This window comes from Butyrivibrio sp. M55 (assembly GCF_900116865.1).
In the GTDB taxonomy this organism is placed as follows: domain Bacteria; phylum Bacillota; class Clostridia; order Lachnospirales; family Lachnospiraceae; genus Butyrivibrio.
In genome coordinates this window covers 343,736-401,406 of record NZ_FPCD01000002.1, presented here as the reverse complement: position 1 = coordinate 401,406, position 57,671 = coordinate 343,736, and the positions used below count along the sequence as shown (strand labels likewise).

Sequence of the window (57,671 nt, the reverse complement as noted above, 5' to 3'; positions counted from 1 at the left end):
CAGGTCTGCGCACTTGGAAACATCGGTAGTTACGGCTGTCTCCGTAATCTCTATATTGAAATTGCGCGGATTGATGTCATATTCTTTTACAAGATTATTGAATTCCTGCCTGATATCAATGTAGTAAAGATCCTTTGGCGAAACGTTCACCGATATGGAAACTCCCTCCATCTCGGTTCCCTTCCAGTAATCAAGCTGCTTCGCCGCAAGCTCCCATATATATCTGTCAAGCTTGTAAATAAGGTCGGCCTTTTCAAGGACAGTTATAAAAACTCCCGGCTGAATGATACCGTTCTCCGGATGAATCCATCTTGCAAGCGCCTCCGCTCCGAACAGTCTTCCGTCCGCATAAACCTGCGGCTGAAGGTATATTCCAAACTGTCTGTTGATGATGGCGAAATCAAAGCTTGACAGAATTTCTTTTTCCAAAAGAGCGTTGATAAGCATATCATCGCTATACCACGCCACTTCACATACTCCGTCCTTGGTAATCGATTTGCACGCCATATACGCCCTGTCGCACATGAGAGAAATATCCATGTCCGTATCTCTTATCTCATACACACCGAGCTGGATATGCACGGAATAAGACGTGCTCGTAAGGCGGTTGGTGACCTCTTTTACGGCGCTCTTAAAACTTGCCTCATCGAATCTCTCCTTTGGCATGCAAAGAGCGAACTGATCGCCGTTTATTCTTCCGTATACATCTTCTTCCCTGACTCTCTGAGATATGGCATCCGCGATATTTACAAGGATGTCGTTTCCCTTATCTATTCCAAAGAGCTGATTTATAAGCTTGAAATCTCTGATATTGGAATAAACAAGAACAAACTGCCTGTCTTCTGGAGAATTCTGAAAAAGATTTCTTACAGCCCCGATAAATCCCTCTTTGTTATAAAGCTGTGTAAGATCGTCATGCGTAAGCCTGTACTGCTCGCCGTACTCGCCTTCAAGCGAATCGGATACATTCTGAATTGCATAGACACTTCCTATGATCTTGCCGCTCTCATCATGCACTCTTCTGAATCTTACGCGATAAAGACGCTCTTTTCCCGTAGAATTATAGATTCTGCACCAGGTCGTAGCATCCGCCTCTATACCAAGAGACCTTTTCCACGCTTCAAATGCCTCATACAAAAGATTCAGATCTTCCATTACATAAAACATGCTATAGGCTTTTCTGTTTGCATAGACGCATTTTCCGTTGTTATCAAGGAATATATACCCGTTATCATCTTGCTGAACGCCATAAGAAATAAGTTTAAGAAGTTCTTCGGGATCTGATTCTTTATTATAAAAATATGCATTTTTACCAAAGATTTTTTCAGTATTCATATTTTAGATTTTATAATATTCTGATAATTTATTCCAGCAAAAAACATAAACACTGATAATTAATTTATTCAAGTACCGGTTATATATTTCCGACGTTCATAACAGTTCCGACAGATACATAGTTGTCCAGAACCGCTCTGTAGTCCGTACTGTCCTCCGCTTCAGGCGTAAAGACTCCGTCCACCATGTATCTGGCGCCGCCGTTTGGAAGTTTCTCGACTTCTTTGTAGCCATCCTTGTAAACCATTCCACGCGACACCTCGCGGTCATAGAGCACGCCTTTGCACTCGGAAAGCGGGCAAAAAGGGAAGTTCACATTATATATCTTTCCGGGTATAAACTCGGTATCGATGAGCTTTTCCAATATCTCATGCAGGTATGCATCCGAAACTTCATGACACTTTCCCGCACCTTCCGAAAAGGCTATCGCGGGAACTCCCTGAAACTCAGCTTCAAAAGCAGATCCGCACGTTGCCGAATATTGTATGTCCGAAGCCACATTGTATCCAAAATTTATTCCGCAAAGCACAACCGTAGGCTTATCCGGAACTATCGTCGTGCATCCGAGCCTTACACAGTCTCCCGGTGTTCCGCTGCATGAATACGCATGAACACCATACTCGCTCTCAACAGGATAGTCCACGGGAAAAATATCTATCGCATGCCTTAAGGTAATGCTGTGAGATGCCGCGCTCCTTTCACTTTCAGGCGCAACAACCCATACTTCGCCGAATTTAACCGCCTCTTTTACAAGTCTTAAAAGTCCCTCCGACTTTATTCCGTCATCATTGGTTATAAGAATCCTTCTTGTCATTCTGCCCCTTCCCACTGTCAATTCTTTATTGCCCATCTCATCTTTGTTGATTTGCTTCTGGGATTTAACCTGCACTCCTCCGCAGATGGTCTTATCACATCTTCCGATATCTCGCTGTATACGCCGACTTTTTTAAGCTCTTTAAAAGACTTCTTAACCAGCCTGTCTTCTCCCGAATGGAACGTAAGTATTGCCGCTCTTCCCCCCTCTTTCAGTATTGAAGGGAGCTTATCCAGAAAAGCATACAGCACTTCAAATTCACTGTTTACGTCTATTCTGAGCGCCTGAAACACTCTTGCACAGCTCTTTTTTATCGTCACTGCCTTTTCCTCTTTGGGAACCTTCCAAAGCGCCGCTTCGATGGCCTCCCTAAGCGCCGTTGTCGTATCCATGGGATTGCCTTTTTTCATTAGTGAAAAAACTTTTTCCGCAATCTCCTCAGCATATGGCTCATCGGAGTTTTCTACAAGCATTCCCACAAACTCTTCTTTCGTTATATTGTGAAGGCGCTCCGCGGCCGATTCACCGCTGCTTGGATCAAGCCTCAAGTCAAGCGGCCCGTCAATCTTGTACGAAAAGCCTCTTTCGGGATTATCTATCTGCATGGAAGACACTCCGAGGTCAGCCAGAACAAAGTCAAACTTTCCCGCTTCTTCGCATACTTTGTCTATGTTCTCAAAATTTATCAGCCTGAACTTAAATATATCCTCATCGTATCCGGCGTTTCGAAGCCTTTCCACCGTTTTCTTTGATTCTATGGGATCGACATCAAGGCCATAAATACAACCATCCCCTTGAAGCTTTTCGAGCATCTTTGAAGTATGCCCGCCATATCCGAGCGTGCAGTCAAGTCCCTGCTGCCCCGGCTCTATCTGAAGGAAATCCAGTATCTCTTTTACCATAATGGAAATATGCATTCCCGCAGGCGTTGAGCCCTTGGATATAACATGTTCAACTACATCCTTGTATTTCTCAGGATTGTGTTCTTTGTATTTTTCTTCAAACTTTTTGGGGTATTTTCCCGAATAACGAACCCGCCTCTTATATTGCTTTTCTTCCACGCTTTTCTCCATTCGATTCATTATTATGCCTTAATTCATTACATATACATGTCATCTATCGTAATCAAGGCAAGATTAGTTTTATCAATTGTATCAAACCATTCCGTAAATCCACCAAGTGAAAACAAAATATATTTAGTCACATTATATTTACCTGAAATCAGCCTGGATCTTCCTATGAGTTTTTCGTATATACTCTTATCAATTTTCTCATTCTTAAATTTGCACTCGCCGATCACAGCTGTGTTATCTACTGTAGATAGCCCTACAACATCTATATCTGTAGCCTGCTGATACCACTTGCCGCTGTCATCCTGAAGCTGTTCCACGCCCCACCATGTGCCTGTCTCTGTCAAAAAAGATCCGAAGGCGCCTTGAATGCCTTGTTCAAGGGTATAATATCTACACATATCCTCAAATACGCTTCCCATAAACGCATGTAACTGCGGCTTTACGACTTTTTCATAATAAAGCTCGCCCTGCCCCATCTCTATTACGCTTATAGCTTTTGGTATAAACTCATACCAAAACTTAAACATATGATCTTTTAGCACATACTGGGTTTTCTTCTTATTTTTCTCCTCTGTAATGCACTTTTTCTTTTCAACCAGTCCCACATCTATCAATTTTTCCAAAGAATAAAGCACTGTGGTATCTTTCTCTCTAACTTTAGCCGCAATGATATTAAGAACATTTTCTCCGGATGCGACCTGTTCAATAACATTATTAACCAACGTCACATCAGTAAACTCCTGTGTGAGAAGGTTCTTGGTCTCATCAAAAAGATAACCATCCGTACTAAAGAATAACCGCTTTATGTTATCATCCAAGCTTTTTGATGAATCAATCATAGCCAGATACTTAGCCACACCACCTGTTACGCCATAGCAAATAGCCTTATCCTCAGATGAATAATTAGGAACAAATAATGCTGAATCTCTGTAATTAAACGCCTCAAGCTTTATCTGAGAATCACGTCTTCCAAAAACAGGACTCTTTTCACTAAGCACCTTATTCTCCATAAAACTCAATGCCGAGCCGCATAATATCAACATAAGATTTTTATCAAGCCACTGCGTATCTATATACTTCTGAAGAATTGAAAGAAGCGCATCGTCCTTCTCTGCCCAATAAGGAATCTCATCTATAACAAGAATAATCTTCTCATCAGATTCAGTGGCTTTATTGGTTAGAATATCCAGAACGCTCTCAATAGACGAAAAAGCCGCATCACTATAATTTGGATCCACCACATCCAAAATCTGCTTAGCTAAAAGCTCCATGTTTCTTTCAGAGCCTACTTTTGTCGCAGTGTAAAAAATCGCCTTTTTCCCCTTGATAAACTCTGTAATAAGCGTAGATTTACCCACTCTTCGTCTACCATAAATAACAGTCATTCCAAAGCCATCTTTAGCATACACCGCTTCCAGTGAATGTAATTCCCGCTCTCTTCCAATAAACATTTGCAATCTCCACTTTATTCAAATCATTTTTATTCAAATTGTTTTTAATAAAATCCTTTTGAATAAAATATATCATTTTAGAGTGTAGATTTCAACTTTCTCTAGATTCTATTCAAAGAAAAAACTCCAGTTCAATTCCACCGGAGTTCTAAAAATATATTATTTTCCAATCACATATTATGAGAATTTTATTATACAGTGCAAATATCGTAAAAACGAGTAGACTATACATTTAAAATTGTAGAGCAATAAATATTTAGTATAGTAATATTAAAAATGCAGTATGATACTCCAAAACAATAGTTGCTTAAGAATAAAAACTGAAGATGAGCTTATACAAAATCACTGATTTACGTTGTGTTAGCATACGTTGCTTGTAGCAACGGTGACTATCATAGTATGTTGTCTGTGAAAGGAGGTTTTTACTCATGCTAAACGAAAACATAAAAGCAATCAGGCAATCTAAAGGGCTTTCTCAGGAAGAACTTGCTATTAAGTTGAATGTGGTAAGGCAGACTATTTCAAAATGGGAACGAGGTCTGTCAGTTCCAGATTCGGAGATGCTTGTTTCTATTTCAGACATACTAGAGACTCCTATCAGCAGTCTTCTTGGGGAAACAATAACATCAAATTCTCAGGAAGATTTGAAAGTAATATCTGAAAAACTTGAAGTCATCGCCCTTCAACTTGCAAGAAAAAAAGCTTCAAGACGAAATATTCTTCACTGGCTTTTTATCGTGCTAAGTATGTTAATCATTGTCATATTTATTATAATCTGGAAAGCAAGAAGTCCGTATCTTAATTGGGATTTCAGTGATCCAGAGACTGCTGTTGCAGGAACCATACTACATGCCTTGGAATTTTTGTTCGTTAGAATTGCACCATTTGCCTTTTGTGGCTTTGTCGCTGGTGCCATTATGACATTTATGCATAAGTAATTGTTCACATTTTGTCGATGGATGGTATAGCTATGAAAGAACTACATCTGGTCAAACATCTTCTTAGTTATCAGTACTAACGTCCGCATCCAAATTTTGCTCAGATAAGTACTCTTGATATGCCTTTTCAAGCAAGGTAAAATCACAACTATTCTTTATCAATTCCTCATTATCCCCATCAAGAACACGCTGATATGTTTTCTTCGCACGCTTCTGCGCTTGAGCCAATAGCCTCTTACAAGCCTTGTACTCTTTCTGAAGCATTACCTTTTCCTGCTCAGTGAACTGAGAATCTTTAAAGTCCACTGGTACCAAACATTTCTTAGGCACAGGGAACATGTAATTAAATCTCATAGAGCCTTTTGTAACCTGCTTCTTATGATCTTCAATTTTGATGAGGATGTTATCTTCCTGTGATTTTTTATAAGATGAAATTGGCACATAGTAATTGATGTAGCCAATCTTCATGATTACACCATAAACGAATTTCTTACGATTAGCATATTCAACATTAGGCACCCTAGTAAATCCTCTCGCATTAACTTCAGTATCCTTTAAGAACTGAACATAGTCAGAATCGACATAGTAAAAAGATATTTTCATACAACTCCCATACATTAAATTAGAGCAAGCTAAGCTTGCTCTAATTGATTACATTCGCTCACACTTGTAGGGGTGAAACCCTAATATAATCGTTCACATTTAGTGGGAGTGAAACCCCAATATAATCGCTCGCACTTAATGGAGGCGAAACTCCAATAGATGTGTAATCGCATCTTCTAAGTAGATAGTACCATATCTTTGAAAAAAAACAAGCCACTTCCCCTTATGACATTTCCAACGATAAGGCCTGTCCCTCATTCAAAGATATCATTATTTTTGACGCCGTTCATTTCAGCATTTGAACTGTTATTTCCAACAATTCCTCTGCTGCCTGCCTGTTTTCAATCCTTATCAAGTTATCTCCACCGTATGTATTTCCAAGCAAATTCATTCCTCCATGCCAAACAATGGTCTTATCGATAACAGCATAGCATTCAGAATACTCAGTAGTTGTTCTTACCACAATACCTGCTCTTTTAATATCATCAATAAGAAGTTTTGAACAGGTTCAATACCATCACGGACACAAAAATCTTTGTACAACACTTGGCTATTTAAGAAGAGCCGAAAAGAAAGCCAAGAAAGACGAACGCTTAGAAACAATCTATCGCTAAGCAAGAACCACTTAAGAACCACTTTTTCCAAAAAAAGGACTACAAACCTAGACAACTTCTAAGTTTGTAGTCCAAACATTCAATCGGAGTGACGTGATTCGAACACGCGGCCCCTACCTCCCTAAGATAGTGCTCTACCAACTGAGCCACACCCCGACGACGTTCTCCATTATATAACGCTGTTTTGAGAAAAGCAATAGGTTTTTTATTCTTTTTTATGTAAAAAATCAATTCTCTTCCACAAAAGGATGAGTGCAATTATGCCAATCACGCATAAATACTGGGGTTGCTGCACATAACTATTGTCATAATTTACTTTTGCATTTGCTATACGCGGCATCTCTCTGTAAAGAAGTAAACTCTTGCCTATAGCGTTAGTGTTTATGGATATTGTTTCGATTTCTTTATCGATATCTTCGAATAACTCGGTACTTCCCATGAAATCAGTGTATATGAAATATTCGCGGTTTTCATTTATGAGAGACAGCGGAATGTCGAGCTGAAAATCTATTTTTTCATAGAACATCTCAAGTTCCGAGTGCTCATTATTTCCAAGTGATTTGTATACATCAAAATTCATGTATACGCCTTCGGTAAGACCGTCAAAGATTTTTCCCGGAAGCTCCGCGAAGTCAGATAACGGACTATCAATAAGATCACTGCTTAACGGATCTTTCATTATCAGATTGAAGGTGATTTCGGCGCTGTCACCTGCTGCAATCTGCTCTAATTCTTTTGGCGTAAAGCAGGAACACAGTACTTGATCGTAGTCTGTAAAGCGAAAGTTTGGAGCATCCTGACTGATCCAACTTTCGGAATTTAGGATAATATTCACCGTGCCCAACTCGTACGAGATCTGAGTTGTTTCGTGCATAATACCTCCATTCATATCTTACGAAAAGGGTATTAATATAATACTATACTCAGACAAAAACAAAGCTAAAAAAACTATTAAACCTTTGGCACATAAAAAAAGATCTTACTCTTCCTCCGTCTCATCTCCCTCTCTGATTATCCCAAGTATAGTCTCAGCGTTCTCTTTCGTGACTTTAACATAATCACTGCCGTAAAAATGAGCGACATTCTGCTTCTTCATGTATGAAAGAATTGTGCCTGTTGTAAGGCGTGCCTGCTCGACATAGTTATTGAATACGGTTCCGACAATTTTTCCTTCGAGGATATTCTCGAGTGCACCTTCAAAAGCATCGGCACCGATAATATAAACATCCTCCCCCGCTACAAGGCCGGCTTTGCTTACAGCTTCAAGAGCACCGATAGCCATCATGTCGTTATTACAGATAATCACCTCGGGCGAAGGATTTTCCTTAAGCGCCTCAGTAACGACATATTCCGAAACGTTCTTATCCCAGTTGCCGTTGCCTTCAGCAAGTTTTTCAACATTCCATCCCGCTTTTTTTAGTGCGTCTATTGAATATCTTGTCCTAAAATAGGTATCCGCGTTGTTTTTTTCTCCTTTGACCATGATATATTGCAGAACACCGTCTCCATTCTTATCAATATTATCAAAGCCGAGATCCATTATAATCTTTCCCTGAAAAGTTCCTGCCTGTCTTGCATCACAACCAATATAAGTAACGGGCATGCTTTCGCTTTCCCACCTTATCTCTTCAGCTGCATCAGGCTCACGGTTCACGTATACAAGCGGAACCCCCGCTTCCATCGCAAGATCTGTAACTTCAGCTGTCTTAGAAGTATTAACCGGATTGACGACAAGAATATCAACACCTGAAGCAATAAGCTTTTTTAACTGCAGCATCTGATATCCCTGGCTCAACGCAGAATTTACTATGGTTATGTTTTCTTCCTTAAATCCCGCTTTTACAAGGTCATTTATAAGCTCATCTTTAAATAAAGACATGTAAGTATCCGAGAACTTATATATGCACACTCCAACCCTCATATCGGCCGGAGTCATCTCCTTTTCTTCCACTGAAGACGCCACGCTCGCAGCCGCTTCAGCTTCCGTTTCTTCAATATTTTTTTCAGAACATCCTGCAAGTAACGCAGTAACCAAAACAGAAACTGTCAAAACTTCAAACAATTTCCTTCTCATTTCTTTTATTCCTCTCCACAAATTAAAGGTGCTGACCTGGTTCAAGCTCATGTCAGCACCCTTCAAAACTAAATTATGAATTATGATCATTCAACCGCAGTACTTCCGTCAGAATAGGTAATAACCCAGTAACCCTTTCCGGTTCCGCAATCTTCATGGTAAGCCTTATCTACAATTGTACGCTCCGCACCGCCACCACACTCTTCATCGCATGATGAACTGCATGCCAAAGCGGAAATATCATATTTCTCCTTAAGTTCCTCAAGTGTCAACTTCTCTTCCGTCGGTTTTTCGTTCTTTTTGGTAACACTTACGGTTGATGCCTTTACAACAGGAGGCGCCGTTTCTTCCGCGACAGCCGTCGTCAAAAAGTCTTTGTATTCCGGCACTGCCACACACAAAATGATATTGAATACAATGACGCAAGCCATCAATCCCATAAATACCAATGTTGTTGCTGCTACTTTTTTCATTACTAAAAAATCCCCTCAAAAAAATATTAATTTACGGGCTAACCCGCGCCCGTGCGGTATAAAAAAGCACTTAGCCTTTTTTACTGATAATATACAGTCCAGGACGAAGATTTTTCAATAGGCCCCGCGGGATATTTGTCATAAGTCTGCTTGTAATATCCGCTTCCCTTTGCGTCCTGCATCTCTGTGTCAAAAATATACCAGTTGTCGCCGATTTTTACTTCTGTCCATGCATGTGGCGTTCTTCCTCCACTTGCAGCCGCTACCGTTCCGCTGCACACCTTTGCCTCATACCCCAGCCCCCTGGCTATATAAGCAAACGCTGCCGCATATTTATAGCAGTTTCCCTTTCCGGTAAAAAGAATCTGACATGCGTAATCGCTCGTCCAATCTCCTACCGGAACTTTCATTTCCCTTTCATAGGAAACCTCGTTTATGAAGTAATTAAAGCATCTTTCAAGCTGCCTGCTCTGCGTCATCGTACCGTCTGTACATGCTTCGACAACAGAAGCCGCAAGCCTCATTATCTCACTTTTTGGCTCAATGAGGTTACCTTTTTTGTCCTTCCACCTGATACCGTATTGCGTATGTACAAAATGTTCTCCCGGCACCTTATCCTCGGTAAGGCTCTCACCCGCCTGGGCATTAACAGCATTTATTATCTGATTCTTCAGCTCCGTTCCCACTCCCAGAAGTGCATTTTCGCCTATCGAAGTTACACTTGCCGGAATCCTTGCACTTGTAAGCGCCGGCGGGAAGCACAACAAAACCGTTTTATTCTTGTTGTAAAGGCAGTCACTAAATGACGAATAATAAGGATTCTTCTCGCTGACAGTAACTGATTTTAGTTTAAAAAGCCCCTTAAACGCGTCCGATGTAATGGACTGTACATCACTTCCTATATGAACTGTTGTAATTTCCGGATTCTTGCTAAAAGTAAGCGCATTTATTTCAGTAGTTCCCGAAGCTCCCGAATTTATGGTCGTTCCGACCGCTACCGCAAAAGAAACTATAAATGCCGCGACTTTCTTAGCTCTCCGCATCATGTTCTCATTCATTACTTTTCCTTCTTCGGCTTTTCTGTTGCCACTTCAAATTTATATCTTATCTTAGAATACGAAACAACATCTTTTGCATCGCCACCCTCATTGGGATGCTTTCCGTAACCTGCTGTTGCGGTAATTCCGTCTCCATAGCCCTCTTTACCGTCAACAATGACCTGGCACCACTGATCTTCCCATGAATTTATATTCTTGTGAACCCATGATATTCCAAGATAATCAAGGATAAGTCCAAGCGCTCTTGTCGCTCCCGCGCATGAATACTCGCCTCCGATAAAGACTCCGTATGCCGTGCGGTACATCTTACCCTTTGTAGTATATGTGCCAAGGTCACAGTATGCCTTAACTATTCCCGCAGCATATGCAACCTTCTCAACATCTTTAATAGTCTTTTTCTTGGAAGACTTAGACTTTGACGATCCCGAAGATCCGGATGATGCCGATGTATTTCCTGCATCTGCGGCATTTTCAATAGCTTCGGCAATCTGCTTTGCAATATTTCTTGCCTGTATTTCCTGATCGTATGTCATTCCTCCGTTATCATGCTTTGTCTTTGGAATGACAATAACATCCTTCTCTCCTGTAGGAACAACAAACTCCGTGCTGTCTCCTATAAGTTTATTGGCAACCCTGCCCTCTTTTTTACCAAAGATAACCCAGTGCTCAACAAGTTTATCCGGATTTGCCCCAAAAGCATTTCTCAGATCCGCATAGTTCAGATAATAATACAACGGATTATATTCCGCCTTATAATCAACTCCGTTATATACGGTAGTTGCCTTTGAAAAAGCGGTATACGGATCATCAACGGCATAAGCATCTACAGTTGCCACTCCCGAAAAAGAAACTCCCATAAAAACAGCCGCCGAAAGAAGCGCCGAAACAGCTTTCATTCCTAAGTTTTTCATAATCTATCATCATCCTCCGGATAGTATTTATATTCAGTATATAAATTTTATCGACATATTTTACAAAAAGTTTAGGATTATGATATTATAGTTCGTAATATTAAAATTTGGAATATTTATATTTGAAATACAGGAGTAATCATATATGCGCAAGAGAGGTATCTCTGCGGTAGTCCCCGCTGTGTTGATCGCAGTTATGACTATTGCGGAATGTTTCTGTTCCTCTGTTCCGACGCACGCACAAGAAGCTAATAACGACCTACAAAGCAACGCTGCAAGCACCGGAAGTACTTCTAAAGACTACGAAAAAAAGATAGAAGTAAAAACTGAACAGAATAACACAGAAAAAGATAATACGACCCACATTGCTACGACATCCATTGATAATTCATCAAAAGAACCCGAAAAAGAAAATCTCGATATACCAGCCAAGCAGCCGGTCAATGACACTAAAGAAATAGACCAACCGAAGAAAATACCCCAATTAATAAAACGAGAGGAATTTTCGATCGACGAAGACCAAGACGGAAAAGAGCAAGACGAAGAAGATTCGGGAGATTCAGGCCAAGGACCTCAAGAAGAAAATCCGGGCGAAGGAGACACTAAAGAAAGTCCCAAACTTAATGTTACTTTCCGTATCCTCGACAGCACCGAAGGAGAAATCGACGAATCAACAGCATATTCTACAGGGAACAGCTATATAGCTGAAATAGAAGTAAATGATGCCATCGAAGAAGGCATCAGGAGCAAATTTACCCCTTCTGTTTCAGATGGCGGCAACAACGACAACACAGAAGGCATAATCTTGCAAAACAGCGTGGCATCTTCACTGTCCCGCTACCCTACTGCAGATGAGATTAAAGAAAAATGTTCTTTTGATCCCAACACGCAATATATTGCCTGGTACTACATCAATTCCGAATACTACGATGATATCTATGTAGACGGCGTAATAAGGAAACGAAGCATTCCAATAATTTCAAACGGTCCTGTTCCGGATGTTACCATCCATATCGAGACAGCATGTAACACACCGGCGTTTGAATATGACGGCGAAGACCACTACATCGGCGGCTTCAACATAACGGTAGCAGACAACAATTCAACCACTAATTATGTAACGTCTTTTTTTGATGCACTCGGTCGTTTAATAAAACAAGAAGTTCACGCCGGAGAAAATGGTTCAGGTACTTATTTCAGCCATAACGGAATCCGTTATTGGGTTAATATCGACGCTGCTTATGTAGTTGCCAAACAGATAGGGTCATATGAAATTCCTTTCATATTCGACAATAAGGTAATCGCGCCCGAAAATATTGTTGTAAAAGTAGTTGATGATAAAGGAAACGTTATATCATCCATTCCATCAACTCAGATTGCAAAAAAGGAACCTTCATCCAATCAGTTTAAAGTCACATCCAGAAAGATCACTATCGAAGCGGGAACAACCGTACAGAACTATTCAGGAGAGACTATTACAAACAAGAACGTTACGATTACATCCGGTTCACTCCTTAAAGGACACAGCCTCGTAGATGTTGTTATTAACGGAAGCCAAAGTGGTATAGGCTCATCTGTAAACGAGATCACAAGTTACAGAATTGTCGACGAAAACGGCAATGATGTGACCAAATATTACAACGTAGAATGTGTAAACGGTCGGCTTGTCCTTGTCGACGGCCACAACAGCAAGAAGAGTGGCAATTCAGACGATGACAGCACTCCCGCCACAACAGGTATAAAAGAAAAAGCTCTCCCGAAAAAAGCTGTTATAATAGGCGGAAAGACCATGGAAAAGACAAGCTCCGAAAACAACAATAAAATTCTCGGAGTCAGCAGAATTGCAAGAATGTCCAAAACATTTGATGAATCAAACATAAATCTAAGGTTATTAATCATCTTGTTAGCAGCAGGAACAGCAATCTACCTGTCACAAATAAAGATAAAAGAATAAGAGAAAATATAAGGCTTAGCAGCGATAGTAAATACCGCGGCTAAGCCTCTTCTTTGCCTTTAAATATAGTTCATTGCATCTGCAACGGATGAGACGCCGACAATACTTATACTCTTTGCACTCTTTTTTAGTTTACTTTCAAGAGCCTTCGGAACTATACATGTCTTAAATCCAAGTTTTTCAGCTTCCTGAACTCTTGAATCGGCCATATTTACCGACCTTACTTCCCCCGAAAGTCCGACCTCGCCGAAAGCAATGACATCATCACCTATAGGCTTATTCTTAAAGCTTGAAATAATCGCCATACATATTCCAAGGTCAAGAGAAGGCTCTGCAAGCTTCATTCCGCCCGCAAGATTAACATAAGCATCATATTCTCCCATCTGAAGTCCTACTCTCTTTTCAAGAACGGCCATAAGAAGATTAACCCTGTTATAATCTGTTCCGTTTGCCTGGCGCCTCGGAAATCCAAAATTACTCCTGCACACAAGCGCCTGAATCTCAATAAGTATAGGTCTGGTTCCCTCTACAGAACATGTAACGATAGAACCACATGCATTTTCGGGTTTTCCCTCAAGCATAAACTCAGAAGGATTGGTAACTTCGGCAAGTCCTTTCTCCTGCATCTCAAAAACGCCTATCTCATTTGTTGAACCGAAACGGTTTTTGACTGCACGAAGGATCCTGTATGATGCATGCCTGTCACCCTCAAAATAAAGAACGGTATCAACCATATGCTCAAGTACTCTCGGTCCCGCAACCTGTCCTTCTTTGGTCACATGTCCGACTATGAATACGGTAATATTAAGACTCTTGGCAATCCTTAGAAGCACGGCTGTAGATTCTCTTACCTGTGAAACACTTCCGGGTGCCGATGTCACGGAATCGCTGAACATCGTCTGTATCGAATCAATTATCACAACTTCAGGCTTTGTCCTGTTTATTGTTTCTTCAATATTCTCAAGATTGGTCTCGCACATAAACTTCAGCGTTTCGGAAAAATCTCCTATTCTGTTGGCGCGAAGCTTTATCTGCCTAAGCGATTCCTCGCCTGAAATATATAGAACGTCCTTCTTATCTCCCGAAAGATTGCCTGCAACCTGAAGAAGGAGCGTTGACTTACCTATTCCCGGATCTCCGCCCACAAGAATAAGCGAGCCCCTTACAAGTCCGCCTCCAAGCACTCTGTTAAGTTCGTTTATATGCGTATCAGCCCTCTCCTCATCTTTCATCTCTATCTCAGAAAGAGATTTTGGACTGCTGTATTCTCCTCTTACCTGCCCAGCCGATGTGATTCCCTGCTTTTTGGACGTCGGCTTCACAGTCTCTTCCACAAAGGTATTCCATTCTTTACATCCGGGACACTGTCCCATCCATTTGGACGATTCATATCCGCAGTTCTGGCAGTAAAAAACAGTCTTTATCTTTGTTGCCATATCTTTTCGCACCTTTCTACTCAATAAAAGGGCTCTTCGAATATCATCGAAAAGCCCTTCTTATACTTTTTTTACTTCTCAACTTTTACGCTTATAGCGCCATTTCCCGATAACTCAACACTCAGATTAAGTTTACCTCCGAGGTTAGTGCTCATCTTGCCGATGCTGTTACCGTTTACACAAACACTGTACTCTGTATTTTCAAGAAGTCCGAGTGTGATCTGTGCGTCGTTTTCGCCTTCAACACTAAACTCAACTCCTCCTTCTGTCTCTTTAAAGCCTAAAACTGCAGTGCCCGGAACGGATTCATATACGAAATTATCGTTACACTCAAGCTTTGTAATGTCCTTAAAGGTCTTTACTTTAAATACATCTCCGTTGTGTTCAAAGTTTTCTAGTTTTTTCTTTTCATTAAGCTCATAGTTACCGAAGCTGATGCTTCCATCACTCTCGGCACGTATCAACTGCTCTACGACAGCCATAATAACCCTCCTGAGATTTGGTGCTAATAATAGTTATAATTATTATAATTCATATCCGTCTAATTATAAACTTAAAATTCACTTATTTTTTTGACGTCTTTTTGGCACTTTTTATACTTTTCTTGGAAGCAGGCTTCTTTGTAGTCACAGAAGTCTTTGTTTTAAGTGCCTTTCCGGGCTTGGTTGTCTTTACAGCGACCTTCTTTACTGAAGTTTTCTTACCATCTGCGGAAACAAATACGATTTTCTTGTCTTTTAAAGATACCGTAACATCGCTTCCGGCCTTAATATTGCCCTTTAGAAGCTCTTCTGCCATCGCATCCTCAATAGCTGACTGAATAGCCCTCTTAAGAGGTCTTGCGCCCATTTTGGCGTCAGAATGCTTCTCAATAAGGAATTTCTTTACCGCAGGTGAAATAGTGAGATTGATATTCATCTGCTCCTTGCATCTCTTGCTGAGATTGCGTGAAAGAAGAGAAACAATATCCATCATCTCTTTTTCCGTAAGGGTATGGAATACCTGTATCTCATCAATACGGTTGATAAACTCCGGCTTAAAGAGTCTCTTTACTTCCTCCATAACTCCGGACTTCATATCTTCATAGTCCTTCTTGGCATCATCTCCCGCACCAAATCCAAGCTTCTTGGGATCCACGATCTTCTGTGCTCCCACATTGGATGTCATGATAAGAATGGTATTCTTAAAGCTTACCTTGCGTCCCTTTGCATCAGTGATATGACCGTCATCAAGTACCTGCAAAAGTACATTGAAAATATCGGGATGTGCCTTCTCAATCTCATCAAACAAGATTACAGAATACGGATGTCTTCTTACTTTCTCACTAAGCTGTCCGCCCTCATCATATCCTACATATCCCGGAGGAGATCCGATCATCTTTGATACCGAATGGCCTTCCATATACTCGGACATATCAACCCTGATAAGCGCATTTTCATCGCCAAACATAGCTTCTGCAAGAGCTTTCGAAAGCTCAGTCTTACCTACACCTGTAGGTCCAAGGAACAAGAAAGAACCGATAGGTCTGTTGGGATCCTGAAGTCCTACTCTTCCTCTTCTGATTGCCTTTGAAATCGCCTTAACAGCATCTTCCTGGCCAATAACTCTCTTATGAAGAACGGATTCAAGCTTAAGGAGCTTCTCCGATTCCTTCTCAGCTATCTTTTTAACGGGAATTCTTGTCCACTGGGCAACAACTTCCGCAATATCATTCTCATTTACCACAAGGCCCGTAGAAAGCTCTTTTTTCTTATCTGCGTTCTTAACCCTGTTGTACTTGGCAATAAGCTTCTTCTGCTCATTGTTAAGCTGTCCTGCAAGATCGAAATCATCCTTTTTAAGTGCTTCCTCAATCTTAAGATCGTATTCGGCAATACCGTCCTCAATCTCTTTGATCTTAGGTGAAATTCCAACTGTATGAAGTCTTACCGCAGAAGCAGCCTCATCGATAAGATCGATAGCCTTATCGGGAAGATTTCTGTCATTGATATATCTCTCAGACAGTTCAACGGCAGCTTTAATCGCTTCGGGAGTAATTGTTACCCTGTGATGCTCCTCATACTTGCTTACAACACCTTTTAAGATTTCTTCAGCCTCTTCCTTGGTAGGTTCATCTACATTGACGGGCTGGAAACGCCTCTCAAGTGCCGCATCCTTCTCAACATATTTGCGGTACTCAGTGATAGTTGTTGCTCCTATCATCTGAATCTCGCCTCTTGCAAGAGAAGGCTTAAGAATATTTGATGCATCTATAGCGCCCTCTGCTCCACCGGCTCCGATAAGTGTATGCATCTCATCAACAAAAAGAATTATGTTTCCGTCATCAATAACTTCTTTGATGACCTTCTTGATTCTTTCCTCAAATTCGCCTCTGTACTTAGATCCTGCGATCATACCAGACAGATCCAACGTCACCAGTCTCTTATCCTGTACTGTAAAAGGCACATTTCCGGAAACTATTCTCTGTGCAAGCCCTTCTACTACAGCCGTCTTGCCGACACCGGGTTCACCTATAAGGCAGGGATTATTCTTTGTCCTACGGCTTAATATCTGAATAACTCTCTGTATTTCTCTTTCTCTTCCTACTACGGGATCAAGTTTTTTCTCGCGTGCAAGCGCAGTCATATCCCTGCTGTACTGAGCAAGGATAGATCCTTTTCTTCCACCTCTGGGATTAACCTTTCTTCCAAGGTCTTCTTTTACAAGATTGGGATCCTCTCCCATTGCAGCCAAAGTTTCTGCATATATCTTCTGTACAGGCACATTAAGTGTGCTGATAAGTCTTACAGCAACATTTTCTCCCTCTTTGATCAGGGCCAAAAGAATATGCTCTGTTCCGGTCTTATCTGCCTTAAAGCGCTCAGACATGATATGTGAATCCTCAAGAACCTTCTCGGCTCTCGGAGAAAAACCGTCTCTGTCAAGAGTCCTTACGCTACTTCCGGGAACAATAAGGTCCTTTATCATGTCCATCATTCTGGCTTCATCTATGCCGTTATCGATAAGGATTCTGGAAGCCACGCTTCCGTCCTCAAGGATAAGTCCCATAAGAATGTGCTCGGTTCCAACATAGTTAAGTTTAAGATTTCTTGCTGTTTTCTTGGCGAGTCTGAGTGCATCCTCGGCCATGACAGTGAACTGATCATTCATATCCCATCTATCCTTTCGTAATTATCATAAAGCTTATCTACAAGTTCATGTATTTCGTCTCGATCTATTCCCTTACAAATTGCTCTTGCAAGAACAACCGCCAGCTCTGACTGAGCCTCCTGAAGCGCCTGAAGCCTGTTGATATCAATGGCAATTATCGCACCACGTCTTCTGTCTATCTTCACAAAGCCTTCTCTCTGCAAGATTGAATATGCTTTGTTGACGGTATGCATATTGATACCAATAGTTTCCGCAAGCTGCCTCACACTTGGAAGCTGTTCTCCCTCACGAAATTGAGACGTAGCTATGCCCAAAATGATCTGATTACAAAGCTGAATATAAATAGCTTCATCACTGTTAAAATCAATTTCTATGATCATCTCCGCCTCCTATTGCATACTTGTGATACATTTAGTATAACACGTGATACAGATTCGTCAAATTATTGAATGAAAAAAGCCGAAAAAAAGACGCATTCCTTCGGAAAAACCGCAGGTCTGCGTCTTATATAATCTTATTCTTTTAATACCTATTATCTGTCGTCATCATCAAGATCAAGGAATTCGAACTCAAAATCATCGTCATCTCCAAGGAAATTCTTTGCTCTTCTTGATGAAGGCTCTTCCTTTTCAACTTCCTCAGATCTCATACGTCTTTCTGAAGGCTGTCTCTCCTCGTATCTTGAATCTCCGTACATCGAATCGTCATCTCTTCTTGAAGGTCTTACCGTTCTCTCTTCAACGCTTCTTGAAGGACGCTCTTCAACCTGATCGTCAGCTCTTCTTCTCATAGGTCTCTCACCTCTTGAAGGTCTTGCAACTCTTTCGTCATCATCATGATCAGGAGTTACGGTTCTTCTTGAAGGTCTCTCGGGTGCCTCTTCGGCTGCCGCTCTTCTGGGAGATACTCTTCTACTTTCACGAGGTTCGTCCTCATCTTCTTCTCTTGAACGTCTTCTCTTAGGTCTTACATCCTCTTCAGAGTCATCTCTCATCTTCTCTCTTGCAGCGCCGCGAGAACGTTTCTTGGAAGGAGCCGAATAACGATCATATTCGTCTTCCTCCTCGTCTTCATCTTCGTCTTCTTCGTCCTCTTCTTCATCATAATAAGCTGCGTCTCTGAGCCTGATTCCGAGAATAATAGCTAAAACAAGCAATACAACGGCAAGTGAGCCGACTGCAATTATAACCTTTTTAAATACTGCCAGTTTATCATGGAATTCCTTAGCCTGTTTTGCAAGTTTAACAATCTGAGGAATCTGCATCTTCTGAGGCTTCTCTGCATCTGAGAAATCAGTAAGATACCATGTATCATCTTCATATGAAATAGTATACTGTCCGTCTCCGGCCTCTGTGGGAGCAGTAGGCTCTGAACCACTCTGCATATCAGAATCTTCTGACGAATCATCGCCTGTTTCATCTCCGGCGTCTTCAATACCCATAACATCATCCACAGCGGCAAGATCCGCTATTACATCCGGGCTTCCGTCATCTGACGGAGCATCCGTCTGCTCTGATTTAACAGATTTTGATGCTACAACCGGAGTCTCAGAAACAAGATCGCTTCTTACAAATCCTTTGGAACCGTTTTCTCCGAAAGATATTTCATACCATTTCTTTCCGTCAGCTCCTTTTGTTTCGCCGGTAATTGTTACTATATCACCTTTTTTTACTTTTCCTACGGCATCTTTATCAGTGCCCGCACCCTGTCTGACAGTTCCGTTCTCAGCCAAAACTTCTACAGATTTCTGATCAACAGCCGTTGTACCTGAACCGCCTGTAGAATTCCCTGATGATTCAGATCCGCCTGATTTGCTTACAAGATCGTTTCTTATGTATCCGGTTTCATCACCTTTAACTTTGATCTTGTACCATATTGTTCCGGATTCATCTGTCTCCTCACCGAGAATGTCGACCGTGGCACCTTTTTTTACACTTGATACCTGATCCGACGATGTGCTTGCCGACTTCCTCACTTTTACATTATCAGATGTTACAGTTCCGGTTGTCGTCGTAAATGCATGCGCACCAATCCCGAAGCCGATAAAAACTGCTAATGACAATGCTAGAGAAAGTATAGTGTTTCTTATTATCTTTTCCATCGTATTCTTCATACAGCCTCCTTTTCAACTTAGGATTTGTGCCATTATACTGCAGGCACTTTTGCAGATCGTATTACTTCTTTGCTTCATCTATCGCTTTACCTATATCGTGGCGCATATACTTGTTATCAAAGCTTACCCACTCTGTTGCTTCGTAAGCCTTCGCGCGAGCTTCTTCCAAGGTATCTCCCTTTGCAGTGATACCAAGAACTCTTCCTCCGTTGGTAACTATGCCCTCCGGAGTTTCTTTTGTTCCCGCATGGAAACAATAATATCCGTCTTTGCCCTTGAAATTCTCAAGTCCGGTAATAAGTTTGCCCTTTTCATAGCTTACCGGGTACCCTTCACTTGCAAGAACAACGCATACGGCTGCTTTATCCTCAAATTCAAGATTGATCTGATCAAGCTTACCATCGATACACGCATTAAATACGTCTATGATATCTGTCTTGAGTCTGGGGAGAACAACCTGCGCCTCGGGATCTCCAAATCTCGCATTGTACTCAAGAACTTTAGGACCGTCCTGTGTGAGCATGAGTCCGAAGAAGATTACTCCCTTGAACTCTCTTCCCTCACTTGCCATAGCTTCTACAGTTCTGCTATAGATATTTTCACGGCAGAATTTGTCTACTTCTTCCGTGTAGAAAGGACTGGGTGAGAAATTGCCCATTCCTCCCGTATTGAGTCCGGTATCTCCGTCTCCCGCTCTCTTATGATCCTGAGCTGAAGACATGAGCTTTATTGTCTTTCCATCTACAAAAGACAATACGGATACTTCTCTACCTGTCATAAATTCTTCGATAACCATGTGATTTCCGGCATCTCCGAATTTCTTATCCTCCATGATCTCTTTTACGCCATCCTTAGCTTCCTCAAGGCTGTTGCAGATAAGAACGCCCTTACCGAGCGCAAGCCCGTCAGCCTTAAGAACGATGGGGAATTTTGCCGTTTCAAGATACTTAAGAGCATCTGCGGCATTATCAAATGTCTCATACGCTGCTGTGGGAATATTGTATTTCTTCATAAGGTCTTTTGAAAAAGCCTTACTTCCTTCAAGTATTGCCGCATTCTTTCTGGGGCCGAATACTCTGAGTCCCTCTGCTTCGAATGCATCTACGATTCCGCCAACAAGCGGATCGTCCATTCCGATAACCGTAAGATCTATCTCTTTCTCTTTTGCAAAAGAAACGAGCTTATCAAACTCCATAGGTGTAATCGGCACACACTCAGCAAGCTCGGCAATTCCGCCGTTTCCGGGAGCACAATATATTTTTGATACCTGAGGGCTTCTGGAAACAGCCTCAGCAATGGCATGTTCTCTTCCGCCTCCGCCAACTATTAAAACCTTCATGAAAAAATTTTCTCCTCTTCGTATCCTTCAACAATAACTTTGTGATCTTCTACTCTGACTTTGCCATTGGCTATAAGGTCTATCGCCATAGGCATAATTTTCCACTCCGCCTGCTCCATAATACGTTTCTGAAGCACTTCCGGAGTATCATCCTGCCTGATCATAACAGGCTTCTGCAATATTATCGGGCCGGTATCCGTTCCCTCATCAACAAAATGAACCGTTGCACCGGATACTCTTACGCCTCTCTTAAGCACCTGCTCATGCACCTTAAGTCCATAGAACCCGGTACCGCAAAATGCCGGTATAAGCGAAGGATGAATATTTATTATCTTGTTGGGGAATGCCTTAACAACGCACTCCGGAATAACAACAAGACATCCTGCCAAAACAATAAGATCCGGATTCGCATCCTGTAAGATCTTAAGCAGGGCTTTATTAAACTCATCTCTGCTGTCAAATTCCTTGGGGCTCTTAACCGCATAGGGAATACCCGCTTTCTTGGCTCTCTCGATCGCATAAGCATTTGGATTGTTGCTGTATACAAGCGAGATCTCTGTATTTGTTATAGAGCCGTCAGCTATTCCGTCGATTATTGCCTGAAGATTTGTTCCGCCACCGGAAACCATAACCGCTATCTTCATACGAGTTCTACACCCTTCTCACCTGCAACTGCCTTACCTACTACCCAAGCCTTGTCTCCGGCTGAAACAATAGCATTCATTGTAGCATCCACATCACTTGGATCAACGGCAAGAACCATTCCAAGTCCCATGTTATATGTGTTGTACATCATCTGCTCTTCAATTCCGCCCTTTTCCTGCATAAGCTTGAAGATAGGAGGAATATCATAGCTGTTCTTCTCAATTACAGCCTTGATTCCGTCAGGAAGCATTCTGGGCACATTCTCATAGAATCCGCCGCCTGTGATATGGCTGCATCCCTTAACCTTAACACCGGCATTCTTGATTGCCTTCATCATCTTTACATAGATTCTTGTAGGTGTAAGAAGTGTCTCACCGAGAGTAGCACCGAGCTCATCGTAATATGTCTCAAGACTCTCTTTTGTCATATCAAATACTTTTCTTACAAGTGAAAAACCGTTACTGTGAACGCCGCTTGAAGCAACACCGATAAGAACGTCTCCGTCCTTTATTGTGCTTCCGTCGATCATATCTTTTCTGTCAACAACGCCAACCGCAAATCCTGCAACGTCATACTCATCCTCAGGCATAAGTCCGGGATGTTCTGCCGTCTCACCACCGATAAGTGCGGCATCAGACTGCTTACAGCCTTCAGCAACACCCTTAACTATTGCTGCGATCTTCTCGGGAATATTCTTTCCGCATGCGATGTAATCAAGGAAGAATAAAGGCTCTCCGCCTGCGCATGCAACGTCGTTTACACACATTGCAACCGCATCGATACCGATCGTATCATGCTTATCAAGAAGAAAAGCAAGCTTTATCTTTGTTCCGACTCCGTCTGTTCCGGACAAAAGAACCGGATCTTCCATATCCTTTATCTTGCTAAGCGAAAAAGCTCCTGAAAAACCACCGAGACCACCAAGTACTTCAGGTCTGAATGTATCTTTTACATAACCTTTTATAAGTTCAACAGACTTATAGCCTGCTTCAATGTCAACGCCTGCCTTTTTGTAATCCAATGCCATAATATTTAACTCCTCGCATTTTGCCTGTTTATATTCCAATCAATAGTTCTTGTATCCGACTTCCTGAAGTCTTGCGTCCTTGGCAACAACTCCGTCCTTAAGTGATGCTGTATACTTCTTAAGCTTTTCAAGAAGCTCCGCATCTCCCGTTGCCAGAATCTTTGCAGCAAGAATACCTGCATTTGCTCCACCGTTGATAGCTACTGTAGCAACAGGAATACCTGTAGGCATCTGAACTATACTGTATAATGAATCACGGCCCCCCAAAGAAGTTGTGTGCATAGGGATTCCTATTACGGGCATGGGAAAGATTGCAGCACACATTCCGGGAAGATGTGCTGCCATTCCTGCTCCGGCGATAATTACTTTAAATCCCTTTTCCTCTGCAGTCTTCGCATATTCAAAAAATTCATCGGGTTCTCTATGAGCGGATATTATCCTCATATCGTATTCGATTCCGAGCTCCTCCAGAATATCTGCAGCTTTTGCCATAACGGGCATATCTGAATCACTACCCATTACTATTCCAACTTTTGCCATGTTTTCCTCCATTTTTCTGCTTCAACATTTAGCCACTTGTATCATAGCACAACACAATATATTGTGCCACTTTTTTATTCAACCAATGGTTTTTTTTCTTACATCCAATGGTTTATTTTATTCATCCAAAGGCTTATTTAATTCCTCCGTGCCGGGAAGCACGAATCTGCCGTTTTCTATGATAGTTATGCCGGTTCCGTCCTCTCTTACGGCTCTGATCTCACCAAGTTCATCATACGGAATCGTTATATCTGTATGGCAGCTGAAATATGCCTTATCAGGATCTGTTTTTCTCTTTGAGGAAATCTCATTTTCCTTGGCTATATGCCTCTTTCCGTCAAAGTTAAATGTGTCATTGTCCTCTTCATAGGAATAACACGTATCACCTACCGCAAAGTGCGGTCCCGTCTTCTCTGCGATCAATATATCGAGCTTGTCCGCAATATTAAATTTCCTTGCAAACGTGTATGCCGTCGTATTTGTTCCGATGGCAAACTCTCCGATCGGCAGAGTATCGTGATTATACATGATATTTTGCTTTATATAGTTTTTGTTGTCTTCCTCAGTTATAAAATTTGCACAATTGTAATCTTCGATGCATCCGTCCTTAAATTTAATCTCGAGGTCTTTAAAGTAAAGTCCCATGAGATAAACACCCGAAACGTGCAGTATTCCTGATGTTCCGGCAAGTACGGGGGATGTAAATACTTCTCCGACAGGAATATTTACATCGGCAACACAGTTCTCAAAATTTGTTTCCTTCTCTTTGTCTTTTATCTCATGAAGCATAACCTTGATATCTGTGCGATTATCGCCCATTCCCTTGACTGTCACGTACTTTGCTTCATCAAGAGCATCTATGATCTTCTTCTGAATATTCTGATAAAGATTGTAATCAAGCGTGTTTATCTTGACCGTCTCGTCAAAGATAGCCTCGTACTGCTCTCCTATATCGGGAACAGGGAAAGAAATGATCGTAAAGCTTCTCTCTTTTCCTATAATATATTCATTCTGGATAAGTGACGCCTGAATCTTATAACCGCTAAGGAGCTTACTCTGCTCGTCGCTAAGATGAATTGCTTCCTTCTTCTGTTCGGGTGAAAAAGGTACTTCACCGAATCCTTCAAGTACGGCGGGACCTCCGTAGAGTTTTGCTTCCTTCTTGTACTTTTCACCTGCTGCCCTTACAGCCTCAAGTCGTCTGTTTACAAGAGCCGCATCAAGGAACAATCCGTCATCATCCTTGTGGTCATAATCAAACTGCTTGTTTGGAATTGCGCCGTGACAAGCATTTCTTCTGGCACTTCCGCCCATATAGAAATTACTTGGAATAAAACGATAGATTCCGGATTTAAGACCGATCTTCTCAAAATTCAAAACAGCTTTTTTGATAATTCTCTCAAATCCCAAAATATAAATTACAGAAGCGGTGCTTTTAATGCTGATATCCTTGCCTGTTGCGGCAAAACCAATGCGATATCCTTCCGTAAAAGTGGTTGCTATCTTATCAATCTCTTCTTCTGACATCTCGATAAGATGCTGTGCGGTCTTTATCTCGTTGTCTGAAATATACTCTCCGAATTTATAGAGGTATCTTATATCAGTCAGATCACTGTTCATTATGATATCCCTGAAATAATCTTTTTCGGGGTTAACTATCTGAGCGAATCTGACCATTCTCTCTTCCTCGGCATAATCGCTGTAGAACCAGTACATTATCTGTCTGACGTCCTCATACTCAGGAAGTTTGCCTTCAGCGGAAGCCTGCACGAATGCTCCGTATACTTCAAGAAAGAGCTCTGTTCTGATCACAATCTCATACTTCTGAAGTTCAAAAGCATTAGCAATCATGGATCTGAGCTCAAAATAAAGGGATGACAAGATCTTTCCGAATGTTTCTCCGAGTCTGTCACATGCATATGCCGGATTACCGTAGCTCTTATCATAGTTTTCGGGAAGAATGTCGCTGTAGAGCTTTTTGTTTCTTGCCTGAAGCTCTTCCAGAGAATCATTGTCTTTTCCGCCGTTTTCAGACCATTTATAGGTCTCGTCTATCATGAGAATAAAGTCTTTTACCGCATGAAAATAGTTATCAATCTCTTTATTCTCCAAATGCTCATCGGAAATGCCCGATACCCTCTCCATTGCAAGGGCATATCTCTCATCGGTAACATCATTTCCGACGCTAAATTCAAATACTGCTTCGTTTTCAGTCATTGTCCTATTCCTTTCGTTCCTCGAATCACATAAATCCCAATACCAGAATGAAAATGATAAAGAGAACCGCGATCAGGTTAAGAATAATCCCAAGATTAGGGAACAATTTAAATATATCTTTTTCCATTCGGGACATGATTCCCAGAGCGAGTCCCAAACATGAAAATATCGCCGCAACAAATGCCGCTGCGGCGTATCGCATAAAAGCCTGCCCTCCGTTCCTGTATGAAAAGAGTACCACTGCCACCAATGATACATCTGACAGGAGTCCGAGTATGGTAGACATTATTCCTTTTTCGGGATGCCTGTTATCGGTAAAAACGTACTTTTCCCTAAAATGGCTAAGTTTATTAAGAATCTTTATCTTTTTTAAATTGAGTTTCTTCATATCTACCGGTTGTCTGTTATGTCTTTAAATAATCACATTTTTGCGACTGCCAAGAAGTTTTGCTCCGCATATAATAAGCAATATTCCGGCAGTTATTCCAACTACAAGTGAAACCACTCCCAATGCTATATTCATGGCTCCTGTGCCACCAAGCACTTTGTATGTATGTTCTTCCATACCAAATACCTCCTTAGAATATCAGAGTTATTTATGGAAACGCTGATTAAAGCGTTTCCTTAGCGCCGTACTCAGCGTAATACTCATCGATTGCCTTCTTGATGTCCTTTGTAAGAAGAACTTCTCCGTCAATCTGTCTGTTATAAAGATAACTTACAACGTCATCCATTGTAACAATCGAATGTGCGCTGAAACCATATCTTTCTTTGATCTCGTCAAGAGCGCTCATATCGCTGTCCTGACCTTTTTCCTGTCTGTTCAAAGAAACCATAAGGCCTACGATATCGCAATCCGCCTGAGCCTGAATGATCGGAACGGTCTCTTCTATAGACTTTCCTGATGTTGTAACATCTTCAATTATAAGAACTCTGTCTCCGTCACGGAGCTTTGTTCCCAAAAGGATTCCCTTATCGCCGTGATCCTTTATCTCTTTTCTGTTTGAGCAATATCTGATTTCTCTTCCGTAGAGCTCGCTGATTGCCATACTTGTTGCAACCGAGAGAGGAATTCCCTTATATGCAGGTCCAAAGAGAACATCAAACTCAAGTCCGAATGTATCGTGAATTGCTCTTGCATAGTAGTTACCGAGCTTTTTAAGCTGTGAACCTGTAACATATGCTCCCGCATTCATAAAAAAAGGAGATTTACGACCACTCTTCAGAGTAAACTCTCCAAACTTAAGGACATTGCTGTCTACCATAAATTCAATGAACTCTTCCTTATATCTTTCCATAACTCATAAACTCCTTTTTATTTCGTTTTTACTCAGAAAAAATATCCAAGCCCAATCCTCTGACAAAGTATTATAACATCTAACTTTAATATCTACAATTAATATATTAAAGTAAGAAATCACACTTCGTTTATCAGAGTTTGAACATGGATATCTTTATTATTTATTCAGCGAGCGCACCCGCAATATCTGCCTTCATATCAAGCACTGCAGCTCTTGCTGCTTCTCCGACCTTTCCGTCATTGAACTGCTTGTAATTGTCGCTCTTCCATGCTGCTATGATTCCTCTTGAAGAATTTACGATAGCACCAAGTCCGTCTTTATTAAAGAAATTAACAAGGTCTTTGCCCTTGCCGCCCTGTGCGCCGTATCCGGGAACAAGGATATATGTCTTTGGCATAAGCTCTCTGAGAACTTTACCCATCTCAGGATATGTGGCTCCGACAACAGCTCCGACATTGCTGTAATCGCCATCCATTGACTCTTCGCCCCACTCTCTTATCTTGGCTCCGACAACTTCGTAGAGCGGCTTTCCGTCTACAAGCTTATCCTGGAACTCTCCGCTTGAAGGATTTGATGTCTTTGCAAGGACGAATATTCCCTTATCTTCTTTATTACAGATATCTATGAAAGGCTTAACACCGTCAGATCCAAGATAAGGATTAACAGTTACGAAATCTTCATCAAAGCCCTTAAATACTTTATCGCCAACCTTAACGCCGCCAAGGTGACCAACCGCATAAGACTGGGCTGTTGAACCTATATCGCCTCTCTTGATATCACCGATAACGATAAGGCCCTTTTCTTTACAATAATCTACAGTTTTCTTAAATGCGATAAGACCGGGAATTCCAATCTCCTCGTACATTGCTATCTGTGGCTTTACAGCGGGAACAACATCATATACGTTATCAATGATTTCTTTGTTGAACTGCCAGAACGCCTCCGCAACTCCCTCAAGGTTCTCACCCTTCTCCTCAAAGCATCTTTTCTTTATCGCTTCGGGTACAAAATCAAGCTTGGGATCGAGTCCCACAACAATAGGCGCACCTGTGTTTACAATCTTGTCAATAAGTTTTGAAATCATATAACTGTTCCTTCCTCACTTTTTTCTTGATCTTATGATAAAAAACTCATCAATGGCATTGGTAAGTTTTTCTTTCGGCATGGATTTAAGGAGGTACTTCTCGGGCTTTAATCCGACTACTTTCATAACACTCTCCTTGTCATCCTTAGCGGTAAGGAAGATAACCGGAATATCTTTATACGCAGGAGTACTTCTCATCTCCTTGAGTACGGCCGCACCGTCCATTCCGGGCATTTCGTAATCAAGCAGTACCAGATCGATAGGATTTTTTGCCAAAAAAGACAACGCGATCTTACCCGAGCTTGCCATGTACACGTGATACTTTACCGACAGCCAGGTTCTCATCATCCTGAGCATAGTTCCGTCATCGTCAATTATGAGGATCTTCTTTTTCAGCTCATCGTCAAGCTCGCTGTATTCAACTACGGAATTAAGCTGTTCCGTAAGGTGCTTGACATCAAGAGGTCTAAGATACGTCTCCTGAACTTTCTCTTTTGCAATATACTCAAGCGCCAGATCAAGTTCCTCTTTGTTTCCTATGATATAGAGCAAAAATCGCTCGCTGTCTATCGCATCATTCAAATACTCAAACAACTCATAGTCGGATTTTGACAGATCTCCCATATACAGAAGGTAGATCATAGGCCTGTCTTCCATAACCTCGATCTGCTCTTTGTCGGGTTCCATCATTAAAACTCCGTATCCTTCTTTCTCGAGCCCCTTTTCTATAGCGTTAACCATAAAGCTTTTTTCGTGGCCAATTAAGAGTACGCGTTTTTCCATATCCTGTCCTTCCGCTTTGCGCTATTACTACAATATATTCAACAGTCCGTCTCTGTCAACTGCTGCCATAAGTCTTTTTACCTTTTCATATTTTTCAACATATTCATCGGGAATCTTATATTCACCAAGCATATTCATGATGTCATCCGCGCTATCAAAATACGATCCCGATACAAATTCTTTTATCGCCGAAAAAGCATCTGTAAGCTCCGATTCAGGTATTACAGGCTTTTCGGAATCACCTTCGTTTTCATCTCCCACAACAGGAGACAATTTATTGATATAACTTCTGTAAAGCTCAAGAAGTTCCGGTGTCTTCTCCTCAATCTCCGATTTATTCTTCTCTTCCGCGCACTTTTCAAGATGCTCAGCCATTTCTGAAAGTTCCAATGCTCCTATTGCCTTTGCGGAGCTCTTAAGCCCGTGCACATAGATCATGTAATTCTTAACATCATCTTTTGCATACTTTTCTATAAGATCCGCTCTCTCCTTGATGGAAAGCCAAAAGTCCTGCATGACATCAACCACAACTTTTGAAGATCCGCAACGCTCTATGGCACTCTTAACATCAATGCCCTGCACCTTCATAAGTTTAAGTGCAGTCTCGTCTTCTTTTTTCGTATCTCCTTTTTCTGTCTCAACAAAATCATCGTCTCCCGGTATGGAAACTTTATATGAAGGAAGATAACTAAGTATCATCTCTTCAAGCTTTGGCGGTGAAACAGGCTTTGAGAGGTAATTGGTAAAGCCCTCCCTAAAATACATCTCTCTGGATCCCGAAACCGCGTTTGCCGTAAGCGCCACAACAGGCGTCTTCTTATTTAGATTATTTGCCATTCCCTTCATCATATGAAGCGTCTGGATGCCGTCCAGCTCAGGCATCCTGTGATCAAGGAAAATGATATCGTAGTTATTTTCAGTCACAAGCTCAAGAGCTTTCCTTCCGCTAAGCGCTGTATCCACAGTAATAAGCGTCTTTTTCAAAAGACCTTGTATCACCGCAAGATTCGTGCTTATATCATCAACAACAAGAATCTTTGCCTTAGGCGCATGGAAACTTTCTTTATACTCCTTTTTGTTTACTTTGCCTTGTTTGTAATCCTTGGCAAAGTTGCCAAGCGGCTCCCTGTCCACAACAGTCTGTATTATTTCAAAAGAAAACTCAGACCCCTTTCCGTATTCACTCTTTACGTTAAGCTTTGAGCCCATGAGTCCCAAAAGACTGGTAACAATGGTTATTCCAAGTCCCGTTCCCTCGATTGTTTTGTTTCTCTTTTCATCAACTCTCTCAAAAGCAAGTGTGAGCTTATCGATGTCCTCATCTTTAATTCCGATTCCGGTATCGGTTATGCGGACTCCAAGAACAATCTTTTCATCAAACATGTCATCATGCGCCAAGGGATCATATTCTTTCATATAAATATCCATAGTAACGGAGCCAACATCCGTGTATTTAACCGCATTCGTAAGAAGATTCATGATGCACTGCTTTATCCTTGTCTCATCACCGTACAGAACATGCGGTATATCCTCGGAAATATTCGCCACAAAATCAATTCCCTTTTCATAAGCCTTAACATCGATCATATTTATGAGGTCGTTTATCATCGAGCCAAGTTCATACTCGCTGGGGATGATCTCCATTTTTCCCGCTTCGATCTTGGAGAAATCAAGAATATCGTTGATGAGGGCCAAAAGAGTTTTTCCCGAGCTTTGAATATCCGTCGCATAGCTTAAGATATCCTCATCCTTGCATTCCCTCAGTATCATTTCATCAAAACCAAGAACAGCATTTATAGGCGTTCTAATCTCATGCGACATATTGGAAAGAAATCTCGACTTGGCTTCGTTCGAGCTCTTTTCCACCCTGAGCTGATCTTCTATAAGCTGCCTGCTCTTTACAAGCTCAATGTATTCCATGAATCTGTAAAAAGTAAGATCTATAGCATGATACAAATCTTCTATCTCATCGTTGGTATCTATCCTAAGTCTGTGAACTCCCTCCACGCTGGCATTTATGTCCGTATCCTGGGAATTGTAAATATCAGTCACGGCATTCGACAAAATTCTTATAGGCTCAGCAATTCTGTACTGTGCATAGTTATTAACAAAAATCGCCATCGGCGTAATTATGATTGATATGAGCATCGCCATCTCAATCCCGCCCCGAAATGTCATATCTGCGTAAAGTTCTCGCGATGCAATCTCCGCTATAATCCCAAGCACTATCGCCTCAAAGACGATTATCTGCATTACAACGCTTCCGATTCTGGACTTACCTTCAACAACGTATCTGTCATCCTCATCAAGCTTTGTTGTGTCCACATAGTACATTCCGCATCCAAGCTGCAATTTGATATCATCAGGCAATTTTTTAAACAGAATATATATGAAAAAACATGTAAACAGGCATCCGGGTGCCTCTCTGAAAAACAGCGGAATAAGCTTACCCGGATCAAACCCTGCCAAGCCAACGCCATTAAGCACGAGCTTACAAAAGCCCCACAGGTCTCCCAGGATGAATTGCAATATCACAGAAGCAAGTATTGTTTTAAAAAATTTCTTGAAAAAACCGGTTCTGGTAAGAACATTAACAGCGCAAGCGATCAGCAGATATGCAAAAGCATGATACATGATCGATCCTTGCAAAAAAGAACCAAAGAAAAATATAAGAACAAGGCTCAGCATTCCGGGGATGATACCACAAAGTGCCGTGACAAGCATGATTGGAATATACTTAATAGTCCTTAATATGGAATCCGGCCCGGTTAACCCTAAGGTATCGGCGAAAATCAAAGTAAGGACAGATGCTACAAGTACAAGCGTCAGATCTACCCGGTTTCTTTTGGTGGAAAAAACAAAATACTTACTTCTTCTCATAAGATCACCTGTAAACTACTGTTACGTGCAAGTACAAAGCATATACGTTAATACGTATCTATTTTATCATATTCTTATACTTGAAAGACATACTAAATAGATAATTCCCACGAAAAAAGAGTTGCTCACTATGCAACTCTCATCCTAATTGACTCTGAAATCACTCCACAATATGAAGTGCCCAATAATTGTTTTTATGGTTTATGAGGACGGGTGCGGATACAAAGGCCTCATCGCCGACATAGCACCTGTCTTTTTCTTTATCAAATGTATACTTTCGTCCCTCGGAGTCATGCTCATTGATGTAATCAAGCGCCTGCTCAAGGGTCTCATCATTTTTACAAAGATGTATGTTCATTTCGTCATGCGTTTCCTCTCATAATTATATGAATCGTCGCCCTTAAATCTGGGATCGTCCAACCAGCATGCTTGCTGCGAATCTCTCGATAAATGAATTGCATGAAGGATAATAAAGATGCGGGAATCCTGCGAAAAGATTTCCTTTTATCTGAATTCCTTCCCAAGAGCGGTTCTGCGTACCCTTTGTGATCACGCAGGTATCTCCGTTGTCAGTTGTGTCGTAATAGTGGAACTCATGACCGTTTATACATTCAAACGGCTTTAAATATGTATTTTCTTTTGCGGCAGCTATAGTCACATAGCCAAATCTCGTTAGCTTTCCCGTCATGAAAGACTTACCGGGGATTGCGCCAACCATCTTATAGGTGTTGCCATCCTTGTCCTCAAGTTCTTCCTGAAGATACATAAATCCGCCGCACTCCGCAATAATAGGAACATTATTGTCTGCCGCATTTTTAATATCCTCAAGCATCAAAGTGTTCTCAGACAGCTCTTTTGCGTGAAGTTCCGGATAACCTCCTCCGAAGATATAACCGTCCGCCTCAGGAAGTCTTTCATCATGAAGCGGTGAAAAGAACTCCAGCTCTATTCCCATATCTCTCATGAGATCAAAGTTATCTTCATAATAGAAGCAAAATGCTTCATCCTTTGCGACCGCAACCTTCAAAGGTCCGCCCTCTGCAGGCTCTGCGCAAAGCGGAAGTGCAAAACTGTTTTGCAAAGTCCTGAAACTCTCTGCTTTCTCTGCAATATCAAGAAGCTTTTCGAAATCAAGAGTTTCCTCAAGCTTATCGGCTACCGCATCAATTTTTTCCAAAATATCAGGAATCTCATCGGGAAGCACAAGTCCAAGGTGCCTGCTGTCTATACCGGCTTCTTTTATAAAAGGAATATATCCGACGACCGGAATATGCACCTCTTCCTCAATGCGCGATGATATATCTTTTGCGACCATCGGAGAGATATTATTCAATATTATTCCCTTAATTGGATTGTTAATTCTTCCGACATAATCGAAGAATCCCTGTACTACGGGAATTATCGACATGCTCATGCCTTTTGCATTTACAACAAGTATGGCAGGTGTCTCCGTTTCTTTGCTTATATCATAGCTTGAACCGTCTGTTCCGGACATACTTATCCCGTCATAAAAGCCCATTACACCTTCTATAACGCCAAAATCTTTTCCCTCACTGCCTCTGTCGAGTGTGCGGCGAATACCGTCTTTTCCTGCCATGAAAATATCAAGATTTCGTGAAGGAACATCTAAAACTGTTTTGTGAAAAATCGGATCGATATAATCGGGTCCGCATTTGAATACAGCGGGATTATAGCCTCTTCTTTTGAGAATCCTAAGAAGCGCGCAAGTCACTATAGTCTTACCACTGCCGCTTCCGGTTCCGCAGATCATTACTCTAGGAAAATTATTAGTCATAGTTACCCCTTGTTGTAATAGTAAAGCATTTTCTCTTAATTCTATAATACAACATATCCTTGCTTTTGTAAGCGTTTTTTAAATTATTTTTTAACTCTGTTCATTAATACACAACAAAACGGTCAATAAATCAGATATTTGTTAATTATCACTAATTCGCGATCATGATATAAAAAGCATGAGTTCTATGATATATAATTCAGAAATGCTTTTTATCCGAAACTACATACCTGATTCAAATTATATGTTACTATGGTGTGAGTATGAATCTTACGACAATACCGATGATATCGGCATAAAAAAGAGAGGTACATTCAATGAATACACTTACTGACAGAATCAAGCTAAATAACGGAACCGCGATTCCATGCCTTGCTTTTGGCACATATAAGATAAAAGATCCGGCAGAAGCCTACAATTCCGTGAAATCCGCACTTGAAATCGGCTACCGTCACATCGATACAGCCGCCTTTTACGAGAATGAAAAGCAGGTCGGACAGGCAATAAACGACTTTATCGCAACAGGTACCGCAAAAAGAGAAGACATCTTTGTTACCAGCAAAGTCTGGAAGTCAGAACTTGGCTACGAAAAGACTCTTGCTGCTTTTGAAAAGACTATGAGCGAGATCGGTCTGGATTATCTTGACCTCTATCTCATTCACTGGCCCGCATCATATGCATTTGACGATGACTGGGAGAACACAAACCGCGAAACCTGGAAGGCGATGATAGAGATATACAAGTCAGGAAGAGTTAAAGCAATCGGCGTTTCAAACTTCCTTACTCATCACCTCAAGGCGCTCATGGAATTTGACATCATCCCCGCAGTCGACCAGATTGAGATAAATCCCGGCTTCCTTCAGAAAGATACAGTAGATTTCTGTCAGGAACACGGCATCCTCGTAGAGGCCTGGAGCCCGCTCGGAAGAGGTAAATCCCTTGAGCATCCGCTTCTTAAGGACCTTGCGGAAAAATATGACCGCACCGTTGCTCAGATCATCCTTCGCTGGGAAATGCAGCACGACGTTGTTCCGCTCCCCAAGTCCGTCAATCCCGAAAGAATCCGCTCCAACTCTGAGCTGTTTGACTTCGAACTTTCGGAAGACGACATGGAGATGATCGACGAGATCGAGCCTTACGGCAATTCCGGCCACTCACCGGATCAGGCATAAGAACATTTTTGATAACGGTATGACTTTTTCAGAGCAATAATGCTAAAAAAGTCATGCCGTTCTCTATTTTTTCGACCGACCGTCCTTCTTTTTCCTCTAGTCATATGACTTTTCTGAGCAAAACTCTCTAAAAAAGTCATATGTTTTTTCTTATTTTCGGGAAATCCCATGACTTTTTCAAGCCAAAACCATCAGAAAAGTCATACACACCTTCTTTTCAGCAATTATCTATTCTTCATTTCCCATAAGTTATATGACTTTTTCAAGTCAAAAATACTCAAAAAGTCATGCAGCCACTTTTTTAGCTAGAATTCAGAAAAGTATTGAGCTTTTCGAATAACTCCTGGCTTCTTTTATGCCATTTTGTGCAAGGTGGCTTATTCCTTAGGCTCATTGCCATTATAATGTCACTATATACACCGGATTAATTGCATCGGCCATATGATACTCTCCGACTCTCCTATATCTGCTTGCGCTGACTTGGACAATGTCAGGTTCTGCATATTTCTCCTCTTTGATAACAGAAAGAACTTCCGTAAGTGTCTCGAGTGTAACACAGTTTATCACAATTCGAATATTCTCATTCATCTTCTTCAGAACCTCAATAATAACCCGCATATTTCCGCCGCTTCCGCCGATGAACGCATGTGTAGGGATAAGTAGCTTCCCTTCAACTGAAACGCCCGTATTCTCTGCCGTTTCTGATAGTGCCATTTTTTCAAGCACCTCTGAAGCTTCGCCCTTTATCACAGTAATGTTATCTGCACAGAACTTCTCTTTGTTCTTCTTGATAAGTTCAACCGCCTCGTCGTTTCGCTCTATCGCACAGACTTTGATATCAGGGTGCAAAAGAGCTGCTTCGACAGATACGGAACCTGTCCCCGCGCCGATATCATAGAGCACGGAATCCGCAGAAAGTCCCAGCTTTCTAATAGATATCGCCCTTATCTCCTCTTTGGTCATCGGAGTCTTACCTCTGATGAACTCATCGTCCGATATTCCTCTTATTACAGGCGTTTCGCCCGCACATTTATTCTCAATATACATTAAACACTTCCCCTTTTCATCAGGTGAAAAAAGTTTATTTCCAAGTTCATCTTCCGACACTTCGAAAATCCGCTCTAGCGCTGTTCCGAGCTCATATCCGATTACAATTTTAAGATCTCCGCATCCGCCGAAACCTTCAACTTTTACGCTATCGTTCCTGCCATAATCATTTATTTTCGCTACCGTAAACGCAGTTCTCGCAATCTCGCCCGCGTGCGCACAGCTTGAAGGAAGAATGATAAGTCTCTTAGTTTCCGCAATATATCCCGCAACATTACACTCTCTTCCATGAGCGCTCACTATACTGCAGTCTTCCAGCCCAAGTCCCAATCTGTTTGCAAAAAGAGCAACCGAAGAAATACCTGATATCGTATGAACTCCATATCCTGCGCCTTCAAAAACCTTCGCCGCATTCTTGGCACCGCTGCAAAGGCTTATATCTCCCGAGAAAAGAGCCAGCGGATTCTTGTAGTTTGGAGATTTATTCAAAAACTCAAGAATATCTTTTCCCATGTAACGGGGCACAAATTCTGCTTTAACCCTACTCTTATCAAGCCTGTCAAGAATGCTCTTTGCTCCAAAAATCACATCCACATTCTCAAGTGCATCTTCCAGTTCTCTTGTATAATATCTCGCATCACCGGGGCCGATCCCCGCAAGTATGATGCTCTTTCCTATATTATCCTTAACTTCGTTTAAGCTGTTACTCTCTTTGACGATCTCGCCGGATTTAACACGTTTCTTGTCAACTCCAAGCTTTTCCAGCACTTCCGGCAGACTGTAGCCTTTTGCAGATGCACCCACATCACATCCGGAAACATCAAGTCTGCTCTCGGGACTCTTTATCATAACAACCTTAATCCCGCACTCTCTCGCCGCAAGAAGCTTCTCATCAAGCCCGCCTGTAGCGCCGCTCTCCTTCGTAAGAATTACAGAAGCGCAAATCTCATTTATAAGTGCAACATTCATATCTTTTGAAAAAGGCCCCTGCATAGCAATAATCTGCTTTCCACGAAGCCCTGCTTCTTCGCACTTTGTGATACTCTCGATATTCGGAATAACTCTCGCGTATACTCTTGTCTTATCGGAAATCTCGGCCATAATTGACTTAAGGTCTTTACTTCCCGTTAAAAGAAGAATGTTTCCGCTTATCTTTTCAAGTTCCTTTGCCGCACTCATGACCGAATCACAAGTCACAATCTGAATACTCTCATTAACCACATCCGCATTGCATAACATTACGCGCTTTCGACAATTACTCTCAATTTCTTTATCAAAACCACATTCGTTGGAAGCAGTCATAAGCTCAATCTTCGCTCCTGTATCTCTAAGGAGCCTTAAATACATAATCCCGGTCTTTTCACATGCTTTCTTAATCTCAGTAGAAACAAGCGTCGCAAAAGGATGCGTAGCATCAACGCACACAGTGAAGACCTCTCCGGCAATAAGTTCCGCCATTTCATCCGCGTTCTTTCTTCCGACAATAACATTTTTCTCTCCAAAAGAGTCCTCAATTTCCTTGCCATAATCAGTCGCAACACTCACCAAGTGCTGTACACCCGCCGCGGAAAGCGCAGCCGCAAGCTCTCTTCCTTCAGTTGTTCCTCCGAAAATAAGAACCTTATCTCTCACTTCTGTATCCTCTTAAAGTAACCATGTGCTCGGCAATATCCCTTGTTGAAGAATTCCCGACAAAAATCGTCGAGAACATATCCACCTCAGCACCTTTTAATTCACCCAAAGTCATAACCTTACAGTATTCGCCGTCTCTTCCTATGTTTCCTGCAATTCCGCAAACCCGCTCGGGTGGCAGATTCTCCATCAGAATCTCGCAGGCATGGGCAAGATATCCCTTTCTCCCCTTACTCTCGGGATTGTAGATGACAACAACCATATCTGCCGACGCCGCAGCGCGAAGCCTCTTTTCGATAAGTTCCATCGGCGTAAGCCTGTCGCTCATACTTATCAGACAAAAATCATGTATAAGCGGTGCCCCAAGAAGCGCCGCACCACTGATTGCAGCCGTAACTCCCGGAACCACTTCCGTATCAACGTTATCGAAATTCACCGCATCTTCATAGCAAAGCCCCGCCATTCCGTAAACTCCGGCATCTCCACTGCACACAAGCGCAACCTTCTTGCCTTCTGCCGCCCTCTCATAAGCAAGTTTAACTCTCTTTTCCTCACCCATCATTGGCGTTGAGATATATTCTTTATCAGGAAAAAAAGGTCTGACCAGATCGCAGTAAACGGTATATCCGGCGATCACATCGCACGCCTTAAGCGTCTGTGCCGCTTTAATCGTCATATTCTCATAATTTCCGGGACCGATACCGACAACCGAAACTTTTCCGCACCTACTGTCAATCACACCTGCCGCAAAAGTCATACCGTCAGAGCTTTCTTTCGTAACTATAATCTTCTTGCAACCACAGGCAGCAACCGCTCTCTCGCAGACGTTATCGGTTCCCGTGATGCTCTTTACAAACTCAGAAGCCGTAAACTCGCCCTCCTGCGCCATCAATACATCCGAAGAAAAGACTTTAAACCCAGCCTCCAGCTCTTTAGCCACACGGATCAGTCCTTCTTCCTCTTTCTTGATATCCACGGAAGCAAGCACACCGACAGCTCTCTTATCAATATTGTGCTCCGAAAGCTTATCCTCAACAAAAGCCCAAAGCTTCTCATAAGGCGTCCCCTTCTTGCAGCCGACGCCGATTACGATACACTTAGGGATAAGATTAAGCACACCGCTTTCAGACTTATCCTTGCGAAAAGAAATTGTAAAACATGCCTTGCTTTTCTCTATATCAGTCTCTTTCGCAGATTCATCAAGCTCTGCATCATCAGTTTCTTTAGCATCACTACCATAGCACTCTCCATCCGCCAATTGCCTGACTACATTCGCATATCCCGTATCAACATCATAAGAAGGCATACCCTCAATCTCAGCGTCCACCTCATACACAGCCCCTTTCTCCTCAAGAAGCCTTGCCGTAAACTCTTTAGCCTTCTTCATATCAGAAATGGCAAATCCGTTCTCAGACGCAAAAACATCCACGGCAAATTCTCCCGAAACATCGGATGCCGTAGTCACAACAAGATTAGCGCCAAGAAGCTCCGAAATTTTCTTTGCCTCTCTCACACCTCCTCCGATGTGCCCTGACAAAAGAGGTATCACGTTCCTTCCCTCTTCATCTATAACAATGACCGAAGGATCCTTAGTTTTATCTTCAATGTAAGGTGCTATCGCTCTGACCGCAATTCCTGCAGCGCCCACAAATATAAGGACATTTCCCTGCCGGAAACTACATTTAACAAAATCATCCAAAGAAAAATCCTCTTCGATATCACCGCGCACAAACTCCCCATCGGAAATAAGGAAAAGCACCTTATCCGCAAGCTCTTTTCCCTTTGAAGTAAAACTTATAACCTTATAATTCTTATATTCTGCCTTTGCCATAAATCTTTTCATACATTTCATCCGTAAGTGAAAACAAATCCCTGATAAGCCCTTCTTCCATAACTTCGGAAGGCGTCTTGCACAGCGTCTTTCCATCATCATAAACAAGAAGAAGCCTGTCCGAAACAGAAACAGCAAGTTCGAGTTCGTGAATCGACATAACTATCGTCACGCCTTTTTTCGCAAGTCCTTCCAGCACTTCCATGAGTTCCATCCTATATCTGATATCCAGATAAGATGTAGGCTCATCCATTACAAGATACTCGGGAGACTGTGCTATCGCCCTTGCAATAAGCGTCCGCTGCTTCTGCCCGTCGCTTAAGTTATTAAACTGCTTGTCCGCAAATCCCTCTATTTTCATAAGAGCTATAGCATCTTCTGCGGCCTGTCTGTCCTCTTTTCCAAGAACTCCGAATCCGTCCGTATAAGGAAGACGCCCCGCCATCACAACCTCTCGGCATGTCATATGCTCTGGCTTTATCCTGTCCGTAGTAACTATGGACATTTTCCTTGCAAGCTCTTTAAGCGGCATCTTAGCCACATCTCCGCCGTCAATATATACCGCTCCCGCAACAGGCGAAAGTTCCCTGTAAAGAGTCTTTAAAAGAGTGGATTTCCCCGCACCGTTCGGTCCTATAAAGGAGATTATCTCTCCTTTTTTTATTTCAAGATTAACGCTTGGTACCACGGCCTTTCCGCGATATCCAGCAGATAAACTCTCTATTTTCACCTGGTCTTACCTCTTTTTATTATCATGAAAATAACTATCGGCGCTCCAAACAGCGAAGTCACCGCGGAAATATTGATCTCAGTAGGAGCAAAAAGCATCCTCGCAAGAAGGTCGCTTATCATGCAAAAAACCGCTCCCGAAAGAAAAGATGCCGGAATCAGGATTATCGGCTTCGACGACTTTAGAACCTCTCTCATAAGGAAAGGCACAGCAATTCCGATAAACGAAACAGGCCCCACAAATGCCGTAACACACGCCGACAGAACACTTGAAAGCACGATAAGGAGCACTCTGCACAGCTTTACATTTATTCCGACGCTCGCAGCGTACACTTCTCCAAGTCTGAAAGCATCCAGTACTTTGCTCATAAGCATGACCGCCACAAAAACAATCGCCACGATCACCGCAGAAAACCACGCCGCGCTCATCGATGCTCCCGAAAAGCTTCCCTGCGACCAGCTGTGAAGATTGACAATATCCGAATCTTCTGCGAAAGTGACAAGAAAATCCGTCACAGCGCTGCATATGTAGCCTATCATTATTCCCGCCGCAAGAAGCGCCGCCATGTTACGCACTCTCTTGGAAATAAGAATGATAAATCCCGTAGCCGCCATCGCTCCTATAAAAGCAGTCATCACAAGCATCAGATTCGACGTATATCCTGTTCCCGATGTTATGAATATCAGGCTCATCGCAACCGCCATCTTGGCTCCCGACGAAATTCCCAGAATGTACGGACCCGCTATCGGGTTTGCGAAATATGTCTGCAAAAGAAATCCGGACACCGCAAGAGCTCCCCCAAGAACAAACGTCATAACCGTTCTCGGAAGCCTGATACTTGCTATTATATTCCTGCTCTTAACGTCTCCGCCGCCCGCAAACAATATCCTCAACACTTCATCAAGACTTATCCTGACATTTCCTATAAGGATATTTGCAAAAAAAGCCAAGACGGAAAGAACTATCAGTAGCGCAAAAACCACTACCGCTCTTTTATTCCCGTTCTTAGTCATTTGTATTTCTGCCTTTTCTAAAGCCCGTAGTAAAATCAGGCGAATACAGCTTTGACTTCTCGTAATCCGCCTGCTTGACGCTGTTTCCGACTATGATAAGTGCCGTTTTATTTATCCCGTTCTCTGCCGCAACCTTCGGAAGATTCTCAACATCCGTAACGAACTTCTTCTCATCATCCCAAGTTGCCTTATATACAATCGCCGCAGGAGTATCTTTTGCCACTCCCGCCTCCGTAAGTCTCCTGCTTAGAGCCTCGGTATCTCCCGCTGATAAAAAGAAAACCATCGTAGCCCCGTGTCTTGAAAGTTCCTCTACTGACTCTCTCTCCGGCACGGGAGTTCTCTTTTCCATCCTCGTGATAATGACACTCTGCGTTACACCGGGCAAAGTGTACTCCATATTAAGAGCTGCCGCAGCCCCGCAAAAAGAGCTGACACCGGGCGTCACATCGTAGCCGGTACCAAGCTTATCAAGCTCATCCATCTGCTCTCTGATAGCACCGTAAATGCTGGGATCCCCCGTGTGAAGTCTCACCGTCATCTTTCCCTCTTCTTCAGCTTTCTTTACTATTTCTATGACCTGTTCAAGATCAAGCTTTGCGCTGTCATGTATCTCGCAGCCGTCTTTTGCATACTTAAGAAGCTCAGGATTTACAAGCGATCCCGCATATATTATGACGTCCGCTTTTTCCAAAAGTTCTTTTCCCCTGACCGTTATAAGGTCGACAGCTCCGGGTCCCGCTCCGACAAAATGTACCATTAAGTTGTCCTTTCCAAGTATTCATGGGCATTTACGGTACTTACAAGTTCCGTGTATTCGTTAGAAAAAACTATCACCTCAACTTTAAGCATTCCCTCTGCCCATTTTTCCATATTTTCTTTTATAAGGCTTGCCATCTTAGGAAAAACCTTGTGAGACACCCCCGCTTCCGTGATTATCCTGACGGCTTCATCCGTCATAACGCACTCGGAAAGCTTTTCTTTTAACTCATCAAATTCTTTTCCTTCAGAGAACATCCCTGTGATATCAGTCAGTATCTCCATCCTGTGGTCGCCGTATCTTGAGTGGGTGTTCTTAATCCCGCCCGCGACCTTAACAAGCTTTCCGATATGACCCGCAAAGACCATCTCGGAAAAACCCTCTTCCTTCGCTATCATAACAGAGTCGTAAACAAAGTTCGAAGTCATAACGGCGATATCCTTATCTATCCCGCACTTCTTACTAAGGAAGGTTATTCCGTAGTTACCCGGCGCAGCCAAAAGAACTTGTCGCCCTTCCGCTTTCCTTACGCGTATCTCGGTTCTTATCGTATCAACTATCGCCTTCTCGCTCATGGGCTCAACTATGCCCGTCGTCCCAAGAATTGATATGCCGCCGACTATTCCAAGCTTAGGATTAAAAGTCTTCTCTGCGATTTTCTCTCCGCCCGGAACGCTCACTATAACTTCAAGCCCCGTGTTCTCTGCATTTCTGTCCTTAAGAACTTCGTTTAGATTCTCTTCTATCATCTTTCTCGGAACAGAATTTATTGCAGCTTCACCGATTGCCCGGTCAAGTCCCGGCTTGGTAACACGCCCAACGCCTTTTCCGCCGTCTATCACAATTCCGGGGGCATCTGCTATTCTGACGCTGACTTCTATATAAGCTCCCGTCGTCACATCCGGATCGTCGCCGCCGTCCTTAATGACAGAACAGGTCACTTTTTTCCCGCTCTCATCACGCACAATATTGACTATCTCCGCATAGTACGGTATGCCCTTGGGAGTCATTATGTTCACATACTCTATATTCTTTGAATCCAGCAGCATCATAAGCGCAGCCTTCGCCGCAGCCGCCGCGCAGCTTCCCGTCGTAAAGCCGCTCCTTAGTTCCATATGATTTTTTCCTCCGATGCCATGCTTCATTCAATTAATTACAAGAGGCATGACATTAGTTTCATCGATACAACTTATACAAAAGCGAATTGCATATCGCAGCCGCAACGCCGCTTCCGCCCTTGCGTCCTCTGTTTACTATGTAAGGAATATCTTTGTCATTATTTATTATAAGTTCTTTTGCCTCAACGACGTTAACGAAACCTACCGGCACACCTATTATAAGCTCCGGTCTGTAGCCTTCATCCATTAGCTCTTTAAGCTTGATCAACGCAGTCGGCGCATTTCCTATCGCGTAGATTATGGGAACGCCGAGCTTTGCCGCCTTTTCCATGCTGACATAAGCTCTTGTAACGTTTCGCTCTTTGGCTTCCTTCGCAACTTCCTCATCTGCCATGAAGCAATGGACTTCTCCGCCGAATCTTGCGAGAGTCTTCTTGCTGATTCCGGAAAGCGCCATGTTGGTGTCGGTCACGATGTGAGCGCCTTTTTTAATGGCTTCAAGCCCCTTTTCAACCGCGCCGTCCGAAAACATCATGGTATCCGCGTACTCAAAATCTGCCGTGGTATGAATCACACGAACGACCGTCGCTTCGTTATCCTCGGGAAGTGTTTTTCCCATCTCGGCAAGTTCTTTTCTGATTATTCCAAGACTTGTTTTCTCTATATCCGAAGGAAGAATGTGCTTAATTTCCATATTTTGTCCTCTATATACTCTTTTAGCAATTACAAGCTGCACGAATAATTTCCAATATCATCTGAGCTTATGGAAAAATCCCGTATCGTCTTTTTTATCTGACAACACCTCACTGAGGTCACTTATTATATCACCCGTCTTATTGGCAAACTGATACAATGATTTGTCTGTGTACCAGACGTCTCCGCTCTTTACCGCCTGCATGTCGCCAAATATCACATCGCTCTTTTTAAGCTCCTCAAGGTCCTTCGGCGCATCCTCAATGGCAGCGTTGTAAATAAGAATATCAACATCTCTCGCATAGTCGTAATACGCCTCAGTGCTTACGCTAAGATACGATGAATTTCCGTCTTTGCTGTTCTCAGGCGGTGCAACATACACTCCGCCTGCCTTCTCAACCATTTTGGCAAAGTAATCGTCTTTTCCCCTTGTATATATCAGATGTTCCGAATTTATAGAGAAAAAAGAAACTCTTTTGCCCGAAAAATCTATATTATCAAGTGATGTGATTTTTCCAAGCTGTTCAGAAAAAGCCTGCTCGGCCTCTTTTTCTTTTCCCGTCAAAAGACCGTAAATCTTTATCCACTCGCACCTGCCTACAGGATCCTGTTCATAACTCGATCTGTCGATAAAAACAGGAATCTCAAGCTGTTCGAGCTTCTCGATAACCTTTGGAGAATGAAGGATCATCGTCGACTCGATTGCAAGATCGATATCATCAGACACCATCATCTCATAGTTAGGCGCGCTGTACTTTCCGCCGTATTTAAGTGTTCCTTCTTCCATCAGCTTTTTTGCCGAATCTATGTACCAGCTGTCCTTCTCGATTCCCGAAAGGGCTATATTGCCCACGGCGCCTATAGTGTCAAACTGACACATTGCTCCCGATGCGGCAAGATAGATCTTATCAAGAGGCTGCTGTAAGATCTTCACATCTTCTGCCTTAGGAATTTCTTTTCCGTCAGGTACTATAAGGTAATTTCTCCCGTCATTAACGCATATAACCGCGTAGCCACCGGAATATCTGTGTATTCTGTAACAACCGGCAAATTTCGTTTCATCTGTTGATTCATATGTAAGACCTGCGATCACAGGTGGATTTTCAAGTTCGGATTCTGTTTTGAATTTCTCTGATATTTCTGCTTTTTCTTCCGCTTCGCCGGCGGAATCCGCCTTTGAAGTTGAAAAAGTCAGTGTGTAATCAATAAGATAGGGCTTACTCATGGCTGTCGTATCAGCCTGAACGTCCATCTTTTTATCTAAAACAACGGGAATCTCAAATTCGGAATTCCCTTCTGTATTTACTTTATCATATCTTTTTCCGTCTACGATCATGTAGTCGTAATTCGGACTACTCCAAACAATCCTTGCCGTAAACTTGCCTTTTTTGGCAGTTACCGTGCAGGGACTTTCAATCGATGCTCTTCCGCTTCCTCCCGTAAGAGTAACAGATGCGGCATATTCCCCATCCGAAATACTGCCGCATCCAATTACACTTATGGTAAAAAACAGAAGAAACATAATACTTTTTATATATTTGCTCAGTATATTTTTCTGTCTGTTCATTGTGGTTTTCATTTATTTGATAACAGCACCTGTGTGCTCAACATAGAGTTTCTGAACATCTGCGATTCTTCCGAGACCGCTGATCTGGCAATCAACCTTTTCAAATGCACCTGATGCCTCGAATCCGCTCTTCCATGAATCATCGTCATCACCGGCCATATCGTTGTTTGCGTGATCACCTGCAACAACCATAAGAGGACGAAGAACAACCTTCTTGTATCCTGCTGCCTTTACCTTATCGATAACCTTGCTAAGCTCAGTCTCTTCAGGCTCGCCTTCTACTGTTCCGATGAATACGTTCTTGTAGCCAAGCTTCTCCATCTGTGTCTGCATCTGGCTGTAAGTTACGTTTGCAGTGTGTGATGTGCCGTGTCCCATGAGTACAAATGCTGTGCCGTCCTTTTCAGCCGCATCGATGCTGTCAAATTTTGCTTCCTTAACAGCTTCTGCAACAACAGCCTTTGCAACTGTTTCTTTATCCTTATTGATCACTGTTGCATCTTTTCCAACTTCTCCGAGAAGAGGCTCAGCAACAGCAACCTTTGTGAACTTGCTCTCATATTTCTTAAGTGCTTCCATAAGCTCGTCATACTCTGCACCGTGCATAAGGTGTGTAGGCTGAACGATAAGCTCTTTTACTCCGTTGCTGACAGCTCTCTCAAGTGCCTGCTCAACATTATCGATTGCTTCTCCGTCTCTTGCAAGAACATGGTTGATAATGATCTGAGCTGTAAATGCTCTTCTTACCGCGTAGTCGGGATAAGCTGTTGCAAGTGCCTTCTCGATTCCGCCGATATCTTCAGATCTGCTTCCGTTAAAAGAAGTACCGAAGCTTACTACAAGGATTTCCTTGTCACCGATCTTATCTGCATTAAGTGCATCGTCCTTAGACGCATCGCCTGTATCTCTTCCGAAATAATCAGGATCTGCTTCTTCACCTTCAACGAGCTCTTTCTGGCTGTCTGTAAGTGCATCCCAAGCCTTCTTTGCTTCTGCACACTGTTCGTCTGTCTTGTCTGTTCTTTCCTGAACATAGATAGCATCAATCAGCTTTGCAACGTTGTCTGCTGCAGCCTGATCTTCCTCTGAAGCCTCGGGCTTAACATCAGAAACAGTTACCTTGTGATCGTACCATTTTTCCTTTGTTCCAATAAGTGCCACATCGAACTCCTCATCGATTGCGGGAACAGGAATATCGAAGCCGTTAACTTCCTCTGTTGTTCCGTCGTCATATGTCACTGTGTCATTTGTGGGCTGAAGGAGCTCTGCTCCGTCCTTCTGCGCATCCTCAGCAGTTCCGCAGAACAAGTTTACGATGTTCTTGGATGCAAGTGATACGTGGATTGTCATCTTACCGTCTTTAACAGTAAGTGTGCCCTTTCCGTCATTTGCTTCATTTACATGAAACATTGAGCTGTCTGTGTTAAAAGAAGCTGTGTAAACGCCGTCAGCGAGCTCTCCGTCCGCTACGCTTGTCTCTGAAGATGCAGCATCCGCTTCTTCAGCCGATACCTCTACAGAAGCTCCGTCAGCAGGTGCCTCAGTCTGTGCCTTGCCACATCCTGCAAACATTGATACACACAATGCTGTTGCAAGTACTAATGCAAGTGTTTTCTTTTTCATAATAGTCCTCCATGAAAATATATGATTACGAAAGCCGGTGAAGAAAGGTGAAAAAAGCGCTATGTAGTAGTTATCACGGCAAGATGTACAAGCTTTTTACATCCTAATCTTTTATGTGAAACTTCCACATTAATTCTCTCAACAAAAAAGCCCGTGCCGAAGCACGAGCTGATAGTTCATACGATGTAAAAATGCGCAAAAGAATCCAATTTGCTGCGATCTACAGCAAACCACATCTTCGTACAACCAGTTCCTCGTGGCTTGGGTATCCCATGTACAGCGACAGGCAGGTCTCCCGGCTGATCGAAAAATCTCGAATCACGGTGACGAGTTCGTGCAGGAATCACACCTGCTTCCCTTTTCACCCACAGTCCTTCTCTTAATATGAATCCTCATAAACAAAGGGACTGCGGACACCTTCCGCTTTTTATGAAATTTTCATCACATATAATAGCACATCTTTAAGAATAATCAAAACCTTTGCGCACAGATATTCGCTTACTCACATCTGCTAAGTGAAGCACCACCTCTATATGCGTCGGGGAACTCTTCTTCATTCCATGTCTCATAGTATTCAAGCACATTGGAGTCACTTTCAGAAGTCTGATAAGTATACTTAACTCCGTTTGATGATTTTGCCTGTATTATGCACTTTTCACCAAATGACAGCGACTCGATCGTATCAACATGGTCTACAACAAACTCTTCATCTTTAAGATGCCCGTATTTTATCTCTGAGTCCGTAAACTCTACATAGAACTCAGGCTGCATACTTCCGTCGGCTTCATAAGACATAGATGCCGTCTGCCATCTCCCATCCAATTGTGATTTATAATCTTTTAGAGCTGACACAAAATCTGAAGCTGCATCTTCATCTACATTTGAAGCCATAAAGACAGATGTCGGGCCATCATCGCCATATATATCCTCGATTTCCTCAAAAACATCTTTGTTTTTTGAGCCGCAACTTACCACCGACAATGCAACTGTCGTCAAAAAAAGAATCAAAGGCAATCTTCTCATAGCTTACTCTCCATTCTGATGAATCAATCATTAGTAGTCATATATATAATATCATGAATTCCTAATTTTCCTCACATTACGATTCATCAGATGTCTTCTGAGCCTCTGTTCCCTCACTTCTCCGTTTCTTCTATAATTTTATATCCCAGAGCTTCTATATCCTTGGTAAAAGAGCTGTCATCCACTTCTCTGTCGTAGCTGACAACCGCCTCTTTCTTTCGCAGATTTACCTTGGCCGATACACCGTCAATTCTGTTTATCGCACGCTTAACGCGGTTTACACAGCTTTCACAGTGCATCCCTTCAACCTTAAACACCTTGGTCTTTATAACAGGACCGTCAAGTTCTTTATCAGGTTCCTTTACAGACGAACCACCGCCTCCGCAGCATCCGCCTTCACCCTTAAAATGCTTGATTGCTCCACTAAACGCGGCAAATAAAATCATCGCCAAAATCGCGGCAATTATAATATTTGACATAATCGGTACCTCAAATCTTGTTACTGCTTCACTTCTTCGCAATAACCGTTATCCACGACTTATTGCTGTGATGATCGGCTACAACCTTCTTAAAGCCCGCTCCCTTAAGTGCACTCTTGATATCATCGATCGTATGGCACTTCATTCCTTCAACAATCTTCTCAAATCCAAGGCTTGCCTTGTCCATACCGTCCGACTCATTGACGATCATGAATGTTCCACCTGGCTTAAGTGCCTTATTTACTTCACCAAAACACTTCTCAAGTCCGGGCCAGAAATAAATGGTCTCAAAAGCCGTAGCAAGATCAAACTGCTCATTCATATTGAGCTCTGCGACATTTCCCTGCTGCACCTTGCATCGTCCACTCGCTATCATATCCGAGTTAAATGCCTTGGCCTTCTCAACGGATAACTCGGAATAATCAATAGCCGTAAGCTTGGAAGAAGGATATTTCTTCATAAGCGCAGATGCGTTTCTTCCGCCCCCGCATCCTACTTCCAGAATTTCATCCGGCGCGATTGTCTGAAGATGTGACATTCCCCAGTCAGCCATCTTCGCATGTCCGCCGTTCATAGTATCAATCATCATCTTCCCCATAAAACCTTCCGGTTTGCTCACTTGATTTACATACTTTTTAAATAATCCCATAGTCTTCATCCTCTCAAATACTTTTTTACAATGTCACCAAACTCGCATAATTCTCACTAAATGCTCTACTCAACATTCTTAAGTGCTTCACTCATCGGAATCTTACCTATCTTCCTGTACTCAATTACAGCAACAACCGCATAAGTAATTATTCCCATGAGGAACATCTTTACATAAACCGACGGATCAAGCCAGATAACCATCCAGCCGCTCATCATCTGCTTTAACATAACTCTGAATATTCCGACCATAACATAAGACAATATCGGGTACGAAATAAGGAGCGAAGCCACGACCACCAGCGCCGTGGGAACTATATACAGCGCAGCGACCTCTTTTCCCGTATACCCCAGGATCTTAGCCATAGATATCGACTGCACATTCCTTTCGATGATAAGTTTGGACAAAAGATATATCAGTACAATAAACATAACCACCGAAAAGCCGTCTACCATGTACATCAGATTACCCATAGAGATCATAAGTTGCCTCGACACTCTCGTAAGCGACTCTTCATCTACTGTAGTGCCGATATACTTCTCTTCTATATCGGTAATCTCCGTATCGGAGAAATATCCCGAGAACATATCTTCCGAAAGTCCCATTATGTCATTTAGATGCTTTTTGCTCATGAAGACTGCAATTCCGCCGTCGTAGTCATATATTCCCGTTACATTAAAGCCGTAATACTTATCTTCGTAAGGCTCTTTAAGCGTTATCACATCGCCTTCTTTAAGCCCGTACTTATCTGCATAAGCCGATGAAATAAGAACCGTCTTATCATCAAATTCAGCGTGAATAAACTTACTGTTCTCTTTTATCCCGTACAGACTTACATCTTCAACTCTGCTTCCGCCTTCACCCGTTGTCTTAAGTCCGTAAGCAGAGAATTTCTCCGCCGTCGGATTATTTGTACTTATCTTGTTCAGTAAAAAGACATATGAAAAAGCCGCCGACAATTCATCTTCGTCATCTATCGCCCCTGCCGGAATCTGAAGCATATATGTATGCTTTGCAAGCATGTTCTCCGTCACAATCCCCTGAAAATGCACAAGAAGCGGCGGAAGCATCATTCCGAAAAAGAGAAGCAGATTGGCAAACAAAAGCCCCATAAAAAGAATTATGTAACTACTCTTATTCTGAATAAGAATTCTTATACGGAAACGGTCGAAAAACCTTATCTTTTTATTTAAGGCAATCGCAGCACGCGGCTTCTTCCCGCTAAGGTCGCGCTTGATAAGTTTTAAAGGACTTAAACTCAGTTTTTTCCTAAGAACAAAATAAGTTATAAAGATCATTATCACTACAGGAATTGCAGTGGTCTTCCAAAAAGCCTCCGCACTCCAGATCGTCACATATGTAGGAAGTGAATAGCTTCCGTAATACATAGCAACGCATACGTTCTTAAAACATGTATATCCCAGAACATTTCCGATGACCGCCGCGATAACGGTTACTATAAGTGGCATTGACATATAATGTCTTATAAGCTCATTTATCGTATATCCTGACGCCCTGAGCGTACCTATCACAGTAGCTTCTTTATGAATCGTGTTATTGATCGTAACTCCGAATACAAAGGCAACAATGATGATTATTATGTACAAAAGAACTTCCATCATTGCCTTGTCGCCGACGATATCTTCTCCCGTGAACGTAATTGACTGATTAAGATATCCCGGAACAAAATTTTCAAGCGAAACAATATTTGCAAGAGCATCCATCAGATCGTCAGAAACTTTTTTCTCTTCCTCGTCAGTCTGAGGTTTATTGTCATACAGCCAACCATAGTTATAACGAAGCTTACCTTCATCATATTCCGCAAACTGCTTGTCTGATACAACCGAAACGCCAAACGCAGATGCATCAAACATCATATCGTTATTGCTGTAAAAAAGTGCGCTGTAATCAGACAGTGCCACAAGGCCTACAATCTCATAACTCTCACTTCCCGAAACCAGCTTATCTCCGACACTCAGTCCGTTATTATCTGCATACATTCTGTCTATCGCAATCTCATGAAGGCCATCCGGAAGTCTTCCTTCCATCACGCATACCTTGTCTATTTGCTCTCTGTTTGCAAATATTCTCAGTTTTGTGTTGTTATCAAATTCTTTTTCTATATAGAAGTTCTCAAATATGGATACTCCCTTTTTCTCAATCCGCTCTTTTTGCGCGGCGGTTATTTTCTCTTCCGTTCTGAAGTTTCCATCTTCTATGTTATATTTTTCAAAGCTCTCATCATAAGCTTTGATCATGCTCTCACCGGCAACAAGAAATCCCGAAACAAAACCTATTGAAAAGACAAGCAGAATGAAAATAACAATGTATTTCCCTATATCGCCTGTAAGTTCTCTGATAATTCTTTTGTTAAGCGGTTTCCTCATCTTACCAGTCAAGCTCTGCTGCTGTTTGTTTTGTTTCATTTCTGTAACTCTTTCTTATAACGCCGTCTCTTAGTTTCACCACAAAATCAGCCATATTTTTTATGGCGTCATTGTGAGTGACCATGATGACTGTGTTTCCATATTCCTTGTTAACTCTTTCAATAAGTGCAAGAATCTCTTTGGAAGTGTTGTAATCGAGGGCTCCTGTGGGTTCATCGCACAAAAGAATATCCGGATTCTTTACAATTGCTCTTCCTATCGAGCATCTTTGCTGCTGTCCTCCCGACAACTGACTTGGTATTTTGTTCTGATGTTCCTTAAGACCAAGAACCTCTATGATTTCGTCAATATCAAGCGGTTTCTTGGAAAGATATGCCCCAACCTCAATATTTTCTCTGACGGTAAGATTGGGAATAAGATTGTACATCTGAAAAATATACCCAAGGTGCTCTCTTCTGTATGAAGTAAGCGCCTTCTCGTCCATATCCGCCATACTCTTTTCCCTGATTATTATCTTGCCTGAATCGGCGGTATCAATTCCTCCGATTATATTAAGAAGAGTGGACTTTCCGGAACCTGACGGACCAAGAAGTACCACAAACTCTCCTTTTTCAATGCCAAGGCTTATATCCTTAAGTACTTCAATACGGCTTCCACCCTCGCCATAAGATTTTTTAATGTTCTGTAATTCTAACTGCATAATAATTCCTTGTTCTATGGAATGACGCTGTCAATTATGTTTTATCATGTCTATTCTCTCAACAGCCCCAATATCCTCCAATTCTTTTATCATACGATAAACAGTTGCTGTTCCTATTGATTCGTCCTTATTCTTGACAATACAACATATTGTCTTGCATGAAACACAATCATTCTCAGCAATAACCTTAGCCACAATTTTTCTCTGTTTAGTTATTCGCATTCCATTATCGCGTAGCATTCTGATTATCTGTTCATCACTCATCATGTTTTTCTCCAATTCTATTAGTCGCTATACCATCCTGTCCGTTTTAGTTAGCCCCAGCTAACCTATTTGTATTAATTGAGCCCGCATAAAACGGGCTCATCTAAATTAATCAAGTTTATATTCAAGTACCATTTCTCTTTGGGTTCTCTTGATAAGATATACAATAACACCTGCAAATACTGCGATTGCAACAAGTCCTGCCGCAAATCCTGCGCCTACTGTTCCTGTTGTAATAAGTGTTCCAATCTGATATACAAGGAAACCAACTGTAAAGCCTGATGCAAGCTGAAGTCCGATTGCTCCCCAGAGCCACTTTGCAGACTTCATCTCAGAATTCATAGCTCCGAGAGCCGCAAAGCACGGAGGTGTGTAAAGGTTAAACATAAGATATGCAAGAGCTGCAACCTTAGTGATTCCCATTACTGCCGCAACAGCATTACCTTCTCCGATAAGTTCAAGTTCTTCTGTATCAATAAGATTTGAGATTGCAAATACGGTAGCGATTGTTCCTACTACATTCTCCTTAGCGATAAATCCTGTAATAGCTGCTGCCGCAAGCTGCCAGCTCATAATACCTACGATAGGAATAAGAAGGTAAGCAAAAGGTCCTGCAACACCTGCAAGGATCGATGTTCCTTCCATTCCCTCTTCTACAGGCTGGAAGCTGAAGTCAAATGTCTGCATGATCTGAACTACAGTATTGCAAACAAGGATAACTGTTCCTGCTTTTACAATGTATGACTTACCTCTCTCAAGCATTGACTTAACCGCAAACATAAGGCTTGGAACCTTGTACTCGGGAAGCTCGATGATAAAGAAGCTCTTTCTGTACTTCATACCTGTAATAGCCTTGATAAGAAGTGCTCCGAGAAGGATAAGTAAAATACCACCCATATAGCAGATGAAGCTTACCCATCTTGATTCAGGGAAAAATGCACCTGCAAAAAGTGCGATAACGGGAAGCTTAGCTCCGCAAGGCATAAATGTTGCAAGCATAGCTGTTGCGCGTCTTTCCCTCTCATTTCTGATAGTACGGCAAGCCATGATCGCAGGAATGCCGCAACCGGTACCAATAATCATAGGAATAACCGACTTTCCCGAAAGACCTACTCTCTTAAAGATAGGATCAAGCACAACTGTTGCTCTTGACATATATCCGCAATCTTCAAGAAGTGCGATAAGGAAGTACATTACCATAACAAGAGGAAGAAATCCTACTACCGCTCCTACACCGCCGATGATACCATCAACGAGAAGTGCATAAAGAAGCGGATTTGCATCTGCCATCGCATCTCCGACCATTCCCTGGAAGTCTTCGATCCAACCTGCAAGAATATCAGCAAGCCATGTTCCGACTGTTGTCTGTGAAATATAGAAAACAAGCCACATGATAGCTGCGAAAACAACTATTCCGATAACAGGATGTGTGATCACGTTATCGATCGTATCACCGAAGTTCTTATCCTTTGTAAGCACCTTACGGTTCTCAACTTCGCTCACGATCTGATTTACAAATTCAAAACGCTTTCTGTCAGCTGCTTCAACCGCTGCCTTATCATGAACATCAACATCTCCCTGTCTGTAAGGCTCCTTCTGTCCTTTTCCTTCAAGTGAAGCTGCAACCTTAACAACGTCTTTAAGACCGTTCTCAGATGTTGCAACAGTCTTTATTACAGGACATCCGAGTTTCTCTGCCAAAGCTTTCTCATCAATTGAATTGCCCTTTTTATCATTGGCATCATTCTTGTTGAGTGCAACAACAACAGGAATTCCAAGTTCCAAGAGCTGTGTTGTAAAGAAAAGGCTTCTGCTTAAGTTTGTTGCATCAACGATATTTATTATCGCGTCGGGATGCTCATTCTTTACATAAGCACTTGTGATACTCTCCTCAGAAGTAAACGGTGACATCGAATATGCACCGGGCAGATCGACAGCGATCAGCTCCTTTCCACCGTCATAATAACTCTTTTTAATAGCATGCTCTTTCTTGTCAACAGTAACTCCCGCCCAGTTACCAATCTTTTCGCTTCTTCCTGTCAGAGCGTTGTACATGGTCGTTTTTCCGCTGTTGGGATTACCTGCCATTGCGATTCTCATTACAATTCCTCCTAAAAATCGTTTAAAAAAATTTATGGAAATGCAGATTTCTGCGCATCCTTAGATATTGATAGCACCCGCTAACTCAGGATCAATATTATATCTGGCATCCTTAATAGCGACCACCAGATTACGTTTCTTATCAACGACCGTAATCTTCTCTCCGCTGTAGCAACCAAGTGAAAAAAGGAAACTCTCCATCTCCTCATCTCCATCTGTGTCTATAGCATCAATTATGTATTCCTTACCAAGTTCTGCGTCATTAAGTGTCATATTACCCTCCTGTAACTCAAGTTAGCTTCGCACAATAACTATTAGCTATTGCTAACCTCACACATAGAATATTCTTATTAAGAATATTTGTCAATAGTATAATCGAAAAAACATTTTGTCCGCCGAAATCGCAGAAAAAATGCCGCATTGGCAAGATGCGGCATTTTGTGTAGGAGATTTCTTATAACATACGTATGTCACACGTTAGATTTACCTAACTGAGCTCATGTTAGCATTTGCTAACTCTTTTGTCAACACTTTTACGTTAGTTTTTGGTAACTTCTCATTATTTTTTGTCTATTTTGCTTATATCATAGCCTTAAAATCTATGATAGACTTCACCGGTGACTTGTTAGCTATTGCTAACTCAATATTTTTCTTATTTTAGAGAGGAGCTTTAACTATGAAAATCAAAGTTTTGTCAGTCATCTGCTCTGCTATTCTTGTATTTTCTCTTACAGGATGCGGAAAAGAAGCCGGGGATTCATCTGCTCCCGATGCTGATAACAATGCAGAGGAAGCTGCCGATGCCGCAACTGAGAGTGCAAGCGTCAATGGTACCTTCGTAAAAATGAACATCCCTTACGGAGATTTCTTTGCAAATGAATTCGAAGGCGGAGACAGCGTTGATGCCGTATCAAGTGCAACAATGACCAAAGCCGCAAACGACAAACTCACAGGTGGTACATATCATCTTAAAGATAACAGCAAGATCTTAGGTGTCAGTTTTCCCGTATGCATTCCTGAAGGAACTACACTTGACGAAAGCTTAAAGGTAAGCGATGAAGCAGCTTTATATGATGCTGCCGACTACTCTTATGTCGCACTTACAGATATTCCCAAGAATTATAAAGAACTTTCAACCGATGCTTCCGGAAAATATTCATTTAGCAAAACCATGGGCGATGCTGAAGATTTTGCCCCCGGCGAAGCAAGTATAAATACAGCTACCCACTGGGGTGATTATGAGATTGATCTTGATGAATCGCTTTCTTCTCAGATAGTATTTGCCGCAACTATCCATACAACCGAGGGTAAGACTTACGGAATGCGCTCACTCGAAAATGTATGGCGCGGCTTTGAGATTGCATTTGCAACAACAGAAAGCTACAAAGAGCCTCATGGCAATACTGTAGCTTATCTTCCTTATACAGATCTTCCCGGAAAGACAATCGACGAGATCGTACTTTACACAGCAGAAGGCGTAAAGAAAACAACTGTAAACCTTTATCTGCCTTTAAAATTTGATAACGAGATAACTGTTGCGGATACAGCGCTTAAAAACAATAAAACTACTGTTAAAGTAACCGGTTTCCCTGATGATTACGAGCCTGAATATTCAGTTGAAGGTGACAGCAGCGATATCACATGTGACGGAACAAACATCACATGGAAAGATGCGCTTGCAGGAAAATACACACTTACAATAAGCGATAAGTCCGGAGTATATGCTCCTTATTCAGCTGATTTCGTCCTTTCAACAGACAAAGCTGCTGCCGCTGCAAGTGAAAACGGCGTAGTTAAAGCCGACAACGCTTCAGATGATGAGTTTGCAGCATACATCAAAAATATCGAAGCATACGACGTTAACGGCAACGAAATATCCGGAACAGGTCACAAGGGCGCAAAGATCATCAAAGAAGACGGAACAGTCGACAAGACACTTTCAAATGTTTTTGATAAAACAGGAAAGTTTAAAGTTGTTGTAAAATCTTCGGGATATCCGGATGTTACACTTGATGTTGATATCACTGAAGTTGCTCCCCAAAAAGACGAGCAAAAGCACTAATACCGTTTATTTTTTCAAAAGGAGCAATATCTGCCATGGTTTTCTTATTATCTTTATTAACGGCTATATTATTTGTTCTCCTGTTTGAAAAACCGCTTCAAAAAAATCCCATACCATTCTATGTGATTTTTTCAATCCTCTCCCTTGCAACGATCATCTCACAGTTGCAAGGGATAAATCCCGGCGGTTTTGCAGGCAAATATCTATATCCCATGTTCACCAAAGCGGGTCTTGGCACCGCATTTTTTGTTTTGGTCATGTATGCTGCAACATTTAAAAACGGATCAAAGCCAATAAAGCTTATTATGCCCATAAGAGGTCCGCTATCGATCATAGCTTCTGTTCTGGCATTGGGACACGTTTTTTCTTATTCGGCTTTATTATCGCCAAACGTTTCGGCACTGTATATCTTCTCAGTGATCATGCTATGCATCATGATTCCTCTGTTCATTACTTCTTTTATAAAGATAAGAAAAAAAATGAATCCGCGTGCCTGGAAAAAACTGCAGCGCTTTGCATATATCTTTTATCTGCTGATCTATGCGCATATTCTCTTGCTGTATGTTCGCGGTGCACTAAGAGGTGATTCAAGGTCCTCAATGAATATCCTTGTATATTCCATTGTATTCCTGTGGTATTTTATCTGCCGCCCTTTAAAGGCTTACAGTACAAATCACAAGGACTTTAACCTTGATAAGTACAGATACATATCGCTTATTCCGGTCGTTATTGTTTCACTTGGTTTCTATCTTTATGTGACAAATGCTTCGGTTTCTGCCGCTGCTACGGATGATAACAGCTCATCTTCGGAGAGCACCGAACAGGAAGCAGACTCTGCATCCACAGTCACAGACGGCGTTTACAGTGCCACATGCTTTGGATATGCAGGAGACATAACGGTTGAAATAACAGTAGAAAACGGAGAAGTCACAGATATTACTCTTCCGAATTACGAAGACGAAGATGATTACAAGCATTTTTCCGAAGAACTGATAGAAACACTAAAGCAAGCCCCTCTTGCTGACGCAGATACCGTAAGCGGCGCAACATTTTCAACGCGAGCCGTTATCGACGCTTACAATGAAGCACTTAAGCAAGCCGGTTTGAAATAACTTTTTTACCGTTATTGAGAAAAGTTCTCGTTAACAGCCCTGTACATATCTTCCCTTTGGAATTCTATCTTTCTATAATTATTAATTACCAAAACATATAA

52 protein-coding genes, 1 tRNA gene, 1 pseudogene and 1 riboswitch (1 of these 55 cut by a window edge) are annotated in these 57,671 nt (G+C 42.1%); of the genes and pseudogenes, 5 read left to right on the top strand and 49 right to left on the bottom strand.

Annotated elements, in window-relative coordinates; translation table 11 throughout:
• The 4 genes from BM398_RS04155 to BM398_RS04140 all read right to left on the bottom strand — a co-directional run.
• Window positions 1-1,335 carry the 5' portion of a putative bifunctional diguanylate cyclase/phosphodiesterase gene (locus BM398_RS04155; RefSeq protein WP_092336539.1) on the bottom strand. The gene continues 357 nt to the left of window position 1, outside the view, so only the first 1,335 of its 1,692 coding nucleotides appear in the window; the start codon lies at window positions 1,333-1,335; its stop codon lies off the left edge, out of view.
• 79 nt (window positions 1,336-1,414) lie between these two features.
• Window positions 1,415-2,149 (bottom strand): 5'/3'-nucleotidase SurE, encoded by a 735-nt coding sequence (surE, locus tag BM398_RS04150; RefSeq protein ID WP_092336574.1) that lies wholly within the window; start codon window positions 2,147-2,149, stop codon window positions 1,415-1,417.
• A 17-nt stretch (window positions 2,150-2,166) separates the two neighbouring features.
• The gene (gene rsmH, locus BM398_RS04145) at window positions 2,167-3,222 is read right to left on the bottom strand and encodes a 16S rRNA (cytosine(1402)-N(4))-methyltransferase RsmH (protein ID WP_092336573.1); all 1,056 of its coding nucleotides are present in this window, start codon (window positions 3,220-3,222) and stop codon (window positions 2,167-2,169) included.
• A gap of 26 nt (window positions 3,223-3,248) precedes the next feature.
• A complete protein-coding gene (locus BM398_RS04140) occupies window positions 3,249-4,673 on the bottom strand; it encodes an ATP-binding protein (protein ID WP_092336538.1) in 1,425 nt (474 codons plus the stop codon).
• A 428-nt stretch (window positions 4,674-5,101) separates the two neighbouring features.
• On the opposite strand from BM398_RS04140, the gene BM398_RS04135 reads away from it, so the two are divergent.
• The gene (locus BM398_RS04135; protein WP_092336537.1) at window positions 5,102-5,611 is read left to right on the top strand and encodes a helix-turn-helix domain-containing protein; all 510 of its coding nucleotides are present in this window, start codon (window positions 5,102-5,104) and stop codon (window positions 5,609-5,611) included.
• A gap of 63 nt (window positions 5,612-5,674) precedes the next feature.
• On the opposite strand, the gene BM398_RS04130 is transcribed toward BM398_RS04135, so the two are convergent.
• From BM398_RS04130 to BM398_RS04100, 8 genes are all read right to left on the bottom strand, one after another.
• Window positions 5,675-6,214 (bottom strand): type III toxin-antitoxin system ToxN/AbiQ family toxin, encoded by a 540-nt coding sequence (locus BM398_RS04130; RefSeq protein WP_175531837.1) that lies wholly within the window; start codon window positions 6,212-6,214, stop codon window positions 5,675-5,677.
• A gap of 286 nt (window positions 6,215-6,500) precedes the next feature.
• Complete coding sequence (locus BM398_RS17090) at window positions 6,501-6,677, bottom strand: phospholipase D-like domain-containing protein (RefSeq protein WP_175531836.1); 177 nt, start codon at window positions 6,675-6,677, stop codon at window positions 6,501-6,503.
• Between the two features lie 234 nt (window positions 6,678-6,911).
• A tRNA-Pro gene (locus tag BM398_RS04125) sits at window positions 6,912-6,984 on the bottom strand.
• A 49-nt stretch (window positions 6,985-7,033) separates the two neighbouring features.
• Window positions 7,034-7,702 carry a hypothetical protein gene (locus tag BM398_RS04120; protein ID WP_092336535.1) on the bottom strand — a complete coding sequence of 223 codons (669 nt, stop codon included), beginning with the start codon at window positions 7,700-7,702 and terminating at the stop codon, window positions 7,034-7,036.
• 105 nt (window positions 7,703-7,807) lie between these two features.
• Window positions 7,808-8,902, bottom strand: coding sequence for a substrate-binding domain-containing protein (locus BM398_RS04115; protein ID WP_175531835.1), 1,095 nt, complete (start codon window positions 8,900-8,902; stop codon window positions 7,808-7,810).
• Between the two features lie 86 nt (window positions 8,903-8,988).
• Entirely contained in the window at window positions 8,989-9,375 is a 387-nt protein-coding gene (locus tag BM398_RS04110) for a hypothetical protein (RefSeq protein WP_092336533.1), read from the bottom strand.
• Between the two features lie 80 nt (window positions 9,376-9,455).
• Window positions 9,456-10,433, bottom strand: a complete 978-nt coding sequence (locus tag BM398_RS04105; RefSeq protein WP_092336532.1) for a transglutaminase domain-containing protein — start codon at window positions 10,431-10,433, stop codon at window positions 9,456-9,458.
• On the bottom strand, window positions 10,433-11,344 hold the full coding sequence (locus BM398_RS04100) for a hypothetical protein (protein WP_092336531.1): 912 nt from the start codon (window positions 11,342-11,344) through the stop codon (window positions 10,433-10,435). The genes BM398_RS04105 and BM398_RS04100 overlap by 1 nt, the downstream gene beginning before the upstream one ends.
• 145 nt (window positions 11,345-11,489) lie before the next feature.
• Here BM398_RS04100 and BM398_RS04095 point away from each other — a divergent pair, with 145 nt between their 5' ends.
• Window positions 11,490-13,298 (top strand): hypothetical protein, encoded by a 1,809-nt coding sequence (locus BM398_RS04095; RefSeq protein ID WP_092336530.1) that lies wholly within the window; start codon window positions 11,490-11,492, stop codon window positions 13,296-13,298.
• 59 nt (window positions 13,299-13,357) lie between these two features.
• Here BM398_RS04095 and radA read toward each other — a convergent pair whose 3' ends face one another.
• The 18 genes from radA to BM398_RS04010 all read right to left on the bottom strand — a co-directional run bounded on the left by radA (window position 13,358) and on the right by BM398_RS04010 (window position 33,608).
• Entirely contained in the window at window positions 13,358-14,734 is a 1,377-nt protein-coding gene (gene radA, locus BM398_RS04090) for a DNA repair protein RadA (protein ID WP_092336529.1), read from the bottom strand.
• Between the two features lie 71 nt (window positions 14,735-14,805).
• The gene (locus tag BM398_RS04085) at window positions 14,806-15,216 is read right to left on the bottom strand and encodes a hypothetical protein (RefSeq protein WP_026655380.1); all 411 of its coding nucleotides are present in this window, start codon (window positions 15,214-15,216) and stop codon (window positions 14,806-14,808) included.
• Window positions 15,217-15,298: 82 nt separating this feature from the next.
• Window positions 15,299-17,884, bottom strand: a complete 2,586-nt coding sequence (locus tag BM398_RS04080) for an ATP-dependent Clp protease ATP-binding subunit (protein WP_092336528.1) — start codon at window positions 17,882-17,884, stop codon at window positions 15,299-15,301.
• On the bottom strand, window positions 17,881-18,264 hold the full coding sequence (locus BM398_RS04075) for a GntR family transcriptional regulator (RefSeq protein WP_026655383.1): 384 nt from the start codon (window positions 18,262-18,264) through the stop codon (window positions 17,881-17,883). Before BM398_RS04075 ends, BM398_RS04080 begins: the two co-directional genes overlap by 4 nt.
• 152 nt (window positions 18,265-18,416) lie before the next feature.
• Window positions 18,417-19,997, bottom strand: a complete 1,581-nt coding sequence (locus tag BM398_RS04070; RefSeq protein WP_092336527.1) for an SH3 domain-containing protein — start codon at window positions 19,995-19,997, stop codon at window positions 18,417-18,419.
• A 61-nt stretch (window positions 19,998-20,058) separates the two neighbouring features.
• Window positions 20,059-21,336, bottom strand: coding sequence for a phosphoribosylamine--glycine ligase (purD, locus tag BM398_RS04065; RefSeq protein WP_092336526.1), 1,278 nt, complete (start codon window positions 21,334-21,336; stop codon window positions 20,059-20,061).
• On the bottom strand, window positions 21,333-21,980 hold the full coding sequence (gene purN / locus BM398_RS04060; protein WP_026655386.1) for a phosphoribosylglycinamide formyltransferase: 648 nt from the start codon (window positions 21,978-21,980) through the stop codon (window positions 21,333-21,335). The genes purD and purN overlap by 4 nt, the downstream gene beginning before the upstream one ends.
• Window positions 21,977-23,002 (bottom strand): phosphoribosylformylglycinamidine cyclo-ligase, encoded by a 1,026-nt coding sequence (gene purM / locus BM398_RS04055; protein ID WP_092336572.1) that lies wholly within the window; start codon window positions 23,000-23,002, stop codon window positions 21,977-21,979. The genes purN and purM overlap by 4 nt, the downstream gene beginning before the upstream one ends.
• Before the next feature lie 45 nt (window positions 23,003-23,047).
• The gene (gene purE / locus BM398_RS04050; RefSeq protein WP_026655389.1) at window positions 23,048-23,548 is read right to left on the bottom strand and encodes a 5-(carboxyamino)imidazole ribonucleotide mutase; all 501 of its coding nucleotides are present in this window, start codon (window positions 23,546-23,548) and stop codon (window positions 23,048-23,050) included.
• A gap of 117 nt (window positions 23,549-23,665) precedes the next feature.
• The gene (locus BM398_RS04045; RefSeq protein ID WP_092336525.1) at window positions 23,666-25,765 is read right to left on the bottom strand and encodes an aminopeptidase; all 2,100 of its coding nucleotides are present in this window, start codon (window positions 25,763-25,765) and stop codon (window positions 23,666-23,668) included.
• 25 nt (window positions 25,766-25,790) lie between these two features.
• Window positions 25,791-26,153 carry a DUF6142 family protein gene (locus BM398_RS04040; RefSeq protein ID WP_051199124.1) on the bottom strand — a complete coding sequence of 121 codons (363 nt, stop codon included), beginning with the start codon at window positions 26,151-26,153 and terminating at the stop codon, window positions 25,791-25,793.
• Between the two features lie 24 nt (window positions 26,154-26,177).
• Window positions 26,178-26,330: a hypothetical protein gene (locus tag BM398_RS17085; RefSeq protein WP_026655392.1), complete on the bottom strand. Its 153-nt coding sequence runs from the start codon at window positions 26,328-26,330 to the stop codon at window positions 26,178-26,180.
• Window positions 26,331-26,376: 46 nt separating this feature from the next.
• The gene (gene pyrE, locus BM398_RS04035) at window positions 26,377-27,063 is read right to left on the bottom strand and encodes an orotate phosphoribosyltransferase (RefSeq protein ID WP_092336524.1); all 687 of its coding nucleotides are present in this window, start codon (window positions 27,061-27,063) and stop codon (window positions 26,377-26,379) included.
• A 163-nt stretch (window positions 27,064-27,226) separates the two neighbouring features.
• The gene (pyrF, locus tag BM398_RS04030) at window positions 27,227-28,150 is read right to left on the bottom strand and encodes an orotidine-5'-phosphate decarboxylase (RefSeq protein ID WP_092336523.1); all 924 of its coding nucleotides are present in this window, start codon (window positions 28,148-28,150) and stop codon (window positions 27,227-27,229) included.
• Window positions 28,151-28,165: 15 nt separating this feature from the next.
• On the bottom strand, window positions 28,166-28,933 hold the full coding sequence (locus BM398_RS04025; protein WP_026667554.1) for a response regulator: 768 nt from the start codon (window positions 28,931-28,933) through the stop codon (window positions 28,166-28,168).
• 27 nt (window positions 28,934-28,960) lie between these two features.
• Window positions 28,961-31,813, bottom strand: a complete 2,853-nt coding sequence (locus tag BM398_RS04020) for a response regulator (RefSeq protein WP_092336522.1) — start codon at window positions 31,811-31,813, stop codon at window positions 28,961-28,963.
• Between the two features lie 160 nt (window positions 31,814-31,973).
• Entirely contained in the window at window positions 31,974-32,171 is a 198-nt protein-coding gene (locus tag BM398_RS04015; protein WP_026655399.1) for a hypothetical protein, read from the bottom strand.
• A gap of 42 nt (window positions 32,172-32,213) precedes the next feature.
• Entirely contained in the window at window positions 32,214-33,608 is a 1,395-nt protein-coding gene (locus tag BM398_RS04010; protein ID WP_092336521.1) for a cobyrinate a,c-diamide synthase, read from the bottom strand.
• 317 nt (window positions 33,609-33,925) lie between these two features.
• Here BM398_RS04010 and BM398_RS04005 point away from each other — a divergent pair, with 317 nt between their 5' ends.
• Window positions 33,926-34,780, top strand: a complete 855-nt coding sequence (locus tag BM398_RS04005; protein WP_092336520.1) for an aldo/keto reductase — start codon at window positions 33,926-33,928, stop codon at window positions 34,778-34,780.
• A 399-nt stretch (window positions 34,781-35,179) separates the two neighbouring features.
• Here the strand turns inward: BM398_RS04005 and cbiT are convergent, their stop codons facing one another.
• The 18 genes and pseudogenes from cbiT to BM398_RS03920 all read right to left on the bottom strand — a co-directional run bounded on the left by cbiT (window position 35,180) and on the right by BM398_RS03920 (window position 54,669).
• The gene (cbiT, locus tag BM398_RS04000) at window positions 35,180-37,459 is read right to left on the bottom strand and encodes a precorrin-6Y C5,15-methyltransferase (decarboxylating) subunit CbiT (RefSeq protein WP_092336519.1); all 2,280 of its coding nucleotides are present in this window, start codon (window positions 37,457-37,459) and stop codon (window positions 35,180-35,182) included.
• Window positions 37,449-38,216 (bottom strand): precorrin-3B C(17)-methyltransferase, encoded by a 768-nt coding sequence (gene cobJ / locus BM398_RS17585; RefSeq protein ID WP_242949755.1) that lies wholly within the window; start codon window positions 38,214-38,216, stop codon window positions 37,449-37,451. The genes cbiT and cobJ overlap by 11 nt, the downstream gene beginning before the upstream one ends.
• Window positions 38,214-39,290: pseudogene (locus BM398_RS17580) on the bottom strand (cobalt-precorrin 5A hydrolase); the annotation flags it as partial. The gene cobJ and the pseudogene BM398_RS17580, both read right to left, overlap by 3 nt.
• The gene (locus BM398_RS03990) at window positions 39,271-40,020 is read right to left on the bottom strand and encodes an ABC transporter ATP-binding protein (RefSeq protein WP_092336517.1); all 750 of its coding nucleotides are present in this window, start codon (window positions 40,018-40,020) and stop codon (window positions 39,271-39,273) included. The gene BM398_RS03990 and the pseudogene BM398_RS17580, both read right to left, overlap by 20 nt.
• Complete coding sequence (locus BM398_RS03985; RefSeq protein ID WP_092336516.1) at window positions 40,017-41,033, bottom strand: FecCD family ABC transporter permease; 1,017 nt, start codon at window positions 41,031-41,033, stop codon at window positions 40,017-40,019. The genes BM398_RS03990 and BM398_RS03985 overlap by 4 nt, the downstream gene beginning before the upstream one ends.
• A complete protein-coding gene (gene cobM / locus BM398_RS03980; protein WP_092336515.1) occupies window positions 41,026-41,793 on the bottom strand; it encodes a precorrin-4 C(11)-methyltransferase in 768 nt (255 codons plus the stop codon). The genes BM398_RS03985 and cobM overlap by 8 nt, the downstream gene beginning before the upstream one ends.
• Complete coding sequence (cbiD, locus tag BM398_RS03975; RefSeq protein WP_092336514.1) at window positions 41,793-42,908, bottom strand: cobalt-precorrin-5B (C(1))-methyltransferase CbiD; 1,116 nt, start codon at window positions 42,906-42,908, stop codon at window positions 41,793-41,795. Before cbiD ends, cobM begins: the two co-directional genes overlap by 1 nt.
• 61 nt (window positions 42,909-42,969) lie before the next feature.
• Window positions 42,970-43,605: a precorrin-8X methylmutase gene (locus BM398_RS03970; protein ID WP_092336513.1), complete on the bottom strand. Its 636-nt coding sequence runs from the start codon at window positions 43,603-43,605 to the stop codon at window positions 42,970-42,972.
• 57 nt (window positions 43,606-43,662) lie between these two features.
• Window positions 43,663-45,171, bottom strand: coding sequence for an ABC transporter substrate-binding protein (locus tag BM398_RS03965; protein WP_092336512.1), 1,509 nt, complete (start codon window positions 45,169-45,171; stop codon window positions 43,663-43,665).
• Between the two features lie 12 nt (window positions 45,172-45,183).
• Window positions 45,184-46,323, bottom strand: a complete 1,140-nt coding sequence (locus tag BM398_RS03960; protein ID WP_442857302.1) for a sirohydrochlorin cobaltochelatase — start codon at window positions 46,321-46,323, stop codon at window positions 45,184-45,186.
• A 739-nt stretch (window positions 46,324-47,062) separates the two neighbouring features.
• Window positions 47,063-47,227, bottom strand: a riboswitch (cobalamin riboswitch).
• A gap of 65 nt (window positions 47,228-47,292) precedes the next feature.
• Window positions 47,293-47,817 carry a hypothetical protein gene (locus BM398_RS03955; RefSeq protein WP_092336511.1) on the bottom strand — a complete coding sequence of 175 codons (525 nt, stop codon included), beginning with the start codon at window positions 47,815-47,817 and terminating at the stop codon, window positions 47,293-47,295.
• A gap of 113 nt (window positions 47,818-47,930) precedes the next feature.
• Window positions 47,931-48,296 (bottom strand): heavy-metal-associated domain-containing protein, encoded by a 366-nt coding sequence (locus BM398_RS03950; RefSeq protein ID WP_092336510.1) that lies wholly within the window; start codon window positions 48,294-48,296, stop codon window positions 47,931-47,933.
• A gap of 28 nt (window positions 48,297-48,324) precedes the next feature.
• Window positions 48,325-48,945, bottom strand: a complete 621-nt coding sequence (locus BM398_RS03945) for a class I SAM-dependent methyltransferase (RefSeq protein ID WP_092336509.1) — start codon at window positions 48,943-48,945, stop codon at window positions 48,325-48,327.
• Between the two features lie 65 nt (window positions 48,946-49,010).
• Window positions 49,011-51,371 (bottom strand): ABC transporter permease, encoded by a 2,361-nt coding sequence (locus BM398_RS03940; protein WP_330390533.1) that lies wholly within the window; start codon window positions 51,369-51,371, stop codon window positions 49,011-49,013.
• A complete protein-coding gene (locus tag BM398_RS03935) occupies window positions 51,334-52,032 on the bottom strand; it encodes an ABC transporter ATP-binding protein (protein ID WP_026667567.1) in 699 nt (232 codons plus the stop codon). Before BM398_RS03935 ends, BM398_RS03940 begins: the two co-directional genes overlap by 38 nt.
• 30 nt (window positions 52,033-52,062) lie before the next feature.
• Window positions 52,063-52,299 (bottom strand): Fur family transcriptional regulator, encoded by a 237-nt coding sequence (locus BM398_RS03930; RefSeq protein ID WP_092336508.1) that lies wholly within the window; start codon window positions 52,297-52,299, stop codon window positions 52,063-52,065.
• A 105-nt stretch (window positions 52,300-52,404) separates the two neighbouring features.
• Complete coding sequence (gene feoB, locus BM398_RS03925; RefSeq protein WP_092336507.1) at window positions 52,405-54,396, bottom strand: ferrous iron transporter B; 1,992 nt, start codon at window positions 54,394-54,396, stop codon at window positions 52,405-52,407.
• A gap of 60 nt (window positions 54,397-54,456) precedes the next feature.
• Window positions 54,457-54,669: a FeoA family protein gene (locus BM398_RS03920; RefSeq protein WP_092336506.1), complete on the bottom strand. Its 213-nt coding sequence runs from the start codon at window positions 54,667-54,669 to the stop codon at window positions 54,457-54,459.
• A gap of 403 nt (window positions 54,670-55,072) precedes the next feature.
• Here BM398_RS03920 and BM398_RS03915 point away from each other — a divergent pair, with 403 nt between their 5' ends.
• Window positions 55,073-56,458, top strand: coding sequence for a hemoblobin-interacting domain-containing protein (locus BM398_RS03915; RefSeq protein WP_092336505.1), 1,386 nt, complete (start codon window positions 55,073-55,075; stop codon window positions 56,456-56,458).
• Window positions 56,459-56,576: 118 nt separating this feature from the next.
• Here the strand turns inward: BM398_RS03915 and BM398_RS17080 are convergent, their stop codons facing one another.
• Window positions 56,577-56,792 carry a hypothetical protein gene (locus BM398_RS17080; RefSeq protein ID WP_175531833.1) on the bottom strand — a complete coding sequence of 72 codons (216 nt, stop codon included), beginning with the start codon at window positions 56,790-56,792 and terminating at the stop codon, window positions 56,577-56,579.
• A gap of 265 nt (window positions 56,793-57,057) precedes the next feature.
• On the opposite strand from BM398_RS17080, the gene BM398_RS17075 reads away from it, so the two are divergent.
• Complete coding sequence (locus BM398_RS17075; RefSeq protein WP_175531832.1) at window positions 57,058-57,570, top strand: FMN-binding protein; 513 nt, start codon at window positions 57,058-57,060, stop codon at window positions 57,568-57,570.
• Window positions 57,571-57,671 lie beyond the last annotated feature (101 nt).

What these genes read in the sequence shown, in the direction of transcription:
- surE (WP_092336574.1), bottom strand. Translation starts at nt 2,149, where the DNA reads ATGACAAGAAGGATTCTTATAACCAATGATGACGGAATAAAGTCGGAG.
- rsmH (WP_092336573.1), bottom strand. Translation starts at nt 3,222, where the DNA reads ATGGAGAAAAGCGTGGAAGAAAAGCAATATAAGAGGCGGGTTCGTTAT.
- BM398_RS04140 (WP_092336538.1), bottom strand. Translation starts at nt 4,673, where the DNA reads ATGTTTATTGGAAGAGAGCGGGAATTACATTCACTGGAAGCGGTGTAT.
- BM398_RS04135 (WP_092336537.1), top strand. Translation starts at nt 5,102, where the DNA reads ATGCTAAACGAAAACATAAAAGCAATCAGGCAATCTAAAGGGCTTTCT.
- BM398_RS04130 (WP_175531837.1), bottom strand. Translation starts at nt 6,214, where the DNA reads ATGAAAATATCTTTTTACTATGTCGATTCTGACTATGTTCAGTTCTTA.
- BM398_RS04120 (WP_092336535.1), bottom strand. Translation starts at nt 7,702, where the DNA reads ATGCACGAAACAACTCAGATCTCGTACGAGTTGGGCACGGTGAATATT.
- BM398_RS04115 (WP_175531835.1), bottom strand. Translation starts at nt 8,902, where the DNA reads ATGAGAAGGAAATTGTTTGAAGTTTTGACAGTTTCTGTTTTGGTTACT.
- BM398_RS04110 (WP_092336533.1), bottom strand. Translation starts at nt 9,375, where the DNA reads ATGAAAAAAGTAGCAGCAACAACATTGGTATTTATGGGATTGATGGCT.
- BM398_RS04105 (WP_092336532.1), bottom strand. Translation starts at nt 10,433, where the DNA reads ATGAATGAGAACATGATGCGGAGAGCTAAGAAAGTCGCGGCATTTATA.
- BM398_RS04100 (WP_092336531.1), bottom strand. Translation starts at nt 11,344, where the DNA reads ATGAAAAACTTAGGAATGAAAGCTGTTTCGGCGCTTCTTTCGGCGGCT.
- BM398_RS04095 (WP_092336530.1), top strand. Translation starts at nt 11,490, where the DNA reads ATGCGCAAGAGAGGTATCTCTGCGGTAGTCCCCGCTGTGTTGATCGCA.
- radA (WP_092336529.1), bottom strand. Translation starts at nt 14,734, where the DNA reads ATGGCAACAAAGATAAAGACTGTTTTTTACTGCCAGAACTGCGGATAT.
- BM398_RS04085 (WP_026655380.1), bottom strand. Translation starts at nt 15,216, where the DNA reads ATGGCTGTCGTAGAGCAGTTGATACGTGCCGAGAGTGATGGAAGCATC.
- BM398_RS04080 (WP_092336528.1), bottom strand. Translation starts at nt 17,884, where the DNA reads ATGAATGATCAGTTCACTGTCATGGCCGAGGATGCACTCAGACTCGCC.
- BM398_RS04075 (WP_026655383.1), bottom strand. Translation starts at nt 18,264, where the DNA reads ATGATCATAGAAATTGATTTTAACAGTGATGAAGCTATTTATATTCAG.
- BM398_RS04070 (WP_092336527.1), bottom strand. Translation starts at nt 19,997, where the DNA reads ATGAAGAATACGATGGAAAAGATAATAAGAAACACTATACTTTCTCTA.
- purD (WP_092336526.1), bottom strand. Translation starts at nt 21,336, where the DNA reads ATGAAGGTTTTAATAGTTGGCGGAGGCGGAAGAGAACATGCCATTGCT.
- purN (WP_026655386.1), bottom strand. Translation starts at nt 21,980, where the DNA reads ATGAAGATAGCGGTTATGGTTTCCGGTGGCGGAACAAATCTTCAGGCA.
- purE (WP_026655389.1), bottom strand. Translation starts at nt 23,548, where the DNA reads ATGGCAAAAGTTGGAATAGTAATGGGTAGTGATTCAGATATGCCCGTT.
- BM398_RS04045 (WP_092336525.1), bottom strand. Translation starts at nt 25,765, where the DNA reads ATGACTGAAAACGAAGCAGTATTTGAATTTAGCGTCGGAAATGATGTT.
- BM398_RS04040 (WP_051199124.1), bottom strand. Translation starts at nt 26,153, where the DNA reads ATGAAGAAACTCAATTTAAAAAAGATAAAGATTCTTAATAAACTTAGC.
- BM398_RS17085 (WP_026655392.1), bottom strand. Translation starts at nt 26,330, where the DNA reads ATGGAAGAACATACATACAAAGTGCTTGGTGGCACAGGAGCCATGAAT.
- pyrE (WP_092336524.1), bottom strand. Translation starts at nt 27,063, where the DNA reads ATGGAAAGATATAAGGAAGAGTTCATTGAATTTATGGTAGACAGCAAT.
- pyrF (WP_092336523.1), bottom strand. Translation starts at nt 28,150, where the DNA reads ATGATTTCAAAACTTATTGACAAGATTGTAAACACAGGTGCGCCTATT.
- BM398_RS04025 (WP_026667554.1), bottom strand. Translation starts at nt 28,933, where the DNA reads ATGGAAAAACGCGTACTCTTAATTGGCCACGAAAAAAGCTTTATGGTT.
- BM398_RS04020 (WP_092336522.1), bottom strand. Translation starts at nt 31,813, where the DNA reads ATGAGAAGAAGTAAGTATTTTGTTTTTTCCACCAAAAGAAACCGGGTA.
- BM398_RS04015 (WP_026655399.1), bottom strand. Translation starts at nt 32,171, where the DNA reads ATGAACATACATCTTTGTAAAAATGATGAGACCCTTGAGCAGGCGCTT.
- BM398_RS04010 (WP_092336521.1), bottom strand. Translation starts at nt 33,608, where the DNA reads ATGACTAATAATTTTCCTAGAGTAATGATCTGCGGAACCGGAAGCGGC.
- BM398_RS04005 (WP_092336520.1), top strand. Translation starts at nt 33,926, where the DNA reads ATGAATACACTTACTGACAGAATCAAGCTAAATAACGGAACCGCGATT.
- cobJ (WP_242949755.1), bottom strand. Translation starts at nt 38,216, where the DNA reads ATGACTTTTGCGGCAGGTGTGATTGACAGTAGGTGCGGAAAAGTTTCG.
- BM398_RS03985 (WP_092336516.1), bottom strand. Translation starts at nt 41,033, where the DNA reads ATGACTAAGAACGGGAATAAAAGAGCGGTAGTGGTTTTTGCGCTACTG.
- cobM (WP_092336515.1), bottom strand. Translation starts at nt 41,793, where the DNA reads ATGGTACATTTTGTCGGAGCGGGACCCGGAGCTGTCGACCTTATAACG.
- cbiD (WP_092336514.1), bottom strand. Translation starts at nt 42,908, where the DNA reads ATGGAACTAAGGAGCGGCTTTACGACGGGAAGCTGCGCGGCGGCTGCG.
- BM398_RS03970 (WP_092336513.1), bottom strand. Translation starts at nt 43,605, where the DNA reads ATGGAAATTAAGCACATTCTTCCTTCGGATATAGAGAAAACAAGTCTT.
- BM398_RS03965 (WP_092336512.1), bottom strand. Translation starts at nt 45,171, where the DNA reads ATGAACAGACAGAAAAATATACTGAGCAAATATATAAAAAGTATTATG.
- BM398_RS03955 (WP_092336511.1), bottom strand. Translation starts at nt 47,817, where the DNA reads ATGAGAAGATTGCCTTTGATTCTTTTTTTGACGACAGTTGCATTGTCG.
- BM398_RS03950 (WP_092336510.1), bottom strand. Translation starts at nt 48,296, where the DNA reads ATGTCAAATATTATAATTGCCGCGATTTTGGCGATGATTTTATTTGCC.
- BM398_RS03945 (WP_092336509.1), bottom strand. Translation starts at nt 48,945, where the DNA reads ATGGGATTATTTAAAAAGTATGTAAATCAAGTGAGCAAACCGGAAGGT.
- BM398_RS03940 (WP_330390533.1), bottom strand. Translation starts at nt 51,371, where the DNA reads ATGAAACAAAACAAACAGCAGCAGAGCTTGACTGGTAAGATGAGGAAA.
- BM398_RS03935 (WP_026667567.1), bottom strand. Translation starts at nt 52,032, where the DNA reads ATGCAGTTAGAATTACAGAACATTAAAAAATCTTATGGCGAGGGTGGA.
- BM398_RS03930 (WP_092336508.1), bottom strand. Translation starts at nt 52,299, where the DNA reads ATGATGAGTGATGAACAGATAATCAGAATGCTACGCGATAATGGAATG.
- feoB (WP_092336507.1), bottom strand. Translation starts at nt 54,396, where the DNA reads ATGAGAATCGCAATGGCAGGTAATCCCAACAGCGGAAAAACGACCATG.
- BM398_RS03920 (WP_092336506.1), bottom strand. Translation starts at nt 54,669, where the DNA reads ATGACACTTAATGACGCAGAACTTGGTAAGGAATACATAATTGATGCT.
- BM398_RS03915 (WP_092336505.1), top strand. Translation starts at nt 55,073, where the DNA reads ATGAAAATCAAAGTTTTGTCAGTCATCTGCTCTGCTATTCTTGTATTT.
- BM398_RS17080 (WP_175531833.1), bottom strand. Translation starts at nt 56,792, where the DNA reads ATGATCGATAGCGGACCTCTTATGGGCATAATAAGCTTTATTGGCTTT.
- BM398_RS17075 (WP_175531832.1), top strand. Translation starts at nt 57,058, where the DNA reads ATGAATATCCTTGTATATTCCATTGTATTCCTGTGGTATTTTATCTGC.